The organism is Antarctobacter sediminis (assembly GCF_019218285.1).
Taxonomy (GTDB): Bacteria; Pseudomonadota; Alphaproteobacteria; order Rhodobacterales; family Rhodobacteraceae; genus Antarctobacter; species Antarctobacter sediminis.
Map to the genome: position 1 here is coordinate 1,462,037 of NZ_JAHUZG010000002.1, position 45,324 is coordinate 1,507,360.

The 45,324-nt window shown below is 62.3% G+C and carries 43 protein-coding genes and 1 pseudogene (1 of these 44 running past the window's edge); 25 read left to right on the forward strand and 19 right to left on the reverse strand.

All coding sequences use genetic code 11. The features are described 5' to 3' along the window. Window positions 1-733: the 5' end (the start) of a Y-family DNA polymerase gene (locus tag KJP30_RS14890; protein ID WP_218450047.1), read on the reverse strand. The gene continues 926 nt to the left of window position 1, outside the view; the window shows 733 of its 1,659 coding nt (coding positions 1-733); it begins with the start codon at window positions 731-733; the stop codon falls past the left edge of the window. A gap of 183 nt (window positions 734-916) precedes the next feature. Here KJP30_RS14890 and KJP30_RS14895 point away from each other — a divergent pair, with 183 nt between their 5' ends. Then, on the forward strand, window positions 917-1,597 hold the full coding sequence (locus KJP30_RS14895; RefSeq protein WP_218450048.1) for a hypothetical protein: 681 nt from the start codon (window positions 917-919) through the stop codon (window positions 1,595-1,597). Window positions 1,598-1,706: 109 nt separating this feature from the next. Next, window positions 1,707-2,819 (forward strand): S-(hydroxymethyl)glutathione dehydrogenase/class III alcohol dehydrogenase, encoded by a 1,113-nt coding sequence (locus KJP30_RS14900; protein ID WP_218450049.1) that lies wholly within the window; start codon window positions 1,707-1,709, stop codon window positions 2,817-2,819. Between the two features lie 82 nt (window positions 2,820-2,901). On the opposite strand, the gene KJP30_RS14905 is transcribed toward KJP30_RS14900, so the two are convergent. Further along, window positions 2,902-3,954: a COG3904 family protein gene (locus KJP30_RS14905; protein WP_218450050.1), complete on the reverse strand. Its 1,053-nt coding sequence runs from the start codon at window positions 3,952-3,954 to the stop codon at window positions 2,902-2,904. 188 nt (window positions 3,955-4,142) lie between these two features. On the opposite strand from KJP30_RS14905, the gene KJP30_RS14910 reads away from it, so the two are divergent. The 3 genes from KJP30_RS14910 to KJP30_RS14920 all read left to right on the forward strand — a co-directional run bounded on the left by KJP30_RS14910 (window position 4,143) and on the right by KJP30_RS14920 (window position 6,226). After that, on the forward strand, window positions 4,143-4,904 hold the full coding sequence (locus KJP30_RS14910; protein ID WP_218450051.1) for a potassium channel family protein: 762 nt from the start codon (window positions 4,143-4,145) through the stop codon (window positions 4,902-4,904). 44 nt (window positions 4,905-4,948) lie between these two features. Further along, window positions 4,949-5,389, forward strand: a complete 441-nt coding sequence (locus KJP30_RS14915) for a GNAT family N-acetyltransferase (protein ID WP_218450177.1) — start codon at window positions 4,949-4,951, stop codon at window positions 5,387-5,389. 132 nt (window positions 5,390-5,521) lie between these two features. After that, window positions 5,522-6,226, forward strand: coding sequence for an NYN domain-containing protein (locus KJP30_RS14920; protein WP_218450052.1), 705 nt, complete (start codon window positions 5,522-5,524; stop codon window positions 6,224-6,226). Between the two features lies 1 nt (window position 6,227). On the opposite strand, the gene KJP30_RS14925 is transcribed toward KJP30_RS14920, so the two are convergent. Then, on the reverse strand, window positions 6,228-7,163 hold the full coding sequence (locus tag KJP30_RS14925; RefSeq protein ID WP_218450053.1) for an AEC family transporter: 936 nt from the start codon (window positions 7,161-7,163) through the stop codon (window positions 6,228-6,230). Between the two features lie 210 nt (window positions 7,164-7,373). Between KJP30_RS14925 and KJP30_RS14930 the strand changes: the two genes are divergently transcribed. The 5 genes from KJP30_RS14930 (at window position 7,374) to KJP30_RS14950 (ending at window position 12,487) form a co-directional block, all read left to right on the forward strand. Then, entirely contained in the window at window positions 7,374-8,264 is an 891-nt protein-coding gene (locus KJP30_RS14930) for a CPBP family intramembrane glutamic endopeptidase (RefSeq protein ID WP_218450054.1), read from the forward strand. A gap of 155 nt (window positions 8,265-8,419) precedes the next feature. After that, window positions 8,420-9,361, forward strand: a complete 942-nt coding sequence (gene accD / locus KJP30_RS14935; RefSeq protein WP_218450055.1) for an acetyl-CoA carboxylase, carboxyltransferase subunit beta — start codon at window positions 8,420-8,422, stop codon at window positions 9,359-9,361. A gap of 88 nt (window positions 9,362-9,449) precedes the next feature. After that, window positions 9,450-10,727 carry a bifunctional folylpolyglutamate synthase/dihydrofolate synthase gene (locus KJP30_RS14940; protein WP_218450056.1) on the forward strand — a complete coding sequence of 426 codons (1,278 nt, stop codon included), beginning with the start codon at window positions 9,450-9,452 and terminating at the stop codon, window positions 10,725-10,727. Between the two features lie 205 nt (window positions 10,728-10,932). Beyond that, complete coding sequence (locus KJP30_RS14945; protein WP_246594503.1) at window positions 10,933-11,550, forward strand: rhodanese-like domain-containing protein; 618 nt, start codon at window positions 10,933-10,935, stop codon at window positions 11,548-11,550. A 25-nt stretch (window positions 11,551-11,575) separates the two neighbouring features. Further along, window positions 11,576-12,487 (forward strand): LysM peptidoglycan-binding domain-containing protein, encoded by a 912-nt coding sequence (locus KJP30_RS14950; RefSeq protein WP_218450058.1) that lies wholly within the window; start codon window positions 11,576-11,578, stop codon window positions 12,485-12,487. A 63-nt stretch (window positions 12,488-12,550) separates the two neighbouring features. Here the strand turns inward: KJP30_RS14950 and zapE are convergent, their stop codons facing one another. Beyond that, window positions 12,551-13,606: a cell division protein ZapE gene (zapE, locus tag KJP30_RS14955; protein ID WP_218450059.1), complete on the reverse strand. Its 1,056-nt coding sequence runs from the start codon at window positions 13,604-13,606 to the stop codon at window positions 12,551-12,553. A 144-nt stretch (window positions 13,607-13,750) separates the two neighbouring features. Here zapE and KJP30_RS14960 point away from each other — a divergent pair, with 144 nt between their 5' ends. Both KJP30_RS14960 and KJP30_RS14965 read left to right on the forward strand, forming a co-directional pair. Further along, a complete protein-coding gene (locus KJP30_RS14960) occupies window positions 13,751-14,467 on the forward strand; it encodes a leucine-rich repeat domain-containing protein (RefSeq protein ID WP_218450060.1) in 717 nt (238 codons plus the stop codon). An 88-nt stretch (window positions 14,468-14,555) separates the two neighbouring features. Continuing rightward, a complete protein-coding gene (locus tag KJP30_RS14965; protein ID WP_218450061.1) occupies window positions 14,556-15,797 on the forward strand; it encodes an MFS transporter in 1,242 nt (413 codons plus the stop codon). 60 nt (window positions 15,798-15,857) lie between these two features. On the opposite strand, the gene KJP30_RS14970 is transcribed toward KJP30_RS14965, so the two are convergent. The 7 genes from KJP30_RS14970 to KJP30_RS15000 all read right to left on the reverse strand — a co-directional run bounded on the left by KJP30_RS14970 (window position 15,858) and on the right by KJP30_RS15000 (window position 20,529). After that, entirely contained in the window at window positions 15,858-16,769 is a 912-nt protein-coding gene (locus KJP30_RS14970; RefSeq protein WP_218450062.1) for an alpha/beta fold hydrolase, read from the reverse strand. Then, entirely contained in the window at window positions 16,766-17,674 is a 909-nt protein-coding gene (locus KJP30_RS14975) for an ornithine cyclodeaminase family protein (protein ID WP_218450063.1), read from the reverse strand. Before KJP30_RS14975 ends, KJP30_RS14970 begins: the two co-directional genes overlap by 4 nt. Beyond that, window positions 17,671-18,291, reverse strand: coding sequence for an HAD family hydrolase (locus KJP30_RS14980; protein ID WP_218450064.1), 621 nt, complete (start codon window positions 18,289-18,291; stop codon window positions 17,671-17,673). Before KJP30_RS14980 ends, KJP30_RS14975 begins: the two co-directional genes overlap by 4 nt. Further along, a complete protein-coding gene (locus KJP30_RS14985; protein ID WP_218450065.1) occupies window positions 18,288-18,743 on the reverse strand; it encodes a YaiI/YqxD family protein in 456 nt (151 codons plus the stop codon). The genes KJP30_RS14980 and KJP30_RS14985 overlap by 4 nt, the downstream gene beginning before the upstream one ends. 69 nt (window positions 18,744-18,812) lie before the next feature. Next, a complete protein-coding gene (fghA, locus tag KJP30_RS14990; RefSeq protein WP_218450066.1) occupies window positions 18,813-19,643 on the reverse strand; it encodes an S-formylglutathione hydrolase in 831 nt (276 codons plus the stop codon). A gap of 31 nt (window positions 19,644-19,674) precedes the next feature. Continuing rightward, the gene (locus KJP30_RS14995) at window positions 19,675-20,289 is read right to left on the reverse strand and encodes a TetR/AcrR family transcriptional regulator (protein WP_218450067.1); all 615 of its coding nucleotides are present in this window, start codon (window positions 20,287-20,289) and stop codon (window positions 19,675-19,677) included. Window positions 20,290-20,355: 66 nt separating this feature from the next. Then, window positions 20,356-20,529, reverse strand: coding sequence for a hypothetical protein (locus KJP30_RS15000; RefSeq protein WP_218450068.1), 174 nt, complete (start codon window positions 20,527-20,529; stop codon window positions 20,356-20,358). Window positions 20,530-20,699: 170 nt separating this feature from the next. On the opposite strand from KJP30_RS15000, the gene mbfA reads away from it, so the two are divergent. The 6 genes from mbfA (at window position 20,700) to KJP30_RS15030 (ending at window position 26,631) form a co-directional block, all read left to right on the forward strand. Further along, entirely contained in the window at window positions 20,700-21,674 is a 975-nt protein-coding gene (gene mbfA / locus KJP30_RS15005) for an iron exporter MbfA (protein WP_218450069.1), read from the forward strand. Window positions 21,675-21,955: 281 nt separating this feature from the next. Beyond that, a complete protein-coding gene (gene ilvD, locus KJP30_RS15010) occupies window positions 21,956-23,689 on the forward strand; it encodes a dihydroxy-acid dehydratase (protein ID WP_218450070.1) in 1,734 nt (577 codons plus the stop codon). Between the two features lie 3 nt (window positions 23,690-23,692). Then, window positions 23,693-24,394 carry a dihydroxy-acid dehydratase gene (locus KJP30_RS15015; protein ID WP_224874231.1) on the forward strand — a complete coding sequence of 234 codons (702 nt, stop codon included), beginning with the start codon at window positions 23,693-23,695 and terminating at the stop codon, window positions 24,392-24,394. A gap of 88 nt (window positions 24,395-24,482) precedes the next feature. Next, on the forward strand, window positions 24,483-25,256 hold the full coding sequence (locus tag KJP30_RS15020; protein ID WP_218450071.1) for a DUF6478 family protein: 774 nt from the start codon (window positions 24,483-24,485) through the stop codon (window positions 25,254-25,256). A 19-nt stretch (window positions 25,257-25,275) separates the two neighbouring features. Next, complete coding sequence (locus KJP30_RS15025; protein ID WP_218450072.1) at window positions 25,276-25,653, forward strand: hypothetical protein; 378 nt, start codon at window positions 25,276-25,278, stop codon at window positions 25,651-25,653. A 63-nt stretch (window positions 25,654-25,716) separates the two neighbouring features. Beyond that, complete coding sequence (locus KJP30_RS15030; RefSeq protein ID WP_218450073.1) at window positions 25,717-26,631, forward strand: DMT family transporter; 915 nt, start codon at window positions 25,717-25,719, stop codon at window positions 26,629-26,631. A gap of 20 nt (window positions 26,632-26,651) precedes the next feature. Here KJP30_RS15030 and KJP30_RS15035 read toward each other — a convergent pair whose 3' ends face one another. From KJP30_RS15035 to KJP30_RS15055, 6 genes and pseudogenes are all read right to left on the reverse strand, one after another. Beyond that, window positions 26,652-27,971 carry an NAD(P)/FAD-dependent oxidoreductase gene (locus tag KJP30_RS15035; RefSeq protein WP_218450074.1) on the reverse strand — a complete coding sequence of 440 codons (1,320 nt, stop codon included), beginning with the start codon at window positions 27,969-27,971 and terminating at the stop codon, window positions 26,652-26,654. Beyond that, window positions 27,968-28,786 (reverse strand): ABC transporter permease, encoded by an 819-nt coding sequence (locus KJP30_RS15040; RefSeq protein ID WP_218450075.1) that lies wholly within the window; start codon window positions 28,784-28,786, stop codon window positions 27,968-27,970. The genes KJP30_RS15035 and KJP30_RS15040 overlap by 4 nt, the downstream gene beginning before the upstream one ends. A 100-nt stretch (window positions 28,787-28,886) precedes the next feature. Next, window positions 28,887-29,777 carry an ABC transporter permease subunit gene (locus tag KJP30_RS15045; RefSeq protein WP_218450076.1) on the reverse strand — a complete coding sequence of 297 codons (891 nt, stop codon included), beginning with the start codon at window positions 29,775-29,777 and terminating at the stop codon, window positions 28,887-28,889. Further along, window positions 29,777-30,109, reverse strand: coding sequence for a TOBE domain-containing protein (locus KJP30_RS25230; protein WP_425515712.1), 333 nt, complete (start codon window positions 30,107-30,109; stop codon window positions 29,777-29,779). Before KJP30_RS25230 ends, KJP30_RS15045 begins: the two co-directional genes overlap by 1 nt. Before the next feature lie 273 nt (window positions 30,110-30,382). Next, window positions 30,383-31,162 (reverse strand): annotated as a pseudogene (locus KJP30_RS25235) (ABC transporter ATP-binding protein); the annotation flags it as partial. A gap of 65 nt (window positions 31,163-31,227) precedes the next feature. Further along, window positions 31,228-32,313, reverse strand: a complete 1,086-nt coding sequence (locus KJP30_RS15055; RefSeq protein ID WP_218450078.1) for a polyamine ABC transporter substrate-binding protein — start codon at window positions 32,311-32,313, stop codon at window positions 31,228-31,230. 149 nt (window positions 32,314-32,462) lie between these two features. On the opposite strand from KJP30_RS15055, the gene KJP30_RS15060 reads away from it, so the two are divergent. Further along, window positions 32,463-33,125 carry a GntR family transcriptional regulator gene (locus KJP30_RS15060; RefSeq protein ID WP_218450079.1) on the forward strand — a complete coding sequence of 221 codons (663 nt, stop codon included), beginning with the start codon at window positions 32,463-32,465 and terminating at the stop codon, window positions 33,123-33,125. Between the two features lie 170 nt (window positions 33,126-33,295). Next, window positions 33,296-34,690 (forward strand): aspartate aminotransferase family protein, encoded by a 1,395-nt coding sequence (locus KJP30_RS15065; protein ID WP_218450080.1) that lies wholly within the window; start codon window positions 33,296-33,298, stop codon window positions 34,688-34,690. 47 nt (window positions 34,691-34,737) lie between these two features. Here the strand turns inward: KJP30_RS15065 and KJP30_RS15070 are convergent, their stop codons facing one another. Continuing rightward, window positions 34,738-35,115: a rhodanese-like domain-containing protein gene (locus tag KJP30_RS15070; RefSeq protein WP_218450081.1), complete on the reverse strand. Its 378-nt coding sequence runs from the start codon at window positions 35,113-35,115 to the stop codon at window positions 34,738-34,740. Window positions 35,116-35,714: 599 nt separating this feature from the next. On the opposite strand from KJP30_RS15070, the gene mutL reads away from it, so the two are divergent. From mutL to lpdA, 5 genes are all read left to right on the forward strand, one after another. Next, window positions 35,715-37,559, forward strand: coding sequence for a DNA mismatch repair endonuclease MutL (mutL, locus tag KJP30_RS15075; RefSeq protein WP_343222780.1), 1,845 nt, complete (start codon window positions 35,715-35,717; stop codon window positions 37,557-37,559). Continuing rightward, window positions 37,556-38,725: a DNA recombination protein RmuC gene (locus KJP30_RS15080; protein WP_218450082.1), complete on the forward strand. Its 1,170-nt coding sequence runs from the start codon at window positions 37,556-37,558 to the stop codon at window positions 38,723-38,725. The genes mutL and KJP30_RS15080 overlap by 4 nt, the downstream gene beginning before the upstream one ends. A 442-nt stretch (window positions 38,726-39,167) precedes the next feature. Beyond that, window positions 39,168-41,825: a pyruvate dehydrogenase (acetyl-transferring), homodimeric type gene (aceE, locus tag KJP30_RS15085; RefSeq protein ID WP_218450083.1), complete on the forward strand. Its 2,658-nt coding sequence runs from the start codon at window positions 39,168-39,170 to the stop codon at window positions 41,823-41,825. A 25-nt stretch (window positions 41,826-41,850) separates the two neighbouring features. Next, window positions 41,851-43,116 carry a dihydrolipoyllysine-residue acetyltransferase gene (gene aceF / locus KJP30_RS15090; protein ID WP_218450084.1) on the forward strand — a complete coding sequence of 422 codons (1,266 nt, stop codon included), beginning with the start codon at window positions 41,851-41,853 and terminating at the stop codon, window positions 43,114-43,116. Between the two features lie 12 nt (window positions 43,117-43,128). Next, complete coding sequence (gene lpdA / locus KJP30_RS15095; protein ID WP_218450085.1) at window positions 43,129-44,877, forward strand: dihydrolipoyl dehydrogenase; 1,749 nt, start codon at window positions 43,129-43,131, stop codon at window positions 44,875-44,877. Window positions 44,878-45,138: 261 nt separating this feature from the next. Here the strand turns inward: lpdA and KJP30_RS15100 are convergent. Then, a partial coding sequence (locus KJP30_RS15100) for a hypothetical protein (RefSeq protein ID WP_218450086.1) occupies window positions 45,139-45,324 on the reverse strand: 186 nt, incomplete at its 5' end.

Consider the following 45,324-nt stretch of genomic DNA (forward strand, 5'->3'; position numbering starts at 1 on the left):
CGCCGACGCGGCGCAGCCCGAGGCGGGACAGCTGTTCGGTGACATGAGGATCGATGCGCAGGGCGGCGATGGGCAGGGGGGACAGCGCCTGCCAGCTTTGTCCCGGCGGGGCGATGCGGGTTTCGGGGCCGTTGGGGGTGCCACGCTGGGGCGCCGCCCCGCCGCGTTCCCAGTGCCGCCTTTTGCCGGCCCGGGCCCGGGTGGCGGGGGCCTCTTGGTCGATGGCGTCGCCGGAGCGGGCGTGCCGGGCCTGCTGTCGGGAAAATCGCGCCAGTGCCCAGGCCGCGCCCAGCGTGTCGGCGATGCCATAGAGGACCGTCAGTCCAAGATCGGCGCAGTCCTGCGTGACCTGCGCGGCCAGTTGTTCTTCGCCACCGAAAAGATGTGCGCAGCCGGTGAGGTCGATCACCAGCGCGTCAGGCGCTTCGGCGGCGACCCAGGGGGAAAACTTGCCCGCCCAGCGGTGCAGCGCGCCCAGGAACGCCTCTTCCTGCCGGGGGTGGGCGGGGCGCGTCAGCAGGCCGGCGCACATGGCGTGGGCATCCCGCAGCGGTTGACCGGTGCGCAGACCCGCCTGCGAGGCGGCCAGCGACAGCGACCCCAGTACCCGCGCGGGCCCCTCTTGCGCGACGGTGGCAAAAGGGACCTCGGCCAGGTGCGGTTCGGCCCGGATCAGCCGTTCGGCGCCAAGGCGCGGGAACCAGAGCGAGAGGATACGACGATGGGCAGGCATGGGAATCGGCGCTGAATGTTCTTGATATGTTCTACATGTGCGAAGTGTCGGAGTCGAGTCCGCCCTTGGCCGGAGCTTGCCCGACCTACCGGGTCCGAAAGCCGGGAAAACCGCGAAACCGGTTGAAATCCAACGCGCTTTCCCCGAGATTTCGGGGCATTGACCTGACCGATTGGAAACAAGATGACTCTGCGTATGGCCGCCTTGGCCGTTTTTTGTGTGGTCGCCACAAGCGCCGTGGCCCAGCCTGTTCCCGGCACCGAGATCGACAGCGAGCAAAAGGTGTATTCCGGCAGCGTGCCAATCGGGACGCCCATCTACGAAATCAAATACACCACCCGGTTCCTTGGCAAAGACGGGGACGTCATGCTGACCGAACTTTGCACCGAGCGAGTCCGCCAGATGCAGCCCAGTTGCAACCTTGTGACCGGTCAGGCCGTGCTGCATGGGGTGATCCCTGTGGCCAACCTGAAATGGCGGACCACAGATGGCGACCGGGCGGCGCTGGCCGATGCGCTGAGAGATGCCGAATGGACTGAGGGGCTGACCCTGCCAGAGGTCGATTTCCTGCCATTGACTGACGGCAAGACCGTGACGTGGTCTCAGGCGGGAAGCACTGGAAACGTGCTTTATTCCCTCACTCAGACCTGCTGTTCCACCACGCCTTCGCCTTTTGATGCCGATCACGAGGTCTGGATCTTGCGGATGGAGATGAGCCGGGAGGAGACCGGGAAAATACTGGGCCGCGCCGTAATGCGATACGATGCAGAAATCGGTTGGGTCTTTGCCCAGCAGTCAAGCGGCCTTGAGGGTGGCAGGACAACTTCGGTCGTTCTGCCGACCGAACTGCGCGAGCCCGAGTGACCGTCGGAACGGCAGGAATTTTTGCCACCAATGAGGGGCCGCGCGCTTGCGGCGGGCGGCGCTTTCCCTCAGGGTGAGCGCAAAGGTTTTTCACTGGAGGAAAAAGGAAATGCGCACGCGTGCCGCGGTGGCCCTCGAGGCCGGTAAGCCGCTTGAAGTCATGGAAGTGAACCTCGAAGGCCCCAAGGCGGGCGAGGTTCTGGTGGAAATCAAGGCGACCGGCATCTGTCACACCGATGAATTCACGCTGTCGGGGGCTGACCCCGAAGGCCTGTTCCCGGCGATCCTTGGCCACGAAGGCGCGGGCGTCGTGCTGGAGGTCGGCCCCGGTGTAACCTCGCTGAAGCCGGGCGATCACGTGATCCCGCTTTACACGGCGGAATGCCGCGAGTGTGAATACTGTCTGCACCCCAAGACGAATCTTTGCCAGAAGGTTCGCGCGACACAGGGGCAGGGCCTGATGCCTGACGGCACCTCGCGTTTTTCCATGCTGGATGGCACGCCGATCCTGCATTACATGGGCTGCTCGACCTTTTCGAACCACACGGTCCTGCCCGAAATCTCGCTGGCCAAGATTCACCCGGACGCGCCGTTCGACAAGGTCTGTTACATCGGATGCGGCGTCACCACCGGCATCGGTGCGGTGATCTATACCGCCAAGGTGGAAATCGGCAGCCGCGCGATCGTCTTTGGTCTGGGCGGTATCGGCCTGAACGTGATTCAGGGCCTGCGCATGGCCGGGGCGGACCAGATCGTTGGCGTCGACCTGAACAATGACAAGAAACCGATGGCCGAACGGTTCGGTATGACCGACTTTGTGAACCCCAGCGAGATCGACGGTGATCTGGTTGCGCATCTGGTCGAACTGACCAAGGGTGGCGCGGATTATACCTTTGACGCGACGGGCAACGTGAATGTCATGCGCGCGGCGCTGGAATCGGCGCACAAGGGCTGGGGTGAATCGATCATCATCGGCGTGGCGCCCGCCGGGGCCGAGATCAGCACCCGTCCGTTCCAACTGGTCACCGGGCGCACTTGGCGCGGCACCGCCTTTGGCGGCGCGCGGGGCCGGACCGATGTGCCGAAGATCGTCGACTGGTACATGGAAGGCAAGATCGAGATCGACCCGATGATCACGCACACGCTGACGCTGGACGAGATCAACAAGGGGTTTGACCTGATGCACGCGGGTGAATCGATCCGCTCGGTTGTGGTCTACTGATCCCGGCGGCGGGGCAAGCCCCGCCCTACGCACTCATCGACGGCGGTCCCACCGGGGCTGCCGTTTTCAGTTTCGCGGATGTTCAGCGCAGGTTTTCGATCCTGAAGTCATGCGGCAAGGCGTGCAGCATGTAGGGTGCGCGGGTGGCGCTGTTGGACTGGCGCGCGGCTTCGAGCGCGACCTCCGGCGGGGAATCTGAAAGGAAGATGCGCGGATGCCATTGGTCTCGGAAGATGGTGAACCGGACGACGCAGGTCGACACCTCCATGCCGGTTTCCGAGGCATAGGCATAGACGGAGCGGACACCGGTCTTTTTTGCCGGATCGAGGAACCTGACCCTTCTGGCCCAGTCGCGGACTTGTTGCGCCCTGGTCGGTTGACCGGGCTGCGCGGCATGTCGCCTGGCAACGCTGTCGCCCTGTTCCCATGTGCCGTAGTTCAGGCACATCCGTGCAACATCGGAGGCGTCGGGGCGCCATTGCGAGCTGTCCATATCGACGTCGATCCGCCAGCGCGCGAAATCATCGACGGTTTCAAGAATATACATCTGTTCCGGCGGCGTCGCGATCATGGTTTCGACCAGCGACACGGGAATGTCGAACCGGTCCCTGCGCGACAGGATGCTGGCGATTGTTTCCAGCGCGAGGTTGTACGAGGCACCAAGAACCTTCGTTGACACAAGCTGGTCCCCCGGCAGGCTCAGGCTGGGGGCGTGAAAGCCCAGACGACCGCCGGGCTCTACCATCCTGCTGCTGCGGAAGTCTGACGCGATGATCCGGGTGCCGCCCATGAAGGCAACGGCGCAGGCGGAAAGACAGGAGGCATTTTTCTCGATCCGCGTTGCGACCCGCACGTCACGCAGCATCTCCATCAGGCGAATGGCTTCGGCGAAGGACCCGCCGGGACTGTCGAGTGTGAGCGCTACGAAATGCGTATCCGGATAATAGCCCGAGATCTCCTGCGACATGAGGGTTTTGAGCTTTTGCGCGTCACCTTCGGCAATGGGGCCGCTGAGCCGGAGGCGGGCATGTTCTTCGGGGTCTTTGGATCTTGCGACGACTTCAATCCGGGCAGCGGTGACGGATGAGGCCATGGTGAGCAGGACTAGGACGGCGGTGATAAGGGGGCGGAACATGGCACTCGTTAGTGGTTGGAGGTTGCGTGTCGTGGCGCTGCGGTGGGACGAGGTTCGATTTTCCCACGGATGGATCTTGGCTAATTCATGCGACAGGACGGGTGTCTTGGCAATGCAGGCAGGACCGAGCATCTTTCCCTTCGTCCCAAACCGTCTTACCTTCGGGCCAGACTGCCGAAGGACCCATGATGCGCAACAAGATCCGCGAGCTCTATGTCGGCGAGAGTGATCGGGCGCATCGGTTCCGCTATGCTCTGCTGGCCTTTGACATTGGCACGATCCTTTTCGTGATCGCCACGTCCTTTACCCACCACGGACCTTTCGTCGAAGCGGTGGACGCGGTGTTCGGTGTCATCATCCTTGCAGAGTTCAGCGCGCGGTTCTGGATTTCCGCCAACCGGCTGCGCCTGATGACGCGGCTGGTGACGATTGCCGACCTGATCGCCATCGTGTCGTTCCTTGCGCCGCTGGCCGGTGAGGGGTTGGGCTTTCTGCGCGTCCTGCGGACGCTGCGCCTGCTTCACACTTATCACCTGTCGGAACAGCTCAAACGCGACTTTTCCTATTTCCGCCGAAACGAAGACGTGGTGCTGGCAGTGATGAACCTTGGCGTCTTTGTCTTTGTCATGACGGGGCTGGTCTATGCGACCCAGTACATGGTGAACCCGCAGATCCAGAACTATGCGGATGCGCTGTATTTCACCGTGACGGCGCTGACGACCACCGGGTTTGGCGACATCACCTTGTTGGGGCCATGGGGGCGCCTGATCTCGGTCATCGTGATGATCTTTGGCGTCACGCTGTTCCTGCGGCTGGTGCAGGTGCTGATCCGGCCCAATAAGGTGCGTTGTGAATGCGAACATTGCGGGCTGGTCCTGCATGACGCGGATGCGGTGCATTGCAAGCATTGTGGAGAGGTCGTGCACATCAAAACCGAGGGGCAGGTTTGATCCTTCGCGCGGCCCGGGATGCGGACAGGGAGGCTGTCTGGCAGATGCTGGAACCGGTGTTTCGCGCCGGTGACACCTATGCCATCGACCCCGATATCCCGCGCGAGGCGGCGCTGGCCTATTGGTTCGGGCCCGAACGGCAGGTCTTCGTGGCCGAAGAGGATGGCGTTCTGCTGGGGTGTTACTACATCATGCGCAACCAGAAGGGCGGCGGCGCGCATGTCTGCAATTGCGGCTATGTCACAGCCGGTGCGGCGCGCAGGCGTGGCGTGGCGCGGGCCATGTTGGCGCATTCGCTGGACAAGGCGGTCGAGCTGGGCTTTCGCGCGATGCAGTTCAACTTTGTCGTATCGACCAACCAGCGGGCCATCGACACATGGGTGCGCGCGGGGTTCGAGGTGGTCGGTCGGCTGCCCGAAGCGTTCCGGCATCCGGCGCAGGGATATGTCGATGCGCTGGTCATGTACCGAAGGCTAAAACCCTGATCCGCCTGTAGGTCCAATTGCAGTGGCTCACCGGTGGCTGTGACGCGCGATTGCTGTCAGACTGGGGGCAAGACATTCCGTGATACCGCGAGGCGGCCCCGCATGGGTGCGCCCGCAAGAAAAGGAGGCCAGATGGCCGACAACACTCTATTGGCGGTGCTGATTGACGCCGACAACACCTCACCCAAATACACCAAGGCGATCTTTGACGAGATCGCGATCCTTGGCGAAGCCTCGGTCCGGCGCTGCTATGGTGATTTCTCCAGCCAGCAGATGGCGGGCTGGAACAAGGTACAGGCGGATTTCGGCATCGTCCCGCACCATTCGCCCGCCAACACGGTGGGCAAGAACGCCAGTGACATTGCGCTGGTGATCGACGCGATGGACCTTATGCACTCCAACAGGTTTGACGGTTTCGTGCTGGTCAGTTCCGACAGCGATTTCACGCGGCTGGCCAGCCGTATCCGCGAACAGGGCCTGGACGTCTATGGCATGGGAATGCAAAAGACGCCGGATGCCTTCCGCAAGGCCTGCAAACGGTTCATCTTTCTCGAAAACCTCGATTCCGCGCCCGAAAAGGCGGCGGGCGGAAAGCCGGCCAAGGCGACGGATTTAACCGCCGCGCGCGACCTGATTTTCCGCGCGATGGATTCCATCGACCAGGACGATGAATGGTATCGTCTGGGGGACATCGGGCAGGTCATCACGGCGGCCAACCCCGATTTCGACACCCGCAGCTATGGCAAGCGCAAGCTGTCCGATCTTGTGGCCGAATTGAAAGTGTTCGAAACCAAGCGCGGCGCGGGCAACCAGTTGTTGGTGCGCCGGGTCGACTAGGTCAGTCGATCCACCCCGTCACGGTCGCGATGATCGCGCTGACGGTCAGGATGCTGAGCGTGGTTGAGATCAGGATCGAGGCCGAGACGCGCTGCGGCGCGATGCCGTAATGTTGCGCAAGGATAAAGACGTTTCCGGCAACCGGCAGCGCGGCAGCGGATACGGCGACCGCGGCGCGATAGCCGTCGATCGGGAAAAAGACATAGACACCCAGCCCCACAAAGAACGGGTGCAGGATCAGCTTGGCAAAGCTGAGCCAACCGGCAATCTCCAGCCGTTCCGCGGATTTGGAGGCCAGCGACGCCCCGATTGCAAACAGCGCTCCGGGCGTGGCTGCGTTGCCGAGCGTGGTCAGGAAACTGTTGGCCACCTCCGGTACGGGCAGGCCGCTGGCAGAAACCGCAAGCCCCAGCGCGATTGAAACGATCATCGGGTTCTTGAGCAGGCCCAACACCAGTTTCCACAGGATGCGAATGCCCATCGGACCCTCACGCGCACCGGTGACCAGAAGGGTCAGCAACGAGGAAAACACGATCAGATCGATGGAAAGGATCAGGATGATCGGCCCGACCGCCTCTTGCCCCAAAAGCAGCGCCAACATGGGCACACCGAGAAAGCCGGTGTTGCCGATGGCCGCACATTGCGCCTCGATCGAGGCGGTGGGCACGTCCAGCCCGCGCAAAAAGGCGACCCCCATGCCCAGCCCCCATGTGACCGCCGTGCCCCAAAGGTAGGCGCTGGCCAGTCGCGGTTCAAAGATCTCGTCGAACCTCAGATTGGCCGAAAACCGGAAGAGCATTGCCGAAAGGGCAAAGAAAAAGACGAACTTGGTCAGGGCGGCGCTGGCTTCTTCGGAAAAGAACCGCGATTTCGCGGCACCATAGCCCAGCCCGATCAGGCCGAAAAAGGGCAGGGTCTTGAGGAAGATGTCCAGCATGATCGTGCTGTAGCATGGGGGACGGCTGGGTCAACGGGCATGGCGGGGTGCGGTTCGCAAAAATGGATGCCGGAGCACGGGGCGCAGTCGGCCTGACGTACTGTCATTCCCGTTTGGCGGTATGGCCAACCCTTGCATCGCCGGGGGGCTTGCGGGCATGACGAGGGGGCCGCGTTTCACGGGGCTGAAAAAGGAATGTGACCGTCTGGCATGAGCTATCCACGACATGAGTTGATGACTGCACCGGCGCGCAAGCGGCCTGGCCTGTGGCGCCTGGCGGTTGGTCTGGCGTTGAGCGTGGTGATCTGGTTTGCCCTTGCGCAGGGGGTCGTCGCCCTCTTGGCCAGCCTCATGGAGGCAGAGACCTACCTCACCCTGCTGGAGGGACTGCAACAAGGGCAGACCCCGGGCAGTCTTATCCTTGTGTTGCTGCTGAGCGGCGGTCTGGGAACCGGCGCAATGGCGGTTGCGGAAATCCTGCATGCGCGGCCGGGGATCGGGCTGTTGGGGCCTTGGTGGCTGTTTCTGCGCGACTTCCTGCAGGTGACGCTGGCGCTGGCGGCGCTCAACCTCTTGCTCTTCGTGTTGCCGCCTTGGGATGTGCTGTCCTCCACGCAGCCGGGGCTGGCGTTTGACCGGTGGTTGCTGTTGCTGCCGCTGACGCTGGGGGCGCTGGTTATCCAGACCGGGGCGGAGGAAGTGTTCTTTCGCGGTTATTTCCAGTCGCAACTGGCGGCGCGGGTGCGGCATCCGGCGATCTGGATGGGTGTGCCTTCGATTGCTTTTGGCGTCGGACATTACCTGCCCGAGGTCTATGGCGAAAATGCCCTGCTGGTGGCGGGCTGGAGCGTCGTGTTCGGTTTGGCCGCTGCGGATCTGACGGCGCGGTCGGGGAATCTGGGTCCGGCGTTGGCCTTGCACTTCGTGAACAACTTCATGGTGTTTGCCATCGTTTCGCCACAGGGAGACCTGTCCGGGCTGGCGCTGCGCCAGTTGCCTTTTGGTCCCGGAGAAGTGGCCGCGGTTGCGGCACTATTGCCGGTGGATCTGGCGATGATCGCTGTCAGCTGGCTGACGGCGCGGGTGGTCTTGCGGGTCTGAGCGGGGAAGGGGGCGCTGCCCCCTCGGCCTGCGGCCTTACCCCCGGAGTATTTTCGCCAAGAAGAAGCCGGGACGTGCGCAGGCCCTTTGGTTGATTGCAATTCGGCCACGGCTTGCCTATTTCTCGCCCATCCTGAAACCCGCGCGAGCCCCTCATGAACTGGATCACCAACTACGTCCGCCCCCGGATCAACTCGATCTTCTCGCGTCGCGAGGTGCCCGAGAACCTTTGGTCCAAGTGTGACGGCTGTGGCACGATGCTGTTTCACCGCGAGATCAGCGACAATCTGAATGTCTGCACCAATTGCGGCCATCACATGCACATCACCCCGCGCGACCGGTTCCTGTCGTTGTTCGATGGTGGGGTGTTCAACGAAGTCGACGTGCCGGAGCCGCTGGCGGATCCGCTGCATTTCCGAGATCAGAAGCGCTATCCCGACCGGATGAAGACCGCCCAGAAGGGGACCGGCGAGAAAGAGGCGATGCTGGTGGCCGCGGGTGAGATCGGGCGGACCCCGATCGTCGCGGCTGCGCAGGACTTCAGCTTTATGGGCGGGTCGATGGGGATGTATGTCGGCAATGCCATCGTCGCTGCCGCGCAGGAGGCGGTCAAACTGGGCCGTCCGCTGATCCTGTTTTCCGCCGCCGGGGGCGCGCGGATGCAGGAAGGTATCCTGTCGCTGATGCAGATGCCGCGTACCACGGTAGCGGTTCAGATGCTGCGCGAGGCGGGGTTGCCTTATATCGTTGTACTGACGCATCCGACGACCGGAGGTGTGACGGCCTCTTACGCGATGCTGGGGGACGTGCAGATCGCTGAACCCAATGCGCTGATCTGTTTTGCCGGGCCGCGCGTGATCGAGCAGACGATCCGCGAGAAGCTGCCCGAAGGGTTCCAGCGGGCCGAGTACCTGTTGGAGCACGGGATGCTGGACCGCGTGACCGACCGTCGCAAGATGCGCGAAGAGTTGATCGTCATCACACGAATGCTGATGCAGATGCCGCCCGCCACTTGGGGCGACCTGCCCGCGCCCGGTTCCGAGGAGATGAAGGCCGAGGCAGAGCCGAACAAGGCTTTGGACGAGACCAAGGGCTGACCCCGAGGTGGAAACATGCCTTTGGTGACGGGCGTCACGTGACATCGGGCAAGGCCCTTTTCGACATCTACAGAACTGCGGAGTTCCGATGACCGGACAGACCTCTGACGCCATTTTGCAGCGCATGATGTCGCTGCATCCCAAGATCATCGACCTGACGCTGGACCGGGTCTGGCAGTTGCTGGAGGCGCTGGATCATCCCGAGCGGAAACTGCCCCGGGTGATCCACCTTGCCGGGACGAACGGCAAAGGGTCGACGCAGGCGATGCTGCGGGCCGGGATCGAGGCGGCGGGCCTGACCTGCCACGCCTACACCTCGCCGCATCTTGCGAGGTTTCACGAACGGATTCGCCTTGCGGGTCAGTTGATCTCGGAGGCGGATCTGACCGCGGTTCTGGACGAATGCGTGACGGCCAATGGTGGCGCGTCGATCACCTATTTCGAGATCACGACCTGTGCCGCGCTGCTGGCGATGTCGCGCGTGCCGGCGGATTTCGTGCTGCTGGAAACCGGTCTGGGCGGGCGTCTGGACGCGACCAATGTCGTGGAAACGCCGGCCATGACGATCATCACGCCGATTTCGATGGATCATGAGCAATATCTTGGCGATACGCTGGCCAAGATCGCGGGCGAAAAGGCGGGGATCCTCAAGCGCGGGGTGCCCTGCGTGGTTGGCCCGCAACCTGACGAGGCGTTGGAGGTCATCGAAGCGCGGGCACAGGCGCTGGGCGCGCCGGTTCTGGCACATGGTCAACATTGGCATGTCTGGGAGGAGCGTGGGCGACTGGTTTTTCAGGACGAAAACGGCCTGCTGGACCTGCCCTTGCCGAACCTGCCGGGAGCGCATCAGTTGCAGAACGCGGGCGCGGCGCTGGCTGCGCTTCGGTATCTGGCGCTAGGTGAGGCCGCCTGTGAGGGCGCGATGACCGGGGCGGAATGGCCTGCACGGATGCAGCGCCTGCGGAATGGGCCGTTGACCGAGATGGCTCCGGGGGTCGAGCTTTGGCTGGATGGCGGGCACAACCCCGCTGCGGGTGAGGCGCTTGCCGCGCATCTGGCGAAACTGCCCGAACGCCCGACGCATCTGATTTGCGGGATGCTGAACACCAAGGATGCGCGGGGTTTCCTGCGCCCGCTGGCCAAGGTTGCGGATAGTCTGACGGCGATTTCGATCCCTGGTGAGGCCAACACGCTGGCCGCGGCCGAGACCGCGACGCTTGCGGCTGATGTAGGCCACAAGGTGCGCGAAGCGGCGGATGTGGCCGGGGCTTTGGCGACGATTGCCGCGGATGCGCCCGGCGCGCGTGTGTTGATCTGTGGGTCGCTCTACCTGGCCGGGTCCGTGTTGCGTGAAGGGTCTGCCTGACATTTTACGGCGGGCTAAGTCCTGAGAAGCGAATCACTTTTTTTGATTCGCCTTGCTTTTCCCCAAGAAAGACCCGCGCCGCGAATCACTTCGTCTTGACTGATTCGCGGCGATTTGCCTATATTTGCGCAGGATGCTGCCGCGAAACACATTGGGATGCCGTGTTTCGCCGTATCTTGGGGGACATTTCGAAATGCTGCACAAAATGCGCGGCGCATTTGCGCTCGTACTCTGCCTGTTTGCCGCGCCGGTCTTGGCGCAGGATGTCAATATCACCCCGGATGCGGCGTCCCGATCGATTTGGGTCAACGGCGAAAACATCGTCATCGAACGGATTCAGGACACCGCGCATCAGCTGGAGTCCGAGTTCACCAAGACCTCTCGTCCCTGTCCTCCTTTCTGCATCCATCCGATTTCCGCAGGCCGGGGTGTCACGACGGTGGGCGAAATCGAGGTCATCGATTTCATCGAAAACAAGGTCGCCAACGGCGCGGGCCTGCTGATTGACAGTCGTTTGCCGGAATGGTTCGCCAAGGGCACGATCCCCAGCGCGGTCAACGTGCCGTTTTCGACGCTGGAGCCCAGCAACCCTTACCGTGATCAGATTCTGGAGGCGCTGGGTGCCCGGAAGCTTGGCGGCGGTTGGGACTTCAGCAACGCGCTGGACCTGCTGATGTTCTGCAACGGACCGTGGTGTGACCAAAGCCCGCGCGCCATTCGCAATCTGACCGATGCGGGCTATCCGCCCGAAAAGATACAGTATTACCGCGGCGGAATGCAGCTTTGGCTGCTCTTGGGCCTGACGGTCAAGGTTCCGGCCTGACGGCGGTGCAAGGGGGGGCAGCACCATGATCCGTATCATCCTGTTCAGCATCGCTTTCGTGGCCGTCACCGCCGCATTGATCATCTTTCAGCCGGGCGCGACCCAGATACGCGAGCGTATGGATGCTGAATATGACGTGGCAACGGTGACGCGGGCGGCCACCGCCCCGGACGCCTTGCCGCGCGCCTTGGTTCAACCGGTGACCAGATCCGAGCCGGCCCCTGCGGCAGATGTGACTGCGACGCTGTCGGCGCTGGTTCGCAAGTCGCAAGCGCCGGTCGCGGAGCCGCCGAAGGTCGAGGCGAACCCGGCGCTTGCCATTGCTGCCGCGGTTCAGGCCTCGCGCGGGGCGGGCGGCGATGAACTGGCGCGGACGACCAGCGCGTTGTTGTCCGAACTGGGCAAGGCCCCTGTTGCTGGTGCCGAGGACGATGCCCTGATGGCCATGACGCAAAGCGTGTTGGCCAGCCTGACTGGCGTGGGCGGCGCAGCGGATACGCCAACACCCGGCGATTTGCAGACCCTCGTTGTGCAGGCATTGCGGCAGGGGCAATCGGATGCTTATCTGGATGCGCTGCTGAACGAGGCGCGCGACAGCGGGCAGGTTGTGGTGCCTGACGCGCTGATCACCTCGGACGGCAAGGTTGATACGGCAACCCTGCTGGCGACATTGGTGCAGAGGTCCGTCAACGCCGGTCCGGTTCCCGCCGACAGCGGTCTTGCCCTGACGGCAGTCGAGGTGACGCGCCCCAAGGCGCGGGCCGTGACCGAGACCCAAGTCTACACGGTAAAACCGGGCGACAGTCTGGCCGCGATTTCCTACCGCTTTTACGGCGATACGCTGCAATACACGGCGATCTACGAAGCCAACCGCGACAAGATCACCACCCCGGACAAGATCCGCGTTGGTCAGACACTGACCATCCCGGTTCTCTGAAGAATAACACAGCAGGCAAGCAAGCGAGCATAAGACTGGGGCCGGTTCATCCGGCCCCTTTTTTTATGTCGACCAGTCGGCGGCCTGCATTTCGCGCAGGCGGCTGGCGGTGCGTTCGAATTCAAAACTGCCCTCGCCTTCCACGTATAGCATTTCGGGTTGCGCAGCCGCCGAGGCGATCAGCTTGACGCGTGCCTCGTAAAGCGTATCGATCAGCGTCACAAAGCGCTTGGCCTCGTTAAAGTTGCGACGCGACAGTTGGGGGATGTCTTCGATGATGAGGACACGCACGCTTTCGGCCAGCTTGAGGTAGTCAGCGGGGCCAAGCATGCGGCCGCACAGATCAAAAAAGTTCGCCCGGGCGACGCCGTTGTGATAACGCGGCAGTTCGACCTCGCGGCCCTTCACGTGCAGGGTCAGCGGCTCTTCCAGACCATGGGTCAGTTCCTCCCACAGGGCGTCGATCTGGACGCGCGCGGCGTTGTCAGCGGGCGAGAAATAGACCTGCGCCCCGGCAAGGCGGTCCTGCCGGTGGTCGCGGTCCGAGGCCAGTTCCCGCACCACCATCCGGTCCTTGAGAAAGGCGATGAAGGGCAGGAACAACTGGCGGTTCAAACCATCTTTGTACAGATCGTCCGGCAACCGGTTCGAGGTGGTCACGACCGTTGTGCCGCCTTCGAAAAGGGCCTCGAACAGCCGCCCAACGATCATCGCATCTGCGATGTCGGTGATCTGCATTTCATCGAAGGCCAGCACCCGCACCGAATCCGCGATGCCTTTGGCGACCGGCTTGATCGGATCCTCGGCGCCTTTCTGGCGCAACTGGTGGATCTGGGCCTGCACCTCTTGCATGAAGGCATGAAAATGGACCCGGCGCGCCGGAACGTCCAGCGTGTCAACGAACAGATCCATCAACATGGATTTGCCGCGCCCGACCCCGCCCCAAAGATACAGTCCCTGTGGGGCTTCGATCGTCTTGCGGAAGAACCCGCGCTTGACCGGCTGGGCAAGGTCGGCGCGCAGGCGTTCAAGCTCGGGCAGGACGGCGGTCTGGGCCGGGTCCGGCTTGATCTTCCCCTCGTTGACGCGGGACTGGTAGAGTTCTGTGACACTTGGCATGCCTTCGCATAGCCAATGCCGGGCGCATTGTGTAGTGGCCTGTTGCGCGGGACCGATGGATCCCCTGTGGCAACTGCCGCTTGCGGTCGGACAGGCGACCGTGGCACCTATGCGCGGATTTTCTGACCACGGAGAGCGGGATAGATGGAGGAAGAAGAAAGGCTCGGGGCCGAGCTGCGCGACGCCATCCAATACGTGAAGATGAACCGCCGCGAGGGAATGTCCCTGCTGTATCTTTCCGATCCCTGGCTTCTGACGGAATTGCCTGACGTGATCTCGCGGCTGGACTGGTTGGTCTGGCTGGATCTTGAAGGAACGCGGGTCGAAGACCTGACGCCTTTGGCGGGCATGACGCGTATGGAAAAGCTGGACCTGCGGGGCACGCCGGTGGCCGATCTGTCGCCCCTGTCTGGGATGGGCAATCTTCAGAACCTGTTTTTGGAAGGGACACGTGTATCGGACCTGTCGCCGCTGGCCTCTTGCGACCGGCTGCGCGAGCTTTGGCTGGACGGCACCGAGGTGCATGATCTGTCGCCGCTGGCAAACTGCCGCCGCTTGCGGCAGCTGTCGATCCGCGGCACCGGGGTCACGGACTTGACGCCTTTGACCGGATTGCCGGAATTATCGGTGCTGGATGTGACGGGGTCCAGCGTGCAGGATCTTTCGCCGGTGGTGAGCCTGCCTGCCTTTGCCGATCCCGAAGGCGATGTGGGGATCTCTTTTGCCGGGACGCCAGCCGCGGCCCGCGACCGGGCGCTGGCCCGCATCGCCGATGAAGATGACCCGTCGGAGCGGGCTGGGGATCTGGTGGATCACCTGACAGGGGGCGCGCGGCTCACTGGATGGCGCGGCGACGCATAAGCATTTCTTAATCGAAACATCAAGCATTCGCATTTGACGGCAGCGGGCACAGAAGGCACACCCGCGCGGTAGAATACTGGAGCTCCCCATGTCGTCGCGTGCCTCGTTTTACACCCCGGTCCTGATCGCCGGATCTCTTATCCTGTTGGTAAACTTTGCTATTCGTGGCAGTTTCGGTGTTTTCCAGATCCCAATCGCCGAAGAATTCGGTTGGGCCCGGGCCGAGTTCAGCATGGCCATCGCGATCCAGAACCTCGCATGGGGGATCGGTCAGCCGATCTTTGGCGCCTTGGCCGAAAGGATGGGCGACCGACTGGCGATCATTCTGGGGGCGGTGCTGTATGCGGCGGGTCTGGTCCTGTCGAGCTTTGCCGAAACACCCTTTGCCATGCAGGCGCTTGAGGTGCTGGTGGGCTTCGGGATTGCCGGTTCCGGTTTTGGAGTGATCCTTGCCGTTGTTGGCCGCGCGTCCAGCGATGCGCACCGGTCGATGTCGCTGGCTTTTGCCACTGCCTTTGGCAGCATGGGACAAGTTGTCGGCGCGCCGCTGGCCGAGGCGTTGATGGGATACATGAGCTGGCAGATGGTCTTTGTGGTCTTTGCCGGTGCGATGCTGGCGGCGTTGGCTTTCCTGCCGATGATGCGGGCACCGGTCGCCAGCAAGGCCGAGTTGCAGGAGAGCATGGGAACAATCCTTGGCCGGGCCTTCCGTGATCCGTCGTTCTCGCTGATCTTTATCGGGTTCTTTTCCTGCGGCTACCAACTGGCGTTCATCACCGCGCATTTCCCGGCCTTCGTGACCGAGGCCTGTGGCCCGATTGCCGCCGGGGGGATTCTGCATTCGCTGGGGGTGACGACGACCTCGGCGCTGGGGGCGGTGTCGATCGCATTGATCGGGATCTTTAACATTGTCGGCACGTTGGGCGCGGGCTGGTTGGGGGATCGTTTCCAGAGACGCTATCTGCTGGCGCTGATCTACACGGCGCGGACCCTGGCGGCGGCTGTCTTTATCCTTGTGCCGATGACGCCGGTCAGCGTTCTGGTCTTTTCGGCGGTCATGGGGTCGCTTTGGCTGGCGACGGTGCCTTTGACATCTGGCCTCGTCGCCCATCTGTACGGTCTGCGCTATATGGGCACGCTTTACGGGGTAGTCTTCCTGAGCCATCAGGTGGGCGGTTTCATGGGCGTCTGGCTGGGCGGGCGGCTGTATGACGCCACCGGGGACTACACGCTGGTCTGGTGGATCGGTGTGGCCGTGGGAGCGCTGAGCGCGCTGGTGCATCTGCCGATCCGCGAGAACCGGGTGACCGCTTCGCCGGTTGTTGCCTGACGGACGGGGGCTCTGCCCCCGTACCCCCGGGAGTATTTGCCCCAAGAAGAAGCAGGCGGGTCAGGGATGCAGAGCCTCTAGTATTTCGCGGGTGTGGGTGTAGGTCAGCCCGTGGCCCGCACCTTCGATGACCTTGTGCCGGGCATTGCGGTTCCATTGGGTCAGCGTGCCCATGGCGCGTAACGGGATAACACTGTCTTGCTGGCCCCAGATCGCGGTGACGGGAAGGCCCGTGGCGGCGATCTGACGGTGTTCCGGTTCCAGCGGATCGCGCAACTGACCTCGCAGAGAGGACAGGACCGAACGCAGGAAGCCGCGGCGGTCGAGTTGCGCAAGCTGTTTGTCGGCAATGCCGCTGACGGAGGAGGGCAGGTTACGCTCCGCCTCGATTCCCTGCCGGAGTTGGGCGGGATAGCCCATGTGAAACGCCCAGTCGCCCAGTAAGGGGACATCTGTGGTAAAGCGTGCCAGTCGCCCCAATTGGTGCCCCATGCCGGCAGGTGCGATGAGGATCAGCCGCTGGACCCGGTCCGGATGGGCTGCGGCGAAGCTGGTGGCAATCGCTCCACCCATGGAATAGCCGATCAGTGTGACCGGGGTGTTCAGCTGTTGATGATCCATGAGGTCGGACAATTGCCGGGTGAAGAAGGCGGCGGATTGTTGGCCGCGCGGCGCATCTGAAAAGCCACGCCCGTAGAGGTCATAGGTCAACACCCGGGCTTCGCCGGAGATGTGCCGCGCCAGCCCTTCCCAGACGAACGATGGGGTGGTCAGGCCGTGAACGCAGACCATGACCGGGGCGTCCATGGTGCCGGACCATTGAAAATGGGTATGTCCCTGCGACAGGCGGGCGAATTGGCCGGGGGCGGTTTCCCGCAGGGCGGATACAGGTTTGCGCCGATATTCGCGCCACGCGGGGAGGCTGGCGGCACCCAGTCCCGCAAGGGTCAGGGCGCCGCCAAGAAGGCTCATGCCGCTTTCCACGCGTCGAGGATGTAGCGCGCACACATCAGGTCGAGGTGAGCGCCGCCGCCGTTCTTGAACAGGGTGATCTCGTCGTCGGACTGCCGATGAAAGCGATCTGCTGTGTAGAAATCGGCGATCACGTTGTCGCGGTTGATGACGCCCTGCGCCAGCGGGATTTTCAGTTCGCCGATATGGTCGAGCGTCGTGTCGAAACTGTCGACGAACAGACGGGCGCGGGTGAGGGCGGTATCGTCGACCTCGCGCATGTCGGGGCGATAGGCTCCGATCAGGTCGATGTGTTGGCCGGGTTGGAACCAGTCGCCTTTCAGCAGCGGGTCGGTGGACATGGTGGCGGAACTGACGATATCCGCCGCGCGGACCGCCTGTTCAAGGTCCTCGGCCCAGTCGATGCCATGCGCCCCGGCAAAGGCGCGGGCCTTGTCGGCGGTGCGGTTCCAGACAGTGAACTCTGCCTTGGGAAAGCCGGTGCGATAGGCTGCGATCAGCGAAGCGCCCACGGTGCCGGCCCCGACAATCAGGATCTTGCGGCTGTCGGGGCGGGCCAGTTTCAGCGCGGCGCAGAGGCTGTCGCCCGCGGTCTTCCACTTGGTGACGAGGTGGAAGTCCACCACGGCGGACAAACTGCCATCTGCATCGTCGAAGAGGTTGACGGCCCCGCCGATCATCGGCTTGCCCTTGGCCGGGTTGCCCGGGAACACGGTGGCCGCCTTGACCGCAAGGCCCAACCCGTCGATCCAGGCCGAGCGGTTCAGCAGCGTGTCCTGCCCGCGATAGAGGAACACATCCGCGATCTCTGCCTTGGGGCGTTGGTGGCCCGCGTCAAAGGCGCGCGTGAGGCCAAGCCAATCAAGGTGTTTTTCGCCCTCCTCGAAGGGGATGATCGTCGTCATTGCGATTGCTCCATGGTCAGCAGGCCTTCGGCCACCAGCCGTTCGGCCCAACCGTCCGGACCGGTAAAATGATGGGTTTGCCATCCGCGCGCCTTGGCGGCCTGAATGTTGTCGGCACGGTCGTCGGTGAACAGAAGTGCCTCACCCGGCAGGCCAAGGTGATATTCCACCATTTCATAGATTTCGCGATCTGGTTTTATGACCCCCATGTGGCCGCTGACAAAGGCGTGGTCGAATTCATTGAGGAAATCATAAGCCGGGGTGGCGATGTCCCATGTGCCGATGCCGAAGTTGGTCAGGGCATAGACCTTGTGACCCTGTGCCCGCAGGGCGCGCAGGAGGCGGACGGAACGGGGAATGGCGGGTTTGGCCATTTCCAGCCAGTCGTCGTGCCAGAGGCGGATTTCCTCTGCCCATTCCGGTGTCTTGTCAGCCCATTCATAGACTGTCGCACGGAAATCTCCGCCCCGGTCGATCACGTCGTTCATACCGTGCAGGTCGAGTTGTGCGAACATGTCGCGACGCCGTTTTTCGCCGATCTTGGCGTCGTAGTAGCGTTCGGGCTGCCATTCGATCAGCACGTTGCCGATATCGAAAATCACTGCCTGGATGGTCATGTCTTTTGTTGTCCTGCCTGTCTGAGCGCGCGTTCCAGCGCGTCTAGGAAACGGCTCCGGTCTGCCTTGGTAAAGCCTTTGCCAGAGCCTTGGCGAAAGGGATCGGCGGCCCGCAAGTCCGCCATGAGATCGCGCATGGCAAGCTGCTGGCCGATGTTGGCGGCGGTCAGGGCCGATCCGTCGGGACGCAAGACCTGTGCGCCGGCCTCGACGCATTTTGCCGCCAGAGGAATATCATTGGTGATGACGACGTCGCCGGGGCCTGCCTGTTCGGCGATCCACTTGTCGGCTTCGTCCGGGCCAGCAGCGACGATTTGCAAGGTGACAAGCGGATTGCGCGGGGGGCGCAATCCGCCGTTGGCCACCAGCACCATGGGGACACGGTGCCGGGTGGCGACGGTTTCTGCCTCGGCTTTGACCGGGCAGGCATCTGCATCGACGTAAAGGGTCATGAGGGATCCCGCCCCGGACCTGTTCCGGGGCCTCTGTGGCGGAGGTCCCGGCGCAAGGCCGGGACAGGGTCAGCCATGAAGCGCCTCACCGTGGAAGGCCAAATGATCTTCCATGAAGGTCGAAACGAAGAAATAGCTGTGGTCATAGCCCTTCTGCATTCGGAAAGCGCCGTCCTGCCGGCGGGCGGCCATGGCTTCTGCCAGACATTCCGGCTTGAGCAGGTCAAGGAACTGGTCATTTGCGCCCTGATCGATCAGCACCGGACCGTCAAAGCCCTTTTCACGCATCAGCAAGGTGGCGTCATGCGGCGCCCATGTCGATTCGTCCGCGCCAAGGTAGGCCGAAAGCTGTTTGCGGCCCCAATCGCTTGTCGTGGGATGAGCAATCGGCGCAAAGGCCGACACGCTGGCAAAGCGGCCCGGCAGGTTCATGGCCAGCGTCAGCGCGCCATGACCGCCCATCGAGTGGCCGGTGATGCCCTGACGGTCCATGTCGAGCGCGAACTTTTCGCCCACCAGCGCGGGCAATTCCTCGGCCACGTAATCCCACATGCGGAAATGCGGCGCCCATGGCGTTTCGGTGGCGTTGACATAAAATCCGGCCCCTTTGCCAAGGTCATAGGCCTCGTCATCGGCCACGTCGTCACCGCGTGGGGAGGTATCGGGAAAGATCAGGGCAACGCCCTGTTCGGCGGCCCAGCATTGGGCGCCAGCCTTTACCATGGCGTTTTCGTGAGTGCAGGTCAGGCCCGATAGGTACCAAAGCACCGGCACCGGGACGTGGGCCGCTTCTTCGGGCAGGAACAGCCCGAAGGTCATGTCGCATTTGGTTGCTTCGGATGTATGGGTGTACACACCCTGCATACCGCCAAAACAGGCGTTTTCGGATACGGTCTTCATCTTTTCTCCCAGCGCGCCCGCCGGGGCGCAGTCATGTGCCGTAACGTGCCATGAAGGTTTCGACAGCACCATCCACCACGCGCGCAATTTCTGCATCGCTGAAAGAGGATTGAATCCCGAAGATCGCCTTGGACCAGAGGTCGGCCTTGCACAGTTCGGCAAATTGGTCGGCGGCAAGATCGCTGTCCTCGATCCGCAACTCACCCCGTTCCTGCGCGGCTTGCAAATAGTCGGTCATCACCTTGCGCATGATGGCCGGGCCGCTTTGATAGAACTGCTGGCCCAGTTCGGGAAAACGGTCGGCCTCGGCCACACAGATCCGAAAGATCCGTTGACCCATTTCGGAATAGAGGAAGCTCAGGAACTTGTGGCCGGTTTCGCACAGCACCTCGCGCGGCGGGCGCGTCATGTCCATGGACAGCAGGGCCTCGTCCGCCTGACGGCAACACTGGGCACTGGCCACCTCGATGAAGAGCAGGCGTTTGTCGGGGAAATAGCTGTACAACGTCGCCTTGGACACACCGGCCTCACGGGCGATTTCATCGACGCTGGCCCCTTCGAACCCGTCGCGCATGAAAATCTCGCGCGCACCGTCGATCACCTGGTTGAACTTGCGTCCTTTGCGGACGGTTGCCTGCGTTGTCATGAAACACTCCCCTGCACTGGGTGACTATAAACTGCCCGGTTCAGTTCGGGCAAGAAAGGCACGACGTCATTTCCAATTCGGCGCGCCGCTGCCTTGGGTGGAAACGTCCGGTTGCGGCGAAGGTTGCGGCAGCGGTTCGGGAAACGTCAGATCGGGTTGCATCGGCGGGCCAAGATGGGCGAGCGCCGGCGCCGTGATCAGCGTAGTGGCAGCCATGAGGGGCAGGAGAAAACGGGACATGGGAACCTCCTTCACATTGGTCAAACTGAACCGTTCAGTTCGTCAGCTATGCGGCGGGCGCAAAAATGCAAGAGGCGACAAAGGGTGCGGCAGAATAGGCATAGCGGCTATTCCGGGTTGAGCTTTGTGGGCGGACAAATACATTGGAACCATTCTAAAGAGGTGCCCAAATGCTCTACATGGGAAACCGTCGCCGGTTCCGCGATCTGACCGAACAAGAAGTCCTTGCCCTCGCCATTTCCTCCGAAGAGGACGACGCTCGGATCTACCGTAGCTTCGCCGAACGCCTGCGGACGGAATTTCCCGACACCGCCGCAATCTTTGACGGTATGGCGCAAGAAGAGGACGGCCACCGCCGCGCCCTGATCGAACTGCATCGCCAAAGGTTTGGCGAAGTCATCCCGCTGATCCGGCGCGAACATGTCGCAGGATACTACGCCCGGCGGCCTGTCTGGTTGACGGAAAACCTGTCTCTGGACCGGATCCGGAACGAGGCGTCGCACATGGAACGCGAGGCCGAGCGGTTCTACCTGATGGCGGCGCAGAATGCGCAGGATGCGGCCACACGCAAGTTGCTGGGCGATCTTGCCGCAATGGAGGCGCATCACGAAGACGTGGCGCAAAGGCTGGAACAGGAACACCTTGGCGAGACTGCGCGCGAGGAAGAGGACGACCGGGCGAAGCGGCAGTTTGTTTTGACCTGGGTTCAGCCGGGCCTTGCCGGGCTGATGGACGGATCTGTGTCGACCCTTGCGCCGATCTTTGCCACCGCCTTTGCCACGCATGATCCCTGGACCACCTTCCTTGTCGGGCTGGCCGCGTCTGTCGGGGCGGGGATCTCCATGGGGTTCACCGAGGCCGCGTCGGACGATGGGGAACTCTCAGGGCGTGGATCACCAACCAAACGGGGCATCGCATCGGGCGTGATGACGACCGTCGGCGGGTTGGGCCATGCGCTGCCCTACCTGATCCCGCATTTCTGGACCGCCACCACAATTGCCCTGACAGTTGTCTTCATAGAACTGTGGGCCATTGTCTGGATCCAGAACAAATTCATGGAAACCCCCTTCTTGCGGGCAACTTTCCAGGTGGTCCTGGGCGGGGCCTTGGTCTTTGCCGCCGGTGCCTTGATCGGCTCGGGCTGACGAAGCTGAAGACGGCGCGCGCCGCTCGTCGCCTGCGGCAACATCGCCCCGCCCACCGTCCCACCAAGGTCCATCTGCTGACCTTGGCGCAATCGGAACGCTTGGAAATGAGTATTTGAGCCAAGAAGAAGCCCCTGTTGTTTCTTCTTGGTCCAAATACTCAAAATCGCGACCGTCCCGCCGGGCGATTGGCTGGTATACCAAGACCCGCTTGACGCTTGTGCCCCTTTGAACGCTTCGCTATTCCAAGGAAAAGCCATTCCGCGGGAGGAGCCATCAAGATGCTCAAGCGTCCATTCGACAAGACCAAACTGCCCAGCCGCCATGTGACCGAGGGCCCGGCGCGCGCTCCGCACCGTTCGTTCCTCTACGCGATGGGGCTTAGCGAAGAAGAAATCCATCAGCCGCTGGTTGGCGTTGCGACCTGTTGGAACGAGGCTGCGCCTTGCAACATTGCGCTGAACCGTCAGGCGCAGGCGGTCAAGCTGGGCGTCAAGGAGGCCTCGGGCACCCCGCGTGAGTTCACCACGATCACCGTGACCGATGGTATCGCCATGGGTCATGAGGGCATGCGCGCCAGCCTTGCCTCGCGGGAAGCCATTGCCGACACCGTTGAGCTGACCATGCGCGGCCATTGCTACGACGCAATCGTCGGTCTTGCCGGCTGTGACAAATCCCTGCCGGGTATGATGATGGCAATGGTGCGCCTGAACGTGCCGTCTGTCTTTATCTATGGCGGCTCGATCATGCCGGGCAAATACAAGGGCAAGGACATCACCGTTCAGGATGTGTTCGAGGCCGTGGGCAAGCATCAGGCCGGCGCGAACAGTGACGAGGAATTACGTGCGATCGAAAAGGCGGCCTGCCCGTCGGCTGGTGCCTGTGGCGGACAGTTCACCGCCAACACCATGGCCTGTGTGTCCGAGGCCATCGGCCTTGCGCTGATGAATTCCTCTGGTGCGCCCGCGCCTTACGAAAGCCGCGATGCCTATGGCACTGCTTCTGGCGTGGCCGTCATGCATCTTTTGGAACAGAACATCCGTGCCCGTGACATCGTCACCCGCAAGTCGTTGGAAAACGCCGCGCGTGTTGTCGCCTGCACCGGCGGTTCGACCAACGCGGGCCTGCACCTTCCGGCGATTGCGCATGAGGCGGGGCTGGAGTTCTTCCTGGATGACGTCTGCGAGATCTTCCGCGACACGCCCTATTTCGTCGATCTCAAGCCGGGTGGCAATTACGTTGCCAAAGACCTTTACGAGGCAGGCGGTGTTCCGGTCGTCATGAAGGAACTGCGCCGTGCGGGCCTGATCCACGAGGATTGCATGACCGCGTCGGGCCGCGCCATCGGCGAAGAACTTGACATGATCGAGCGCGAGGCCGATGGCCGCGTGATCTATCCGGTCGACAAGCCGATCACGCCCACCGGCGGTGTCGTTGGTCTGAAAGGCAACCTTGCGCCGCAGGGTGCCATCGTGAAGGTTGCAGGCATTGCGCCCGAAGATCAGGTCTTTACTGGTCCCGCCCGCGTCTTTGAATGTGAAGAAGACGCATTTGAAGCGGTCAAGATGCGCGCCTACAAGGAAGGTGAAGTCATCGTGATCCGCAACGAGGGTCCCGCCGGCGGTCCCGGCATGCGCGAGATGCTGGCGACCACGGCGGCCTTGTCCGGTCAGGGCATGGGTAAAAAGGTGGCGTTGATCACCGATGGCCGTTTCTCGGGCGCGACCCGTGGTTTCTGCGTCGGGCACGTTGGTCCCGAGGCGGCGCATGGCGGGCCGATCGCGCTGGTTCAGGACGGCGACAGCATCACCATCGATGCGGTCAAGGGTGAGATCACCGTCGATCTGACAGACGAAGAGATGGCGGCCCGCAAGGACGCCTGGAAAGGTCCGAAAGAAACGATCTACGCCTCGGGCGCGTTGTGGAAATATGCGCAACTGGTCGGCGAGACCTACAAGGGCGCTGTGACCCATCCGGGTGGCGCGGCTGAAAAACACACCTACGTGGATCTCTGATCTATGTCGGCGGCGCGCCTTTTCCTGTGCGCCGCCGGTGCACTGTTGCTGGCGGGGTGCATGGCCTCCTCGCCGGACTCTAACCCCGACGGGGCCGATGCACGGGCGCGGGCGGGGTTGGCGGCTTTCTTTGCCGGTTCTGGCGGGACGCGTGTCACGCCGCTGGCCAAGGCGAGCCTTGCCGGTGGCGATGTGGTTGTGGCCGGGCCGGAGGGGTATTGCCTTGATCCGCGCACCAAGCGCAGCGGCCCCGAGCGCGGCTTTGCAGTCATTGCTTCGTGTTACATTATCAGCGGCGGCAAGGCTGGCTATTCCGTTCCGCCGATGTTGGTCACTGTAACGGTCGGCCCGCGTGGGGACAGCACCGACCTGCCGACGCCGCAGGCTTTGGCGCAGGTGGCCGGGGCCGATCTGCTGGATGGTCGGACGCGGCGCGGTCAGGTTACCGCTCATCTGTCCAGCGGTGGTGACGAGATGTTCGACGGCAGTGATCCGCGCTATTGGCGTTCGGCCTTTGTGCAGGGCGGACGTCTGGTTGGTTTGGCGCTTTATGCGCCGCGTGGCAGTGCGCTGGCCGGCGACCGCGGGGCGACGGCGCTTGCCCGGGTCAGGGACACGATTGCACGGCTTAGCCCGACAGTAGAGGCATCGACCCCGACCCCTAAACCGGCCGGCGGGGTCCTTGGGCGATTATTCAATCCTTAGGGATTGCTGCAATAGTTTCGATAGCGGAAACTATTCCCCGTGAAACTGACCCATTTGCATGCGAGGTCGGGGCCGAGGGGAAGGAACAATGGGGGCAAGAGTGCAGGACTGGTTGGGCCGGGCGGGCTTTGCCGCGACGCTACGGCGCTGGACGCGCATGGCAGAGGCGGCGCAGGACACCGATCTGCCTGATTTGCGCCTTCAGCGAACTCAGGCCCGCAAGTTGAAATCCCGGCTGGACGCGTTGATCCATACAGCCGACGCACGGTTGGCTTTGCCGCAAATCGGCAACCAGTCTTTTCCGCGCCCGAAGGATTCTGACTGGGCTTGGCGCCCCGAGGTCTGGAGCGGCCCTTTGCCGGTGCAGGGCATCGCCGCAGTTCAAAGCAAGGCACAGTTGGGCCGTGAAACGCGGCTTTTTCATGATTGCCCAAGGTCGGAAATGACCTTGCGACAGGTCCGGAACACACGGGCCGCCGATCTTGCGGCTTTTGGCCTGCAACTGGATGTCTTCGGCTTTTCCGGGTCCTATCTTTCGCTTGCGATCGACCTGCCTGAAAGCGCGGTTCAGGGGTTGACCCGTCAGCACCTTGTGCGGATCGAAACGATTGTTGAAATGGAACGCCCGCTGGAAATTTTTGCGCGGCTGAACATCCGCCACGGTCCGAACACAGAACAAGTGGTCAGGGAACTGCCGCTGACCGATCAGACGGTCGAAGTGGAATTCGATTTGGCCTATTCGCGGCTCAACGAAAAACGGGTTGAAAAAATGTGGTTGGACCTGATCTTTGAAGGCCCGCGCATGAACCAGGTCACCCTGCGGGACCTGACCTTCAGCCGTCGCAAGCGTGCGGCGCTGTGACCGTCAAAGGGGCGAAACCATGAGCAGGATAACACTGACCAAGACCCGGTTCCGCGAAGGCATATGGGAAGGGCTCTTGGTGGCGCAGGGCGGGGGCGAAACAGCGCCGCAGATCGTGGCCAGCATCGAGGATCGCCCGGTTCACGGTGTAACGGTTTCGGAAACGCCAGAGCCGGGGCGCTGGGTGGTCGAGGTGCCGGTTCCGGTTGCGGCATTGGGCGATGGTGTCAGCACGGTCCTGATCCGCGACGCCCGTGACGATTCGGTCCTGAACAGCTTTGCGCTGATCGCCGGAGAGGCGCTGGCCGATGACATCCGGGCCGAGGTCGATTTGTTGCGGTCGGAACTGGATTTGCTGAAACGGGCCTTTCGCAAACATTGCCGGGACACAAGCTGATCGGGTGCGATTGACCTTCGGGGCGCAGCGGTCCACTGTCGCGCCATCCCCGAAGGAGTCCCCATGTCCCCGCTGCGTGGCATCGCGCTGAAGCTGACCTCTGTTGTTTTGTTCACGGTCATGGCTTCGCTTATCAAGGCCAGTTCTGCCCATGTCCCGACCGGAGAGGCAGTGTTTTTCCGTTCCTTTTTTGCCATGCCGGTGATCGTTGTCTGGTTGGCGATGCGCGGTGACCTGTCCACCGGACTAAAGGCCAAGCGACCGGGCCTGCACGTCCTGCGTGGTCTTGTGGGGGTGACGGCCATGGGCTGTGGCTTTGCGGCGCTGGGGCTGTTGCCGCTGCCCGAAGTGACCGCCATCGGCTTTGCCGCGCCCATGATGACCGTTCTGCTCGCGGCGATCCTGTTGGGCGAACGCTTGCGGTTCTTCCGGCTTTCGGCGGTCATTCTGGGGCTTGTGGGGGTGACCATCGTGTTGTGGCCGCGCCTGACATTGGACGATGTGGGCGGGTCGGCGATGTTGGGCGTGACGTTGGTGTTGGTGTCGGCCGTGATGCGCGCCATGGCACAGATCCAGATCCGGCGCATGGTGGCGACCGAAGAAACCTCTGCCATTGTCTTTTACTTCTCGCTCACGGCCACCGGATTTTCGCTGCTCACGCTGCCCTTTGGCTGGGTGATCCCCGAAGCCTCGGTCCTGCTGATGCTGGTGGGGGCGGGATTGATCGGTGGCGTCGCGCAGATTTTCCTGACATCGGCGTACCGGTTTGCGGGGGCGGCCGTTGTTGCTCCCTTCGACTATGCCTCGATCCTCTTTGCGATCCTGTTTGGCTATTTCTTCTTTGACGAGGCGCCCTCGGCCATGGTGCTGATCGGTTCCGCCATCGTGATCGCGGCAGGCGGGATCATCATCTGGCGGGAACGCCAGTTGGGGATGCAGCGCGGCAAGGCCCGTCCGAACATGACGCCTCAGGGCTGAGCGCCCCCGGTGGAACAGGCCTAAAGGTCCAGTGCTTCGGCGGCGAGATAGGCGGGGGCAAGCAACAGGCGTCTGTGTCGCCCCAGCGGGAATCGTGGTGGCGGCGTTCCCAGCCAGTCCGGCGCATCAAGGCGTTCGCCCATGGCGTGACCGGCCACCAACCGCCCGGCGTAAGATCCCATGGCAACGCCGTTGCCGTGAAACCCAAGCGCGGCAAATAACTGGGGATGGCCGGGGATTTCACCCACGAAGGGAACGAGATTGCGCATCAGGCAGACAAGGCCAGACCATTCATGCGTGATTTCAACTCTTTCCCAGGCCGGGAACATCCGCGCGAAATCGGCGCGGATCCGGCGAGAGAGGCGCGACTGCGCAGCAGCGGTCGCCCGCAGGCCGCCGCGCATTCCGAACAGGAAACGGCCATCCGGCATCAGGCGGAAATAATGCAAAAGCACCCGCGTGTCATAAGACATCTGGTTGGACCACCAACCGGCGGCCTGTTGTTCTGCTTCGGTCAGCGGGCGGGTGACAATCACGCTGGATTGTACGGGCAAGGTGCGCCCGCGCAGCCAGTCCGGTAGGGTTTCATGGCTGTAGCCATTGGTGGCAAGGATCACCGATCTTGCGCGAACAGTTCCGCGCGCAGTGGTCAGAGACCATCCGGCGTTGCCGGTCCGGGTCAGATCCGTGACCGGGCTTTCAGCATAGAGTTCGGCCCCAGCCTGCCGGGCCGCTAATCCAAGCCCGGAATGATACTTGCGTGGGTTGAGAGCAAAACCGATCGGCAGCGTCATGCCGCCGTGCCATGGTCCGCCCATCCCCTCGGAGGCCAGATCGGCCCGCGAATGCAGTTGCGGCGTCACCCCATAGGTCTCGCCGGTTTCCTCGGCGCTGGCCTGCAATTGGGAAAAAGCACGCGGTTTGTGGGCCAGCAAGGTCTCGCCCTTTGAATGCAGGTCGACCTGCAAGGAGAGACGGCGGATCAGGTGGTCGACATGGTCCACGGCTGCGGCTTCGGTCCGTGTCCAAGCGGTATCGGCTCCGTCGCCAAAGCGTCGCCGCAGCAGCGCGGCGGGGGCTTTGCTGCCGCCGAGGCAGCAAAAGCCGCCATTGCGCCCCGAAGCGCCCCACCCGGGATGGTCCGCCTCCAGCACGGCGACGGATGCGCCCTGTTCTGCAAGCCGCAGGGCTGCGTTCAACCCGGTGAAGCCGCCGCCAATCACGGCAACATCGACCTGTGCGTCACGATCCAGTCGCGGCCACGCCGGGGCTGTGACCGTTTCGGCCCAGTAGCAGGTGCCTTGCGGCCCGTAAGCGGCGTCTTCGTACAGGCGGCTCACGCTGTGCGCTGCGCCGCCTGCTCTTCCCGGGTGCGCTGAACCGCGGCCCGCTTTGTGACCAGCGACGCAGTGATGACGCCGACCGTGACGATGCAGATCAGGATGGTCGAGAGGGCGTTGATCTCGGGCGACACGCCCAGGCGCACGGCCGAGAACACCTTGATCGGCAGGGTCGTGGCCCCGGGGCCGGTGGTAAAGCTGGCAATCACAAGGTCGTCCAACGAGAGGGTGAAGGCCAAAAGCCAGCCAGAGATTACGGCGGGTGCGATGATCGGCAGGGTCACCAGCGTGAAGCTTTCGAAGGGCGATGCGCCCAGATCAAGAGCGGCTTCTTCCAGCGCGCGGTCAAAGGTGCTGAGCCGCGAGGACACAACGACCGAGACGTAGCACATGGAAAAGGTCGTATGTGCCAGAACCACGGTCAGGACGCCACGATCCAGTCCGATGCCGATGAACAACAGCAGCAAGGAAAGGCCGGTGATCACCTCTGGCATGACCAGCGGCGCGTAGATCATACCGGAAAACAGCGTGCGCCCCGGAAAGCGGCCCGCGCGGATCAGGACATAGGCCGCCATGGTGCCAAGTACCGTGGCAATTGTGGACGAAAAGAATGCGACCTTGAGCGTGACCCAGGCCGCATCGAGGAACTCTTCGTTCTGGAGCAGTTCTCCGTACCATTTGGTCGAAAACCCGGCCCAGACGGTGACCAGCCGACTTTCGTTGAAGGAATAGACCACCAGCAGGATCATGGGCAGGTAGAGAAAGGCAAATCCCAGCGTCAGCGACGTGGCATTGAACCATGAAAACCGTCTCATGTGCAGCGCCCCCTGTCCCGGACTTGATCCGGGACCTCCCGGGTGGCCAACGAGGCCCCGGCGCGGAGGCCGGGGCAGGGGGGTCGGGATGTGATCGCGCTCATCTGTTGGCCTCCCGTGCCTTTTCCTCGGACCGTTGGAACAGCACGATCGGGATGATGAGGATCAACAGCAGCACGACCGCCACCGCCGAGGCCACAGGCCAGTCGCGGTTCGAGAAAAACTCTTCCCACAGGACTTTGCCAATCATCAACGTGTCGGACCCGCCTAGAAGCGAGGGGATCACGAACTCTCCGATTGCAGGAATGAAGACGAGGAAACACCCGGCCACGATGCCGTTGCGGGACAGTGGGATCGTTACCAGCCAGAAGGCCTCGAACCGGGACGACCCAAGGTCTTCGGCGGCTTCCAAAAGGCTTTCGTCCAGTTTTTCCAGCGCGGAATAGATCGGCAGGATCATGAAGGGCAGGTAGGTATAGACGATACCAATGTAGACGGCTGTATTGGTGTTCAGGATCGTCAGGGGTTCGCCGATCACGCCAATCCCCATCAGGAATTGGTTCAGCACGCCTTCGGTCGACAGGATCCCGATCCAGGAATACACGCGGATCAGAAAGCTGGTCCAGAATGGCAGAATCACCAGCATCAGAAGCGTCGGCCGCCATTCCTGCGGTGCGCGAGCCATGCCATAGGCGATGGGATAGCCCACCAGCAGCGTGCAGATCGTCGCCACCAGCGCGATGCGCAGCGAGCTGAGGTAAGCCTTCCAGTAGAGCGCGTCAGTGGTGAGAAAGGCAAAGTTCTCGATGTCGAGTTCGGCAAAGAAGGCTTGTATGCCTGTCCAACCTTCGGCCAGGTCCAGCTGAGGTGTGTAGGGCGGCCGGGCCAGCGCGTAATCCGACAGTGAGATCTTGAGAACGATGGCAAAGGGCACAAGGAAAAGCGCCAGAAGCCAGAGGTACGGGACGGCGATCAGGACGGCGCGGCGCATCATTCGTCCTTCAGGACAACGCCGGCGGTGGCGGAAAAGCTCAGCCAGACCTCGTCTTCCCATGTGATGCCGCGGCGGGAAATGCGGCGCGTGTTGGCGGCCTGCGCCTTGACCATTGTGCCGCCTTCGATTTCCACGTGATAGGTCGAGATATTGCCAAGATAGGCGATGTCGATCACCTTGCCCTTCAGCACGTTGGGCGCATCGGGGCGATCTTTGGCGATACCGATCTTTTCGGGCCGCAAGGCAAGGACGACCTTTTCTCCGTCCAGTGCCGCATCACCGTTCGCAGCAATCAGCGGGGGGCGACCGTCGGACCAAAGCAATTCCAACCCGCCCGGCGGGATCGTCGCGACAGGGGCGGGGGCAGCCGAAACCTTTGCAGGTGCGGCTGTCTCAGCCTCGGAGGGGGCGGGAAGGAGCTTTGGCTCTTCTTCGATCCATTTGCCAAAGATCGGGCTTAGAAGGCGATCATGCAGCGCGCGGCCCAGTTCATTGGGCTTGGGCCCCTCTTGCCGGGTGGCCGGAACCGCCTCGGCTTTGGCGGGCTCCGCGGCGGGCGCGGGTTTCGGCGCAACGGCATCGACGGGGGCTTCGTCGGGACGGGCCTTGGCCGTTCCGCGGATCAGGTTCACGTCGCCGATGAAATCGGCCACGTAGACGGAATTCGGCGCTTCGTAGATGACGTCGGGCGTTGCGACCTGCACGATCCGTCCTTCGTCCATCACCGCAACGCGGCTGGCGACGGTCATCGCTTCTTCCTGATCGTGGGTCACGATGATGAAGGTGGTGCCAGTCTTTTCCTGAATGTCCATCAGCTCGAACTGCGTCTCTTCGCGCAGTTTCTTATCCAACGCGCCCAGCGGTTCGTCCAGCAGCAGCAGTTTCGGAGCCTTGGCCAGCGAACGGGCCAGCGCCACGCGCTGACGCTGGCCGCCGGAAATCTGGTGCGGTTTGCGTTGCGCAAAGCGATCCAGTCGCGTCAGCCGCAGCATTTCCTTTACCCGATCGTGGATCTCGTCCTTGGGTTTCTTTTCGCGCCGCAGGCCAAATGCGATGTTGTCATAGACCGACAGGTGCGGGAACAGGGCATAGCTCTGGAACATCATGTTCACCGCGCGCTTGTTCGGCGGCACATGACCGATGTCGACGCCGCCCAGAAGGATCTGTCCTTCGGTCGGCTCCTCGAAACCGGCGAGCATGCGCATCAGTGTTGTCTTGCCGCAGCCCGAAGGTCCGAGCAGGGCAAAGAACTCGCGTTCGTAGATGTCTTGGGTGAGGTTGTCGATGGCGGTAAAATCGCCAAATCGCTTGGTTACGTTCTTGAATTGAATGAGGGGTTTCGCCTGCGGATCGGTCCACGGGGCAAAGACGGGTTCGGCCATGTCGCATCACCACAGGTCAGAAAAAAACCGCGCCACCCTCGGGGATGGCGCGGTCCGGTTTGGGCTCAGGTGCCCGATTTGATCTTGGTCCACAGGCGCGTGACGACGCGCTGCACTTTCGGCGGGTAGGGCGTGGTGGTGAAGGTGTTGTCCAGCGCTGCCGCGTCCGGGTAGATCGCCGGATCGCCGATCACATCCTCTTCGAGGAACTCCTGGCTCGCGAGGTTGCCGTTGGCGTAATAGACGTAGTTCGACGCCGCCGCCATGTTCTGCGCGTCCATGATGAAGTTCAGGAAGGCGTGGGCACCTTCGGGGTTCGGCGCATCGACCGGAATGGCCATCTGGTCGAACCACATCTGCGCACCTTCATCCGGTGCGTAATAGCTGATCACGACACCATTGTCGGCCTCGTCCGCGCGGTCACGGGCCTGCAAGACGTCACCCGACCAGCCTACGGCCACACAGATATCGCCGTTGGCCAGCGCGTTGATATATTCCGAGCTGTGGAACTTTTGGATGTGGGGGCGGATCGGCATCAGCACCTCTTCGGCGCGGGCGATCACATCCGGATCATGGCTGTCCGGGTCAAGACCCAGATAGTTCAGCGCGGCGGGGATCATCTCGGCCGGGGCGTCCAGCATGTGAATGCCGCAAGCAGCCAGCTTTTCCGCGTTTTCGGGTTTGAAGATCAGATCCCAGGAGGTGACCGGGGCGTCATCGCCCAGAATTTCCTTCACCTTCGCCTCGTTCACGCCAAGGCCGGTGGTGCCCCACATGTAGTTGATGGCGTAGTTGTTGTCGGGGTCGTATTTCGCCGTCCGGGTGGAAATCACGTCCCACATGTTTTCCAGGTTCGGCAGCTTGGACTTGTCCAGCGGCTGGAACGACCCTGCCGCGATCTGGCGTTGCAGGAAGGTGCCGGTGGGCACGACCACGTCATAGCCCGATCCGCCGGCCAGCATCTTGGTTTCCAGAACCTCGTTGCTGTCGAAGACGTCGTAGACCAGTTCATAGCCGGTGTCCTTCTCGAATTTCTCCAGAAGGCTTTCGTCGATGTAGTCAGACCAGTTGTAGACGCGCACCTCCTCGGCGGCAGCCAGTCCGGCCGCCAGCGCAAGGGACGCCGTCATCGTCACAAGTGTCTTGGTCATGTTGTTCTCCCGTTGGTCGCGGGGGTCTTTCCTGCCCCGTCCCCAATTTTTGATCATAAGTTGCGCTGTCGTGCAACTTCGGCGATGTTTCCATGGCCTGTTGTCCTGCGCAAGGGATGACGAAAGCGGCGCGCCCCGGGGGAGTTGCGATGACGGAAAATGCGGCAGAGGAACGGGGGCAGGCGGGCCTGCCCGCGCATGAACAGGTCTATCGCAACCTGCGCGAAGCAGTGTTGTTCGGCGCGCTGGCACCGGGAGAGCCTGTTACGATTCAAGGGGTTGTCGAACGATTGGGCGCAGGCATGACGCCGGTCCGCGAGGCGATCAGACGATTGACCGCCGAGGGCGCCTTGCAAGCTCTTGGCAACCGCCGCATCCAGGTTCCGGTGCTATGTTCCGAGACGGTCGAGGATCTGACCGAAGCGCGTCTGGCACTGGAGCCACGGCTGGCGTTCCGTGCCGCCGAATGCGCCCAAGCAGAGGACATCGCCCAAATCGCGGCCATCGACGCGCGCTTGGACAAGGCGATCCTGCGCGGTGACATCGAAGGTTACCTGCGAGAGAATCACGCCTTTCATGCCGCACTGAACGAGGTCGCCCGCGCGCCGGTAATGCAAGCGCTGACGGAATCGCTTTGGCTGCGGTTCGGTCCGTCGCTGCGTGTGGTTTGCGGCCAGATGGGGACACGCCACCTGCCGGACTGCCACAAGGACCTGATCAAGGCGCTGGATCGGCGCGATGGCGCGGCGGCGGCTCGGGCCATCGAGCAGGATGTGGCGCAGGGTATGGAGATGATTCTCAACAGTCTTTGACCCCTGTCTGGGCTGAGGATTTTCGGCGAATTATCATCTGAAGAGGCAGGCAAAACCCGGCCGTGAGCAGAGGCCGGATCGGCCGGGCGTCGCGCCCCTGCGACTGGCTGATTCGATTGACACGGAAAAATTTGATCATATTCTGCGCGCAACTTTTCCGGAGGCCGATCATGACCATCCTTACCCCCAATTCGCCCACTGCCGAACTTCAGGCCATGGACGCCGCGCATCACATGCATCCGTTCACCCATGGCGCTGGCCTTGCCGAAAAGGGCGCGCGCGTGATCACGCGCGCCGACGGATGTTGGCTGACCGATAGCGACGGCAACCGTATCCTCGACGGGATGGCCGGTCTGTGGTGTGTGAACATCGGCTACGGCCGGACCGAACTGGCCGATGCGGCGCACCGCCAGATGCAGGATCTTCCGTTCTACAACACCTTCTTCCAGACGACGCATGTGCCGGCGCTGAACCTTGCCGCCAAGCTGGCCGAGCTCGCCCCGGGCGATCTGAACCACGTCTTCTTTGCGGGTTCCGGATCCGAGGCGAATGATACGAATCTGCGTATGGTTCGTACGTATTGGGCCGAAAAGGGTGAGCCGGACCGGCAGGTCATCATCTCGCGCTGGAATGCTTATCACGGGTCGTCCGTTGGTTCCGGCAGCCTTGGGGGCATGAAGGGGATGCACGCGCAGGGCGGGATGCCGATCCCCGGGATTCACCACATCGATCAGCCGCATTGGTACAACGAAGGCGGCTTCAGCACGCCCGAAGCCTTCGGGCTGGAGCGGGCGCAGGCGCTGGAAACCGCGATCCTTGAAATCGGCCCCGAGAAGGTTGCCGCCTTTATCGCTGAACCGATTCAGGGGGCCGGCGGCGTGATCGTTCCGCCGGAAACCTATTGGCCGGAAATCCAGCGGATCGTGAAGAAATACGGCATCCTGCTGATCGTGGACGAGGTGATCTGTGGATTTGGCCGTACCGGAAACTGGTTCGGCAGTCAGACCTTTGACATCAAGCCCGACATCATGACCGTCGCCAAGGGCCTGTCGTCTGGCTATCAACCGATCGGTGCCTCGATCGTTTCGGACGAGGTCGCCAAGGTGATCGAGAATACCGAGTTCAACCACGGTTACACCTACTCTGGTCACCCGGTGGCCTGTGCCGTTGCACTGGAAAACCTGCGGATCCTCGAAGAAGAAGGGATCGTGGATCGTGTCCGCGAGGAAACCGCCCCCTACCTGAAGGAGCGCTTTGAGAGCCTGTCGGATCATCCGCTGGTGGGGGAGGTCAGGATCGTCGGCATGATGGGCAGCCTTGCGCTGACCCCGGACAAAGCCACGCGCGCGCCTTTCGCAGCCGAGGCGGGAACGGCGGGTTTCATCTGTCGCGAACGTTGTTTCGCCAACAACCTGATCATGCGCCACGTCAATGACCGCATGGTGATTTCGCCGCCCTTGGTGATTTCCAAGGAAGAGATCGACACCTTGATCGACCGCGCGCGCAAGAGCCTTGACGAAGCTTATGACCAGCTCAAGGACAAAGGCTTGCTGGTCGCCGGATAATCAAAGGCGGGCGCAAACCTGATCCCGGTTTGCGCCCATGGCCAAGTTCAGACCTCGACGCGTTGCGGCGCGCCGGTCGCCATATTGGTGCCGACGTAGGGCTGTTTCGCGGCCTTCCATGCCGCAAACCCACCCTCCATATGGGCGATGGTCTTGATCCCCGCGTCAATCGCTGCGCGCGAGACCCGTTCGGACCGAACACCTGATCCGCAATGAAACACGATGCGTTTGTCGCTTTGTCCGGGCAGGGCGTCGGCTTTGAAAAAGGCCATCGGCATCAACAAAGCGCCCTCGATATGCTCGAACATGTATTCCTGCGGGGTACGCACGTCGATCACGACGATCGACTTGTCGGCGATGCCCTTGGCGACCTCTTCGACGGACCAGGTCTCGAATGTCGCGTCACCCACGGTTTCTGTTTTCATTTTGTTGCTCCTTGAAGGCGGCTGCCTGTCTGCGGGATCGGCTGGGCCGACACCTGTCTGATCAACAATTCAGATAGTAGAAAGCAGATGTGATGCAACGGGGGTGGCCCGTGGTCCGGCGGTAATGTTCTGATGTGGGGAGGTGGACAGAGATTGCCCGGGCCGCCGGGCGATCTGTCTGCTTGCAGGGGCGTTCAGTTGTCCTGAACCATGGGCCTGCTGTGGCATGGGGCGGAAAGGGCCGCCAACCGTGCATTTTCCGGCGCCGCGAAGGGCGGGGCTGGTCTTGTCTCCCCGGCGATTTGCCGGGGTGGCTGTCAGTTTGCTTTCTTGATCGCCGAAACCGGGCGAAAGAAAGTTTTGGCGAAGCATTCGCCGTAGATGGCGGAAATGGCTTCGAAGGTGATCAGCGGGACGGGCATCTTTGCCTCCTTATGGTTTGTGTGAGATATTTATTAACGCAATAATCTTTCGCGTCAATCTGGCGTGATGATCAAATGTTACCCGACCTTGGTCGTAATTCGTGATCGGCGCGATTGCGCTAACGGGGCGCGAATGGGCCATTTCAGAATCAACAGACGGCTGCTAAATTTTGTGGTGTGAATACTCAAGACCGCAATATCCGCCCGCAGATCCGACAGCTGGATGAGGCCGCCATCAACCGCATCGCCGCTGGCGAAGTGGTGGAACGGCCTGCGTCTGCTGTCAAAGAGCTTGTCGAGAACGCGATTGACGCCGGTGCGCGGCGCGTGCGTGTCGATGTCGCTGACGGCGGCAAGACCCTGATCCGCGTCACTGACGACGGCTGTGGCATGGCGCCAGAGGATCTGCCGCTGGCCCTGTCCCGCCATGCGACGTCCAAGATCGATGGCACCGATCTGCTGAATATCCATTCCTTCGGATTTCGGGGCGAGGCCCTGCCGTCGCTTGGCGCCGTCGGACGGCTGACGGTGCAAAGCCGGGCCTCGGGCGAGTCCGCGGCCGAGATTTCGGTGTCGGGCGGGACGTTGAGCCCGGTCAAACCCTGTGCGCTGAACAGCGGCACGGTCGTGACCCTGCGCGACTTGTTCTTTGCCACGCCCGCGCGGCTCAAGTTTCTGCGCTCTGACCGGGCCGAAACCATGGCGATCTCGGATACGATCAAACGGCTGGCGATGGCCGAACCCGCGGTGGGGTTCACGCTGCGCGATGTGTCCAACGGGCAAGAGCGTGTGACCTTCCGGGTCGATCCCGAGACCGGCGACCTGTTTGAGGCGCTTCGCGGACGGCTGTCCCGTGTCATGGGGGCCGAGTTTGTCGAAAACGCCCTGCCGATCGACGCCGAGAGGGAAGAGGTGCGGCTGACCGGATACGCGGCGCTGCCGACCTATTCACGCGGTTCCGCGGTGGCGCAGTTTCTCTTTGTCAACGGGCGCCCGGTGCGGGACAAGATGCTGATCGGCGCCCTGCGGGGCGCCTATCAGGATTTCCTCTCGCGTGAGCGTCATCCTGCGGTTGCCCTGTTTGTCGATTGCGATCCGCACCGAGTCGACGTGAACGTCCACCCCGCCAAATCCGAGGTACGCTTCCGTGAACCGGGTGTCGTGCGGGGGTTGATCGTGTCGGGTCTGCGTCATGCGCTGGCCGGGGCCGGGCACCGGGCGTCGACCACCGTGGCGGGGGCCACCTTGGGTGCATTCCGCCCTGAACAGCCCACGCAGCCCCGGGTCTACCAGATGGATCGGCCATCGCTTGGCGTGCGACAGGCCAGCTATGCCGCGCAGGCCCCCAGCTTTGACGAGATGCCGGACACCTGGTCCGGGCGCGTGGTGGAAACGCCGCCCGTCGCACCCGAAGTGCCCTCGGAAGAGCCTCCGCTGACGGCCCGTCCCTTGGGCGCTGCGCGCGGGCAGGTGCATGAGAACTATATATTTGCCCAGACAGAGGACGGGGTTGTCATCGTCGATCAGCACGCTGCACACGAACGACTTGTCTATGAAAAACTCAAGCGCCAGATGGCGGACAAAGGGGTGCCGGCCCAAGGACTTTTGATCCCAGAGGTCGTTGATCTGTCGCCGGACGATGCGGCACGGCTTTTGGCCCGCGCCGATGATCTGGAACGTATGGGCCTCAGGATCGAACCCTTTGGAAACGGTGCCATCGCAGTGCGCGAAACACCCGCGATCCTTGGCGAGGTCAACGCCGAGGCGCTGATCCGCGACATCCTCGATGAACTGGCGGATCTGGGGGACAGCGGCCTGTTGCAGGCCCGTATCGAAGCAATCCTCTCGCGCATGGCCTGCCACGGCTCCATCCGATCGGGCCGCGTGATGCGCGCTGAAGAAATGAACGCGCTGCTGCGCGAAATGGAAGCCACGCCACATTCGGGCCAGTGCAATCACGGACGCCCCACATATGTCGAGCTGAAATTGGCGGATATCGAAAGGCTGTTCGGGCGCACATGATCCAGTTTGGTGACGTGTCCTATTCGCTGTCGGATTCCGTGGTCATCGCTGCCTTGGCGGCTCTTGGTTTCGCGATTCTGGTGTTGTTCTTGCTGCTGCAAGCCGCCCGTGGCGCACGCCGTGCCGCGCGTCTGTCCGAACCGCTCTTGCAGAACGTCAGTCATCTTGCGCAGCGCGTTCAGACCCTTTCGGATGGTCAGGAACGGCTTGCTGGCGGGTTGCATCACGTGTCCGAGGCTCAGGCCAACAGTCAGGCTGCCATGCTGGACCTGATGGAGCGCCGTCTGGCCGAGGTGCAGGAGCGTATGGGGGAAACCCTGCACGGGTCCGCCCGGCGCACGGCGCGGTCGCTGGGCGAATTGCAGGAACGGTTGGCCGCCATCGACAAGGCTCAGGACAATATCACCAAGCTGTCGGGGGATGTGCTGTCTTTGCAGGACATCCTGTCGAACAAGCAGACGCGTGGCGCTTTTGGCGAAATCCAGTTGCGGGAGATCGTGAACAAGGCGCTGCCGTCTGACAGTTACACGTTGCAGGCGACCCTTTCGAACGGGCGGCGGGCAGACTGTCTGATCCATCTGCCTCAACCGCCGGGGCCGATTGCTGTGGACGCCAAGTTTCCGCTGGAAGGTTACGAGGCGCTGATGCGGGCCGAGGGTAAAGAAATGGTGGCGCGCGCAGCTCAGTCGTTTCGGCTTGCGGTGCGCAAGCACATCCGTGACATCGCTGAGCGCTATATCATCGAGGGAGAGACCGCCGAGGGCGCCCTGATGTTTCTGCCATCCGAAGCCGTTTACGCCGAATTGCACGCGCATTTCCCCGAGGTGGTGCGCGAAGGCTTTGCTGCGCGGGTCTGGATCGTCTCTCCGACCACTTGCATGGCGACGTTGAACACCCTGCGGGCGGTGCTGAAAGATGCCCGGATGAAAGAGCAGGCCGGGGCAATCCGGAGAGAGCTTGCCCTGTTGCACGCAGATGTCGAACGGTTGGGCGGGCGAGTCGCCAACCTTGACCGGCATTTCGGCCAGGCTGCGCGCGACATCGAAGAAATCAAGATCAGTGCCGACAAGGCCGGGCGCAGGGCGCATCGGCTTGATCAGTTCGACTTTGAAGAGATCGAAGAACCCCGCGCCCCGGTCCTGCGGCTGGGGGATCCGGCAGAGTAACGCGGTCGGATCATTGACCGCGGCCCTCCGGAGCGGGCGCCCGTCCATACGCCGCTGACGGGAATTTTCCGATACGGTTGAACCGGATGCCGTGTCGCGCGTTATACTCCTAGAGAATCGCAGAGAGGATCGGGTGCCGGGCGCACATTCAGTGCGTCTACCTGTACCGGGTCTTTGAAAAGCGACCCCGGAAACCGGGGCGGGAGGGGGTGCCGTTTGTGCGCCGAGGTTTGTTTAATGTTAAACAACCGCCATGCGCGTGACGCATGGACGTTATGCAGTGGCCTGCCTGCCGCTGCGGCACTCCTGCTGATACACCACCTGAAACCGTCGGGAGGACACTGTGGGACGGTCAGGCAAACGCTTGCATCCACGAAAAACCTGCCGATAGTTCAGGGTTAAACCAAGCGCCATTCCGGGCGCATCAAAGGGAAGAGGGCATATGAAAGATACCCCCCAGGACGTCGATCCCGTCGAAAGCCAGGAGTGGCAGGACGCGATCGAGGACGTGATCGAGCGCGACGGGGCCGACCGCGCGCACTATCTTCTGGACAAGGCGGTGCAGCGGGCCCGGGCAGCAGGGGCCAAATTGCCCTTCTCGGCCACCACCCCCTATCAGAACACCATCTCTCCCGATGATGAGGTCGAGGTTCCCGGCGACACCGAGATGGAATGGCGCATCCGTACCATCAACCGGTGGAACGCCATGGCGACCGTGGTCAAGCGCAACAAGGAATCGAGCGAATACGGCGGACACATCGCGTCGTTTGCCTCTTCTGCGGCGCTGTATGACATCGGCCTTAACCACTTTTGGCGTTCGAAATCGGCGATCCACGGCGGCGACCTTGTGTTCTTTCAGGGTCACGTGATCCCGGGGATCTATGCGCGTTCCTTTATGGAAGGCCGGATCAGCGAGGAAGAGCTGAAGAACTTCCGCAGCGAAGTGGCGGGCGGCGGGCTGTCGTCCTATCCGCACCCTTGGCTGATGCCGGAATACTGGCAGTTCCCGACCGTCAGCATGGGTCTTGGCCCGCTGATGGCGATCTACCAGGCGCGATTCATGAAATACCTGCACAATCGCGGGCTGATTGACGCGGGCGACCGCAAAGTCTGGGCCTTCCTTGGCGACGGTGAGATGGACGAGCCGGAATCGCTGGGCGCCATTCACCTCGCGGCGCGCGAAGGGCTGGATAACCTGATCTTCGTCGTGAACTGCAACCTGCAACGTCTGGACGGCCCGGTGCGGGGCAACTCCAAGATCGTGCAGGAGCTGGAAGGCAACTTCCGCGGCTCGGGCTGGGACGTGATCAAACTGCTCTGGGGGCGTGGCTGGGACGAACTGCTGGAACAAGACACCAGCGGCAAGCTGCGTCAGCTGATGGATGAAACCATCGACGGCGACTATCAGACCTTCAAGTCGAAGGACGGCGCCTATATCCGCAAGCATTTCTTCGGCAAGTACCCGGAGACCGCGGAACTGGTGAAAGACTGGACCGACGATCAGATCTGGGCTCTGCGCCGGGGCGGCCACGATCCCAAGAAGGTCTACAACGCCTTCAAACGCGCGACCGAGGCCGAAGGTCAGCCCACCGTTCTGCTGGTCAAGACGGTCAAGGGCTATGGCATGGGCACCGCCGGTGAGGGGCAGAACACCACCCACCAGCAGAAAAAGATGCAGTTGGACCAGCTCAAGGCGATGCGCGACCGGTTCAAGATTCCGGTCACGGATGAAGAGCTGGAAAAGGACATCCCCTTTGTCAGCCTGAACAACGCGCAAAAGGCCTATCTGGCCGAGCGCCGAAAAGAGCTGGGCGGGGCCTTCCCGAAACGCGAAACCGAAGCGCCCAAGCTGGAAATTCCCGGGCTGGACAAGTTCAAGGGCCAGCTGGAATCGACCGGTGAGCGCGAGATTTCCACCACCATGGCCTTTGTCCGCATCCTGACCACGCTGCTGCGTGACAAGCAGGTGGGCAAGCAGGTGGTGCCGATCGTGCCGGATGAAAGCCGGACCTTCGGCATGGAGGGGCTGTTCCGCTCGGTCGGGATCTACAACCCGAAAGGCCAGCAATACACACCCGAAGACCGCGAGCAGATGTCCTACTACAAGGAATCGGAAAGCGGGCAGGTGCTGCAAGAAGGCATCAACGAAGCCGGCGCCATGGCGGACTGGATCGCGGCGGCAACCGCCTATTCCAACCACGGCGTCCCGATGATCCCCTTCTACATCTACTATTCGATGTTCGGGTTCCAGCGGATCGGCGACCTGGCCTGGGCGGCGGGCGACAGCCGCGCGCGTGGTTTCATGCTGGGCGGCACCGCCGGACGGACCACGCTGAACGGTGAGGGCTTGCAGCACGAAGACGGCCACAGCCATATCCTTGCCGGGACCATCCCGAACTGCATCAGCTATGACCCGACCTTCAGCTACGAAGTCGCGGTGATCGTGCAGCACGGGTTGCAGCGGATGTTCGTCGATCAGGAAGACGTGTTCTTCTACCTCACCCTGATGAACGAGAACTATCGCCATCCGGAAATGCCGATGGGCGCAGAGGAAGGCATCATCAAGGGGCTCTACCGCTTCAAGAAGACGGCCAAGCCGGCGAAGAAACACGTGAACCTGATGGGCTCGGGTACGATCCTTGTGCAGGCGATCAAGGCAGCCGAAATGCTGGAAGAAGACTTTGGCGTCACCTCGGACATCTGGTCGGCGACCTCGTTCAACGAATTGGCGCGCGATTGCCAGGACGTGGCGCGTCACAACCGGCTGAACCCCTTTGCCGAGGAAAAGACGTCTTATGTGGCGCAGACCCTCGCGAATGTTTCGGGTCCGATCATCGCGGCCACCGATTACATGAAGAACTACGCCGAGCAGATCCGCGCCTGTGTGCCGGGCCGCTACACGGTGCTGGGCACGGACGGTTTTGGCCGGTCCGACAGCCGGGTGAACCTGCGGCGCTTCTTTGAGGTGGATGCCAATCACATCGCGGCGGCGGCCATGGTCGACCTCTTCCGCGAGGGGCTGGTATCCGAGAAAGATCTCGAGGCGGCCCTGAAGAAATACGACATCGACGGCGGCAAGCCGAACCCGCGTCTGGTCTGACACGCGGCACGAGGAGAATTAAGACATGACCGTAGAAGTTAAAGTGCCGGATATCGGCGATTTCAACGACGTGCCGGTGGTTTCGATCCTGGTGAGCGTGGGCGACACGATTGCCGAGGAAGACCCGATCGTCGAATTGGAATCCGACAAGGCGACGATGGAAGTGCCGTCCTCTGCCGCGGGTGTGGTGAAGGAAATCAAGGTTGCCGAAGGCGACAAGGTTTCCGAAGGCTCGGTGATCCTTGTGGTCGAGGGGGCAGACGCGCCCGCCGCCAAGGAAGAACCCAAGGCAGACGCGCCCGCCGCTGCTCCGGCTGCGGCCCCTGCCGCGGCTCCCGCTGCCGCGCCTGCTCCGGCCCCGGTGACGGATGCCGGGTTCTCCAAGGTGCATGCCTCGCCGTCGGTCCGTGCTTATGCGCGCCGGGTCGAGGTGGACCTGAACAAGGTGAACGGCACCGGCCGCAAGGGTCGCATCCTGCGCGAGGACGTGGAAAAGGCGCTGAAGGCGCTGACCGTGCCAGCGGCGGCCAGCGGCGCACCTGCGGCAGGCGGTATGGGGATCCCGCCGATCCCGGCAGTGGATTTCTCGAAGTTCGGCCCCGTCGAAGACGTGGAAATGAGCCGGATCAAGAAGATCTCTGGCCCCGCGCTGCACCGGTCGTGGCTGAACATCCCGCATGTCACCCACAATGACGAGGCGGACATCACCGATCTGGACAAGTACCGCAAGGAAATGGACACGATGGCCAAGGAAGAGGGCTATCGCGTGACCCTGCTGTCCTTTGTCATCAAGGCCAGCGTCTCGGCCCTGAAAACCCATTGGGAGTTCAATTCGTCGATCCACCCGGACGGCGACAAGCTGATCAAGAAGGGGTATTACAACATCGGTTTCGCCGCCGACACGCCCAACGGGCTGATGGTTCCGGTTATCAAGGACGCGGACCGCAAAGGGCTGGTCGATATCTCCAAGGAGTTGATGGAGCTGTCCAAGGCCGCGCGCGAAGGCAACCTCAAGTCCAAGGACATGCAGGGCGCGACGTTCACCATCTCGTCGCTGGGCGGGATTGGCGGGACTTCGTTCACACCTATCGTCAATGCGCCCGAGGTGGCGATCCTCGGCCTGACGCGATCCAAGATGCAGCCGGTCTGGAATGGCGAGGAATTCGTGCCGCGCCTAATGCAGCCGCTGTCCCTGTCCTATGACCACCGTGCCGTCGACGGCGCCTTGGCCGCGCGTTTCGTCGTGACGCTCAAGACGCTGCTTGGCGATATGCGCAAGTTGATGTGGTAAGGAGAGAGATCGATGGAAGTCAAAGTACCCGATATCGGTGATTTCTCCGAGGTTCCCGTGGTGGCCGTTCTGGTCGCCGTAGGTGATACGGTCAGCGAAGAAGACCCGCTGGTCGAGCTGGAATCCGACAAGGCGACGATGGAAGTCCCGTCGCCCGCCGCTGGCAAGGTCGTGTCCATCGCCGTGTCCGAAGGCGACAAGGTGTCCGAGGGATCCGTAATTCTCGTGCTCGAAGGGGCAGACGCGGCAGAGGCCCCGGCCTCGGGGGGCGTTGAGCCCCCCTCGGCCGCTGAGGCTGCGCCTCAGGCGGTTGCCGCCACCGGCACTGCAAGTGGCCCCGGCGATGTTCACGCCGAGGTGGTTGTGCTGGGCTCTGGCCCTGGAGGATACACCGCTGCCTTTCGCGCCGCCGATCTGGGCAAAAAGGTCGTTCTGATCGAACGCAACCCGACGCTGGGCGGCGTTTGCCTGAACGTGGGCTGCATCCCGTCGAAGGCGCTTTTGCATGTTGCCAAGGTCATCACCGAAGCAGAGGAGATGGGCGCGCATGGCATCAGCTTTGCCAAGCCGCAGATCGACCTCGACGAGCTGCGCGCCTTCAAGAACAGCGTTGTCGGTCAGTTGACTGGCGGTCTGGACGGCCTCTCCAAGGGCCGCAAGGTTCAAGTCGTGCGCGGCTACGGCAAGTTCACCGGTCCAAACATGATCGAAGTGCAAGGCGATGAGGGCACGACCAGTGTCAGCTTTGACAACTGCATCATCGCCGCCGGGTCCGAGCCCGTTGCGCTGCCCTTCATTCCGCATGACGACCCGCGAGTGATCGATTCGACCGGGGCGCTGGAACTGGCCGACATCCCGGAACGGATGCTTGTACTGGGCGGTGGGATCATCGGGCTGGAAATGGCCTGTGTCTATGATGCGCTGGGGTCCAAGATCACCGTTGTCGAATTGATGGACCAGATCATTCCGGGCGCCGACAAGGATATCGTCAAACCGCTGATGACCCGCATCAAGGGCCGCTATGAAAACATCTTCCTCAAGACCAAGGTAACGGCGGTCGAGGCGATGGACGAAGGTCTGAAGGTCACCTTCGAGGATGACAAGGGCGAGCAGTTCAGCGACACCTTTGACAAGGTTCTGGTCGCCGTGGGGCGCAAGCCCAACGGCAAGCTGATCGACGCCGAACAGGCAGGCGTGGCGGTGGACGATCGCGGCTTTATCGCCGTCGACGGCCAGCAGCGCACTGGCGTGAACCACATCTTTGCCATCGGCGACGTGGTGGGCCAGCCGATGCTGGCGCACAAGGCAGTGCACGAGGGTAAAGTGGCCGCCGAGGTCTGTGCCGGTGAAAAACGGTTCTTCGACGCCAAGCTGATCCCGTCGGTGGCCTATACCGATCCCGAAGTCGCGTGGTGCGGCCTGACCGAGACCGAGGCCAAGGCGAAGGGCATCAAATACGAGAAGGGCGTGTTCCCATGGGCGGCGTCTGGCAAGTCGCTCTCCAATGGTCGCAGCGAAGGTATGACCAAGCTGCTGTTTGACCCGGAAGATGACCGGATCATCGGGGCCTGTATCGTGGGAACCAACGCCGGCGACCTGATTTCGGAATGCGCCCTGGCGATCGAGATGGGTGCGGATGCCGTGGACCTTGGGCACACCATCCACCCCCATCCGACCCTGTCCGAAACGGTGAACTTTGCCGCGGAGATGTTCGAAGGCACGATCACCGACCTGATGCCGCCTAAGAAGCGCAAGAAGTAAGGTCATAAGGCAACTGGCTAAGAAAGGGCGGGGGCAACCCGCCCTTTTTTTGTGCCCGGGCTGAGTGGTCCCTTCTGGGGTCGGGTGGCCCCGGGCCGCGATTCCCTCCTCCCTTTTCTTAGCTTTTGGTGTGTGACTCGGTTGTTTTGTTTGGTTTGGCTGTGGGTAATGCTGTGGGTAAGTTTGGTTTGGTGGTTTGGGTTGGGTATTTGGGGGTGTTGTCTGGGTTGGTTTGACCTTTTGGTTCAGAAATCTTTCGGACTAAGCTGTTGATATTGTTTTGTTTTCCTGATTTTTTGAAAAAAAGATGACGAGAAGTGCAGAATGGGCTTGCGGGTTTATGTTGGTATCCGTAAAAGCCCCTTCACCGACGGCGCTGAGGCGCTGACGGGACGCCGGACGGGACGGCGGGGCGATGCTCCAAGGTTCTGCGAGGCAACAATCTGA

What these genes read in the sequence shown, in the direction of transcription:
- KJP30_RS14895 (WP_218450048.1), top strand. Translation starts at nt 917, where the DNA reads ATGACTCTGCGTATGGCCGCCTTGGCCGTTTTTTGTGTGGTCGCCACA.
- KJP30_RS14900 (WP_218450049.1), top strand. Translation starts at nt 1,707, where the DNA reads ATGCGCACGCGTGCCGCGGTGGCCCTCGAGGCCGGTAAGCCGCTTGAA.
- KJP30_RS14905 (WP_218450050.1), bottom strand. Translation starts at nt 3,954, where the DNA reads ATGTTCCGCCCCCTTATCACCGCCGTCCTAGTCCTGCTCACCATGGCC.
- KJP30_RS14910 (WP_218450051.1), top strand. Translation starts at nt 4,143, where the DNA reads ATGCGCAACAAGATCCGCGAGCTCTATGTCGGCGAGAGTGATCGGGCG.
- KJP30_RS14915 (WP_218450177.1), top strand. Translation starts at nt 4,949, where the DNA reads ATGCTGGAACCGGTGTTTCGCGCCGGTGACACCTATGCCATCGACCCC.
- KJP30_RS14920 (WP_218450052.1), top strand. Translation starts at nt 5,522, where the DNA reads ATGGCCGACAACACTCTATTGGCGGTGCTGATTGACGCCGACAACACC.
- KJP30_RS14925 (WP_218450053.1), bottom strand. Translation starts at nt 7,163, where the DNA reads ATGCTGGACATCTTCCTCAAGACCCTGCCCTTTTTCGGCCTGATCGGG.
- KJP30_RS14930 (WP_218450054.1), top strand. Translation starts at nt 7,374, where the DNA reads ATGAGCTATCCACGACATGAGTTGATGACTGCACCGGCGCGCAAGCGG.
- accD (WP_218450055.1), top strand. Translation starts at nt 8,420, where the DNA reads ATGAACTGGATCACCAACTACGTCCGCCCCCGGATCAACTCGATCTTC.
- KJP30_RS14940 (WP_218450056.1), top strand. Translation starts at nt 9,450, where the DNA reads ATGACCGGACAGACCTCTGACGCCATTTTGCAGCGCATGATGTCGCTG.
- KJP30_RS14945 (WP_246594503.1), top strand. Translation starts at nt 10,933, where the DNA reads ATGCGCGGCGCATTTGCGCTCGTACTCTGCCTGTTTGCCGCGCCGGTC.
- KJP30_RS14950 (WP_218450058.1), top strand. Translation starts at nt 11,576, where the DNA reads ATGATCCGTATCATCCTGTTCAGCATCGCTTTCGTGGCCGTCACCGCC.
- zapE (WP_218450059.1), bottom strand. Translation starts at nt 13,606, where the DNA reads ATGCCAAGTGTCACAGAACTCTACCAGTCCCGCGTCAACGAGGGGAAG.
- KJP30_RS14960 (WP_218450060.1), top strand. Translation starts at nt 13,751, where the DNA reads ATGGAGGAAGAAGAAAGGCTCGGGGCCGAGCTGCGCGACGCCATCCAA.
- KJP30_RS14965 (WP_218450061.1), top strand. Translation starts at nt 14,556, where the DNA reads ATGTCGTCGCGTGCCTCGTTTTACACCCCGGTCCTGATCGCCGGATCT.
- KJP30_RS14970 (WP_218450062.1), bottom strand. Translation starts at nt 16,769, where the DNA reads ATGAGCCTTCTTGGCGGCGCCCTGACCCTTGCGGGACTGGGTGCCGCC.
- KJP30_RS14975 (WP_218450063.1), bottom strand. Translation starts at nt 17,674, where the DNA reads ATGACGACGATCATCCCCTTCGAGGAGGGCGAAAAACACCTTGATTGG.
- KJP30_RS14980 (WP_218450064.1), bottom strand. Translation starts at nt 18,291, where the DNA reads ATGACCATCCAGGCAGTGATTTTCGATATCGGCAACGTGCTGATCGAA.
- KJP30_RS14985 (WP_218450065.1), bottom strand. Translation starts at nt 18,743, where the DNA reads ATGACCCTTTACGTCGATGCAGATGCCTGCCCGGTCAAAGCCGAGGCA.
- fghA (WP_218450066.1), bottom strand. Translation starts at nt 19,643, where the DNA reads ATGAAGACCGTATCCGAAAACGCCTGTTTTGGCGGTATGCAGGGTGTG.
- KJP30_RS14995 (WP_218450067.1), bottom strand. Translation starts at nt 20,289, where the DNA reads ATGACAACGCAGGCAACCGTCCGCAAAGGACGCAAGTTCAACCAGGTG.
- KJP30_RS15000 (WP_218450068.1), bottom strand. Translation starts at nt 20,529, where the DNA reads ATGTCCCGTTTTCTCCTGCCCCTCATGGCTGCCACTACGCTGATCACG.
- mbfA (WP_218450069.1), top strand. Translation starts at nt 20,700, where the DNA reads ATGCTCTACATGGGAAACCGTCGCCGGTTCCGCGATCTGACCGAACAA.
- ilvD (WP_218450070.1), top strand. Translation starts at nt 21,956, where the DNA reads ATGCTCAAGCGTCCATTCGACAAGACCAAACTGCCCAGCCGCCATGTG.
- KJP30_RS15015 (WP_224874231.1), top strand. Translation starts at nt 23,693, where the DNA reads ATGTCGGCGGCGCGCCTTTTCCTGTGCGCCGCCGGTGCACTGTTGCTG.
- KJP30_RS15020 (WP_218450071.1), top strand. Translation starts at nt 24,483, where the DNA reads ATGGGGGCAAGAGTGCAGGACTGGTTGGGCCGGGCGGGCTTTGCCGCG.
- KJP30_RS15025 (WP_218450072.1), top strand. Translation starts at nt 25,276, where the DNA reads ATGAGCAGGATAACACTGACCAAGACCCGGTTCCGCGAAGGCATATGG.
- KJP30_RS15030 (WP_218450073.1), top strand. Translation starts at nt 25,717, where the DNA reads ATGTCCCCGCTGCGTGGCATCGCGCTGAAGCTGACCTCTGTTGTTTTG.
- KJP30_RS15040 (WP_218450075.1), bottom strand. Translation starts at nt 28,786, where the DNA reads ATGAGACGGTTTTCATGGTTCAATGCCACGTCGCTGACGCTGGGATTT.
- KJP30_RS15045 (WP_218450076.1), bottom strand. Translation starts at nt 29,777, where the DNA reads ATGCGCCGCGCCGTCCTGATCGCCGTCCCGTACCTCTGGCTTCTGGCG.
- KJP30_RS15055 (WP_218450078.1), bottom strand. Translation starts at nt 32,313, where the DNA reads ATGACCAAGACACTTGTGACGATGACGGCGTCCCTTGCGCTGGCGGCC.
- KJP30_RS15060 (WP_218450079.1), top strand. Translation starts at nt 32,463, where the DNA reads ATGACGGAAAATGCGGCAGAGGAACGGGGGCAGGCGGGCCTGCCCGCG.
- KJP30_RS15065 (WP_218450080.1), top strand. Translation starts at nt 33,296, where the DNA reads ATGACCATCCTTACCCCCAATTCGCCCACTGCCGAACTTCAGGCCATG.
- KJP30_RS15070 (WP_218450081.1), bottom strand. Translation starts at nt 35,115, where the DNA reads ATGAAAACAGAAACCGTGGGTGACGCGACATTCGAGACCTGGTCCGTC.
- KJP30_RS15080 (WP_218450082.1), top strand. Translation starts at nt 37,556, where the DNA reads ATGATCCAGTTTGGTGACGTGTCCTATTCGCTGTCGGATTCCGTGGTC.
- aceE (WP_218450083.1), top strand. Translation starts at nt 39,168, where the DNA reads ATGAAAGATACCCCCCAGGACGTCGATCCCGTCGAAAGCCAGGAGTGG.
- aceF (WP_218450084.1), top strand. Translation starts at nt 41,851, where the DNA reads ATGACCGTAGAAGTTAAAGTGCCGGATATCGGCGATTTCAACGACGTG.
- lpdA (WP_218450085.1), top strand. Translation starts at nt 43,129, where the DNA reads ATGGAAGTCAAAGTACCCGATATCGGTGATTTCTCCGAGGTTCCCGTG.